The following is a 55,430-nucleotide window of genomic DNA, read 5'->3' as shown; positions in this document are numbered from 1 at the left end:
CTCTTTCTCATGGCTGACGGGCACCGTCCCGGGTTGCGGCCGGTGGTCCGTTCCGTGGTGCGGGTGGCCGGATTCCTGTGCCCGGCCGCCCCTTGGCTCCATGCCGGAATCGGCCACGAGATCGGCCAGGAGCCCGTCCCAGGCCTCCAGGAATTTGCCAAGCCCGTAGCGTTCCAAGGCGGCTTCACGTGCCATGAGGCCAACTGCGTGGGCCTCCTCCGGATCATCCAGGAGCCTGCGTGCGAAGGCGTAGAGCTCCTCCGGATTGTTGGAAACCATCCCGGCTCCCGGCGGTATGGCACGGGCGGCCTCCGTGGTGTCCAGGGCCAGGACGGGCATGCCCAGATGCATGGCTTCCAGCAAGGCAAGCCCCAAAGACGTCCAGCGGAGAGGATGCAGATAGACCCGGCAGCGTGCCAGTTCCTGGTGCATCCCGGCTGGCGGGACGTCCCCGGCAATCCTGAGCCGTTCTTCGCTGAGGCCATGGTTCTTCAGGTTCAAGGCCTGGGGCAGGGCCTCGGTTCCCATGCCGAAGACCCGCAACGGTCCAATGCCTGCAAACCCGGGAAGGAGGTCCGTCCCGGTCACCCGGCCCCTGCGGACGGGCTCGTTGACCACCACGCCCATTTCTTCACGTTCGCCGGTGTAGAGGTGGCCCGGGTCAGGGATGCCGTGCTCGATCACCACGGAAGGCGCAGATCCCGTGTCCCAGAACAACCGGTTGAAGTGGGTGACATGCACTACGGGAATGGAGTGCTGGTCGGCCATCGGATGCAGCGTAAAGGGAACATCGCCCTTGGGGGTGTTGTGTTCCAAATACACAGCCGGCAGGTCTGCGCCCGGTTTGCGCCCGAGGGTCCGCGCGACGGCGGCGATCTCCTCGGGCCGCTGCAGGACCACGGCGTCCACGCTGTCGGGGTCGATCGTTGCCAGGTCTATCTCCTTGGCGGCGGCCGGCCACTCACGGCCACCGCGCCCCAGGCCCCAAGGGCCGCCGTCGGGCTCAACCGGCAGAAGGTACTCGTGTCTGCCCCTGACAAATGCCTCCATCCATCCACCGTGGACATGCCACACCAGGATCCTCATGGTTTCCAGACCTTTCTTCGCGTGGCCAGTGACGACACTCCACCCAGGAGCCGCTCGACTGCTTCCAGCACTTGTTCGGGGGTTACGGAACTCAGGCAGGGGTGCCCTGGAACGGGGCAATGGCGTGCGCGCGTGTTCCGGCACGGTGCTTCCTGGTCGCCGAGCAGTTCCATCGGGACCCCGTACGGCGCCCACCTGATGGCCGGGACCACGGGAGCGAAGAGGCACACCACCGGAGTTCCCACCGCTGCAGCCAAGTGGGCGGGTCCGGTATTGCCGGTGACCACGACGGCGGCTCCCTCAAGGACCGCTGCAAGGGTGCGCAGGTTGGTCCTGCCACCCAGGTTCTGCGCCGAAGGCCCGGCCACGGTGGCCGTCAGCGACGTTTCGCCAGGTCCGCCCGTGACCACCACCCGGTGCCCATAGGCTTCCAGCAGTTCCACCGTGGCAGCGTGGTGCAGGGCCGGCCAGGCCCTCGCCGGGGCCGCGGCACCCGGGTGCACCACGATGTAAGGGCCTTCGTCGGCGAGTTGGTCCACCAGTTCGTCATCGTCAGGGGGCGGCTGGATGTGCAGTTTCCCGTCGTCGCCCTGCGGCAGCTCATAGCCGGCGGCACTGGCGATCCCGAGGGCCCGCACTACCTCCGGCTGGTCCTCGGGGAAGTCTTCTCCCGGCTTCAGCCGGACGTCCAGCAGCGAACCGGCGTAGTCGGTGGACGCGCCGGTGATCTTCCCTACTCCCGCCAGACGCAGCAGGAGCGCCAAGGGCAGGGGGGACTGGTGGAAGGACGTGAGGATCACGGCCTCCTCGATCCGTGAGCTGCGGACGAACTCAACCAGGCCTTGCGTCAGCTCTTCAGTGGCCGGCGGGGCGGGGTTCACGATCCACGGACACGGCCACGTGTGCACCTGGGTGACTCCGGGCAGCATCTCGGCCGCACCGGTTCCTTCAGGCCCGCACAGGAGGACAACCTCGTTGGGCGCGCTGCCATCCGGCCGCTTCCCGTTGGCTACCGCACGCACTGCCGGGCCGGAAAGGAGGACGTCGCCCATGCTGTCCAGCCGGGCCACCAGGACGCGGCTCATGCAGGCACATCCTCGACGGCGGCCCGTCCGGGTTCCGCGGCCAGCCCCGGTTCCGCGGCCAGCAGCGGCGGGGCTTCCTCCACCGGGGCCAGCAACAATTCGATGGCGTGCCACAGGTCCTGTGCCACCAGGGGCGCCGCATCGATCTCTTCTTCGCGGGTCACGTCCGTGGGGACCAGGACAGCACGTGCGCCGGCAGCGGTGGCGGCCTGCATGTCGGCACCGATGTCCCCAACATATGCGGCCTCCGAAGGCCGGATGCCCAAGGCGCGGCACGCACTGAGGATCATTCCCGGCGCCGGTTTGCGGCATCCACAGCCGTCCCCCGGTCCGTGCGGGCACACTTCCCATACATCGAATGGCCCCAACAGCTGGTCCACCCGCTGGTTTACGGCTTCTACCTGCCCGATCGTCAACAGGCCACGAGCGACGCCCGACTGGTTGCTCACTACCCCTGTCGCCAGGCCTGCCCTGCGGACTTTTTCCAAGGCCGGGCGGGCACTGTCCATGGGCCGCACCAGTTGCGGGTCGCCGTTGTATGGCACATCAACGACGAGCGTTCCATCGCGGTCAAACAGGACCGCTTTCAACGTTCCGGTTCCTCCCATACCCGCAACGTTCCCCAGTTCTCCAAGCGCTAAACAGCGGCGGGATGATAAGTTTCCTGCCGATAGACTCCTGGCGGGAGGACTCAGTGAACACCATCGAAAACAACAAACAGCCGGTACTGCTCGCCCTGCGCGCGCTGAAACTAGGGGACCTGCTGGTTGCGGTTCCGGCCCTGCGCGGACTTCGCAAGGCCTACCCGGACCACCGGATCCTGTACGCGGCACCGGCTTGGATCGCCGAAGCCCTGGAGTTGGTGGGTGGCATCGACCACCTGCCCACGCCGGGGCTGGACGACCCCTTGACCATGGCCCCGGGCACCGTTGACGTTGCGGTGAACCTGCATGGAAACGGCCCCGAAAGCCGCCGTCGGATTGACGAACTCCAGGCCCGGCGCGTGATCGCGCACCAGTCGCCGGCCTTGGACGGGCTGCCTGCACTGGAGGGGCCGGAGTGGGTTACGGGCCGTCACGAACGCGAGCGCTGGACCCGGCTCCTGGCCTGGCACGGTATCGACGCCGACCCGCTCGACTTCCGGCTCAACAAACCCGGCATCCCTTCACCCCGTCCGGGCGCGACCGTCATCCATGTGGGCGCCGCCTACGGAAGCAGGCTCTGGCCGATCGAGCGGTTCGCGGACGTGGCTGTGGAGCTTGCGGCCGCCGGACACAACGTGGTGCTCACAGGCGGGACATCGGAACGGGACCGCGCGGAAGCCACCGCCGCTCTGGCCAAGCTCAAGGGAGTAAACCTCGACGGCGGCGTGCTGGCCGGGCAGCAGGGGCTCGCCGCCTTTGCGGCCACCATCGCGGAGGCGCGGCTGGTGGTCTCAGCCGATACCGGAGCGGCGCACCTCGCGTCGGCCTACGGACGCCCGTCGGTCGTGCTGTTTGGGCCCGCTCCTGCCGAGGAATGGGGCCCGCCGCCCGGGCCGCACAAGGTGCTTACCGCCGTCGGGCTCCGACGCGGTGACGTTTTTGCTCCGGATCCTGACCCCGCGCTCCTTGCCGTGGGTGTCCGCGACGTACTGGAGGCCGTGGACTCGCTGGAGCCCTGAGCAGCCGCAGCGGCGCGGCCCTCCGGGTGCCCTTAGGGAGCCGTCCCTGTCTGGCTGTGTACTTCCTCGTCCAGGAGCTGGGTCTGGAGTGCCACCAGGATCTTGGACAGCTTGCGGGAAACCTGCATCTGCGACATCCCCAGGGCGTCGGCGATGGTGGACTGGGTTTCCTCGCGGTAGTACCGCCGGTAGAGCAAGTGACGGTCTTCGGCGCTGAGGCTGCGGATGGCGTTCCGCAACGCCAGCACATCCTCCAGCCGCTCGGTCGGGCAGCCCTGCGCTGACAGGGAGCCCTGAAGTCCGTCGCGTCCCTCGCCCGCGGGAGCGTCCAGCGAATCGGGGCGTTTGCTGGTACCTGCCATCAGGGCTTCGCGCACCTGGCATGGTTCCAGCTTCAGGTCCTCGGCCACTTCCTCGGGCGAGGGTGTCCGCCGCAGCGCCTGGGTCATTTCCTCGGTGCGGGCCAATACCTGCCGGCGCACGTCCTGGATGGGGCGGGGCGGACGGACCACCCAGCAGTGGTCGCGAAGGTACCTTTTGACCTCGCCGGCAATCGTCGGGGCGGCATAGGCGGGGAAGCTCACCCCTTTGGCTTCGTCGTAGCCGCGCGCCGCCTTGATGAGGCCCATGTACGCAACCTGCCGGACGTCGTCGAGGTCGTGGGTATGCGCGGAATAGCGCGCGGCGATGGACTTGGCCAGGTTCAGGTGGTCCAGGACGAGGCCGTCCTGGAAGCTCTGTCTAATGGTGCTTTCCGGGGCGTTGGCCCGGTTTGTGTACTGCAAGGGTCGGGCTTGTCGCATGTGGCTTCAATCCTTTGACCTGTTGGTAAGGGTGAGCCCACGGCAAGACTCCCTAAAAAGAGAAGCACACTTACTATTAGCTTTCAACGGGTGTACAGGACTAGTCTCGAAGAGTAGCCTCGTCCAGGGATCGGAGATCCAGATGGAAGACCCACAACTGACCCAAGAGTCCCCGCCGGTGGCCACGGACGTGCAGGACCTGCTCCTGGACAACCCCGAGGTCGGGGCGTTCCTCACCGAGCTTGCACGCCATTCGTCGGCAATGTTCAGCTCGCCTGCCGGTGAAGTTTTTTGCGGCCTGACCCTGCTGCGGCACCGCGAAGCCGCCACCGCCGCAAGCAGCGGTGAACGCGCGCTGCAACTCGACGAGCTTCAGTACCAGTTCGACGACGGTCCTTGCCTCACTGCCGCACGCGAAGGGACGCTGGTCCACATCACGGACCTGGAAAACGACGCCACCTGGCCCGAGTACAGCGAAGTAGCGATCCGGCAAGGGATACGTTCCGTCCTCGCCGTACCGTTTCCCTTGCCGGAAGACGGCGCCAAGGCAGGACTTAACCTCTACTCCGAACGACCGCACGCCTTCGACCAGACCGCCGTCCAACGTGCCACGGACTATGTCCAACAGGCATCCAAGGGACTCAGGCTGGCCATCATGATCGCCCAGCACAGCCAAACCGCCAGCAACCTGAAGGCGGCAATGGCGTCACGGACGGTCATTGACGTGGCCACCGGCATCATCATCGCGCAGAACCATTGCACCCAGGCAGAGGCCGTAGAGCTCATCAAGCGCGCCTCCAGCAACAGGAACATCAAGCTCCGCGAAGTCGCGCAGGCCATCGTCAACTCGGCCGGTGGCGGGCCCGTGGAAACGCACTTCAGCTAGGCACTACCAAGGCGAGGTACACACGCCATGCAAACGATTACCAAGGCCGTGGAACTCGAGGTTCCCGTTACGGTCGCCTATAACCAGTGGACCCAGTTCGAGACCTTTCCGCAGTTCATGACGGGGGGTCGACAGTGTCCGCCAAATCGATGACACTACCCTGCACTTCGCCACCAAGGTGGGCGGAGTGAAACGCGAATATGACGCCCGCATCACCCAGCAGGTACCTGACCAGGTGATCAGCTGGGAAAGCCTCGACGAGCCCCGCAATGCAGGGACCGTCCGATTCGATAATCTCGGCCCGGAACACTGCGGCGTCAGCGTCACCCTGGAATGGGAGCCCGAAGGATTCCTCGAGAAAGCCGGCGCCGCGCTTTCGGCGGATGAAATGCAGGTGGCCGCGGACCTGGAAAAGTTCAAGGACTTCATCGAGGACCGGGGCCGCGAAACCGGGGCGTGGCGCGGACGGGTGGGCTGACTTCCCCTACGCCTGCAGGGCACCGATGATGGCGCCCATGGCCGTGAAAGTAACCACGTTGTAGCTGCCGTTGATGGCGAACAGCACAGGACTGCGCCGTTCAAACAGGTAATTGACGCCAAGGGCAGCAGCCACCCAGCCGATACCTGCAGCGAGGCCCGCGAACGTTCCGAATGCTGCCCCTCCCCGGCCGATGAAGGCCGCCAGGAAAACGGCCATGACCACCGCCAGGATGAACGACCCCGCGAACACCCGCACCGTTCCGGACCTCAGCTGCTCGTCGGTGACACCGGCGGCCCTCTGCCAGGGCTTGGCGAAAAGCACGGAATACCACAGTCCGCCCACCACAAAGGTCGCCAATGCTGCCAGCACCACCGCCAGCCAGTTGATGTAGACGTCCACGCCTGCCCCTTTCACCTGCTGTCCTGTACTTGGGTGGACAGTACGGCGCACCGGCATGCTGCGTCTTGTAAAAAATCCCCATGCCCCGTTCAGACGGCCGGAACGCTCTCCATCGGTACGAACGTGGCGTATTCGGGACCATATCCCTGCACCACACGCAGGTACTCGGTGGGGGTGAAGCCGCTGAACCGCCGGAAGGTGCGAATCAGATGTGGGTGGTCATAGTAATCGGCCAACTGGAGGAGTTCACTGCCCGGTGCGGCGCCTTTGGGCAGGGCGGCAGCCTGGTTCACAAACCTGTAGAAACGGCAGACGTCGGAGTACGCCTTCGCGGTCACCCCACAGTCCCGCGCCATGATGCGTTCCAGCGTCGACCAGCTGATGCCCGCATCCCGGGCAAGCGCAGCAATCTCCATGTCACGCCCGGCCAGGGTTTCCGTGACCCGCACCGTCCTTGCATCGGCCCGGTACCCCCGCCTCAGCCTGCTCCGAAGGAAATCAGCGAGCGCTGAAAATGCCTGGTCCGGGGAGGCTTCCTCCAGCCGGGTTTGAAGCTGCGTGAACCCTGGAAAGAGGTCTTCCGCATCCACCACGCGGCCTTGGACCTCCGACGGCGGAAGCCCGGTAAAGGCAGGCAGGCCGAAAGGGGCCAGGCGTACGCCGACGTTGAACAACCGGTCCGGGTTCTCACTGATCAGGTAACTGCGCTGGAGCCCGGCATAGAATCCGGCTGCTACAGCCGTGGACGTGGCAGGTCCAGCGTCCACCGCAGGGGTAATCAGGCGGTACGGAGCGGACAAATTGAGGATCAGGTGCGCGGAAGGGCCCGGAAGGATCTTTTCGTACCGCGCCTGGGGCTGGGCCCGGATGAACCAAAAATGCGTGGCGAACGGCTGCAGATCCTCTGGTGCCGCGGCCTCCTGATACAGCACGGCGGACGTGAGTGGCTCTTACAGCAGGCCGCGCAGCACCAGGGCTGCGCCGTCGTCGAACACTGAGGCGGTGACTTCATCCGCCACGGCGAGCACTTCCTCCGGCGCCTGTCCCATGGCCACACCGCGGCCGGCCCACGTAAGCATCTCGATGTCATTGCGGCCGTCGCCGATCGCCACGGTGTTGTCCGGGTCCGTGCCCAACTGAAGGCGCAGGGCCTCCAGTGCGCTTGCCTTGGTGACCCCCTCCGCCGCGATGTCCAGCCAGGCCGTCCAGCCCACCGAATACGTGACACCGGACAGGCCGATGTGGTGGATGGCTGCGTTGAACTCCTCGGAGGTGTTCTCGCTGCTGAAAACCACCACGCGCACCGCAACGGAATCCAGCATGGTCTGGAAGTCCACGCCGATGGATTCAACGCCGAAGCTGGCGTCCTGGAAGCGTTCGGTGGACAGGAAGTTGCCCTCTTCATCTTCCAGCGCGTACTTGGCATTGGGCAGCCGTTCGCGGAGCGCCTTCAACGCAGGAGCGGGATCGAACGTGGCCTTGTGGATGATCTCGTAGCCGGTGTCCAACGCGGGGTCCAGGCGGAGCGTCACCCCGCCGTTGCAGCACACGGCGTACCCGCGGTCCAGGCCGATCTGTTCGATGATCGGGAGGGTCGCGTTGAGGGAACGTCCCGTGGCGATCATGACGTCGTGGCCACTGGCGACCACAGCCTGGGCAGCTTCCCGGACTGCCGGCGACATGTGGCCGTCGTGGTCCACCAGTGTGCCGTCAACGTCCAGGGCGATCATGAGCTTTTGGTTGGTATTTGGCTGGTCATCGATGCCAGCAACTGTATTCTCAGTCAAAATAGTCATGGTTCAAGTAGAGCAGACACCCCGGACACGGCACTAGGACCGGGACCACAGCAGCGGCTGAACGGTGGGTGAACACTCCCCCCAACTGACTGGCAGCAGTGGTTGTTCTGAGAGCTCAGAACAACCACTACTGCCAGCTACTTGGACAGGACGGGAAGGACTTCCAGACCGCCAAGGTACTTCTGCAGCGCCTTCGGTACGTTGACCGAGCCGTCCGGGTTCTGGTGGTGCTCCAGGAGGGCCACGATCCAGCGGGTGGTGGCAAGCGTGCCGTTCAGGGTGGCCACGGCGCGGGTTCCCTTGGCAACGCCTTCCTCGTTCACCACGCGTTCGCGGATGTTGAGGCGGCGGGCCTGGAACGTGGTGCAGTTGGACGTTGAGGTCAGCTCGCGGTACGCATTCTGCGTGGGAACCCAAGCTTCACAGTCGAACTTGCGGGCCGCGGACATGCCCAGGTCACCGGCCGCGGTGTCGATCACGCGGTACGGAAGCTCGCACTTGGCCAGCATTTCCTCTTCCCACGCCAGCAGGCGCTCGTGCTCGGCGGCGGCTTCCTCAACGGTGGTGTAGATGAACATCTCCACCTTGTTGAACTGGTGCACGCGGATGATGCCGCGGGTGTCCTTGCCGTGCGAACCGGCCTCGCGGCGGTAGCAGGAGCTCTGGCCGGCGTAGCGGATGGGGCCCGCAGAGAGGTCCAGGATCTCGTCCGCGTGGTAGCCGGCGAGGGCCACCTCCGAGGTTCCCACAAGGTAAAGGTCGTCTTCAGCAAGACGGTAGATCTCGGCGTCGTGCTTTACATCAAAGCCGGTGCCCTGCATGGTTTCCGGACGCACCAAAGTGGGCGTGATCATGGGGATGAAACCCGCCTCGATGGCCTGGTCCATGGCCATCTGCAGGAGCGCCATCTCCAAGCGCGCGCCAACCCCGCGCAGGAAGTAGAAGCGTGCACCGGAAACCTTGGCGCCGCGCTCCATGTCAATCGCGCCAATCAGTTCGCCGATCTCCAGGTGGTCCTTCGGCTCAAAGTCAGTAAATTCACGCGGCGAGCCCACGGTCTTAACCACCACGTAGTCGTCCTCGCCGCCCTCGGGCACGCCGTCCACCACCAGGTTGGGGATGATGCGGAGCAGTTCCTCCTGCTTGGCCTGCGCCGCGTCCGCCTCAGCCGAGGCAGCCTTCACCGAGTTGGCCAGTTCCTTGACCTCGGCCAGCAGGGCCTGCTTCTCCTCGCCCTTGGCCTGGGCAACCTTCTTGCCGAAGGCGTTCTGCTCCGCCCGCAGGGTCTCGTAGCGGATCAGGGCCGCACGGCGGTCGGAGTCAGCGGAGATGATCGCGTCCACAACGGACTCGTCGGCGCCACGGGCGCGCTGGCTGGCACGGAACTTGTCCGGGTTTTCGCTGAGGTCTTTTACGTCGATCACCACACAAGAGTATCGAATCGGACGTGCCCTCCCAGGACGATAGTGTTGGATCACCATGAGCGACTGGATCCTGTACGTGATTCTCGCTGGGGGCGTGGTCTTTGCCGTCTCCAGTTGGTGGGGTGTGCGCCGGTTGAGGGCCCGGCACATCAGGAGCGCGGTGCGGGAGGACACCCACAAACCGGATCCCGGCTACCAGAAGGTCGCCGTGATCCTCAATCCCATCAAGAACAACGCCGAAGAAGCCCGGCAAGGCATCATCGACGCCTGCGAGCTCGCCGGCTGGGACCCGCCCAGGTTCTTCGAAACCACGGTCGACGACCCCGGCTACGGTCAGTCACGGGAGGCCATGGAGTACGGGGCCGACGTCGTTCTTGCGTGCGGTGGCGACGGCACAGTACGCGTGGTGGCTGAGTCGCTGGCGAATACGGGGGTCGCGATGGGCCTGGTGCCGCTGGGCACCGGCAACCTGCTGGCCCGGAATGTCGAGCTGGACGTCAACGACGTCGCCGACTGTATCCAGATCGCGTTGTTCGGGCATCAACGGTACATCGACACCGCCACCATGGCCTTGGACAACAGCATCACGGGCGAATCCTCCGAGCACACCTTCCTGGTGATCGCCGGCATGGGCCTGGACGCGGAAGTCGTGGGCGACACCAAGGAAGACCTGAAGAAAACCGTGGGATGGCTCGCCTATACCGAGGCCGGCGTCCGCCACCTGCCGGGCCGCCGCAAGCGGGTGACCATCACCATGGACGACGAACCCGAACAGACCCGGAAGATCCGCAGCGTCCTGTTCGCCAACTGCGGCCTGATTCCGGGCGGCATCGACTTCATTCCGGAAGCGATGCTGGACGACGGCATGCTGGATATCGTGGTCATGAGTCCACGCAGCGCGTTGGGGTGGCTTGCCATGTACGCCAAGGTCCTGTTCAAGCACAATGTGAACCTGCCGGTCATGAACTTCTACCGTTCCGGGAAGGTCACCATCCGGAGCCAGGAACCCATGGCCACACAGCTCGACGGCGATCCCTCAGGTGAGGCGACCAAGGTCACCGTCCAGGTGCGGCCGGGTTCATTGCTGGTTCGCGTCCCCAAGGCTGAAACCGCCTAGACAGCGCCCTTGTCCGGCTGCGCTGCAGTCTCTTCGGCAGCTTCGGTTGCTGCTTTCGCCGCGGCGCGGGCCTCTGCCTGTTCGCGGATCATGGCTTGTTCTTCTTCAAAACGGAGCCGATCCGCGCGGTCGGCTTCGTCACCGTCCCAGTCGTCCTTGTTGTCACCGGAGGGCTTGGGATTCACAATCATGCCCTGGCCGTCTTGGTCATCGCGATGTGCTGTCATGACCGCTCCCTTCGTTTGGGCATTCATCCATCGTTTGTGGATCAAGCAAGCATACGCACACTTGGAGGCTCGCGAAAGGGGTTGAAGCGCCAAGGAAATACGGCAGATTCAGCCCTTGAGGATGGACTCCACCCAGGCATGCGCGGCAGCAAACGAGGCATCGGACGTGTGCGGCGCCACGACCGCCGCCTGCTGGTCAGCCCGCGCGTAGGAGCCCAGGAAACGCGTGCCCGGGCTGATTCTGTGGAGGCCTGCCAGCGCGTCCGCGACGCGGGAATCCGCGGCATGCCCGTCCGCGTCGATGCTGAAGAAGTAGTGCCCCAGGTACTGGCCGGTGGGGCGGGATTCGATCCGGCTCAGGTTGACTCCGCGGGAGGCGAACTGGTCCAGGATCTCCATGAGGGCACCCGGGTGGTCTTCGGGCAGGGGTACCACCACGGTGGTTTTGTCGGCACCGGTTCGCTCGGGCAACGTGCCGGGCTTGCTGACCAGGATGAACCGCGTGACCGCATCCGGGTTGTCGCCGATGTTTTCTGCCAGCACTCTCAGCCCGGGCTGCGATGCTGCCACCAGGGGGGCGCAGATCGCGGCGTCGTAAGGGGCTCCGTCCTCCAACAGGCCCATGGCTGCAGCCGCGGTCGAGGATCCGGGGACGTAGTCGGCTTGCGGAAGATGCCCGTCGACCCACAGGCGGCATTGCGCCCAGGCGTGGCCGTGCGTGGAGATCCGCTTGATGTGGGAAATTTCGACGCCGGGCCTCGCCACGAGGGCGAACGTGATGGGTACCAGCGCCTCCCGGATGATCCGGAGCTCCGGGCCTGAAGCAATGGCGTCCAGCGTTGCGGTGACACCGCCTTCGACGGAATTTTCGATGGGCACCATCGCCGCGTCGGCCTCGCCGGACCGCACCTTGTCCAGGGCGGTGTTCACGTTGGTGCAGGGCACGCGCGAAGCCTCGGCTGCTCCGGGCACCTGCATAAGGGCAGCCTCGGTGAACGTCCCTTCCGGGCCCAGGAATGTATAGGTATGGGGCAACGGCATGAATATTCCTTGCTGGTTATAAACGCCTAAAGGACGACCGGTTTGAGTCCGTTGTCCGAGACCATGGGACGCCCGGACTCGAGCCACATGTCCATGCCGCCGGCCACGTTGACGGCGGAGTATCCCTGTCCCACGAGCCACTGCACCACGCGGAAGGAGCGTCCCCCGGTGCGGCAGATGACGAACAGGTCGTCGTCCGGATCCAGTTCTTCCAAGCGCGCGGGAAGCTGGTCCATGGGAATGTGCACGGCGCCTTCGGCATGCCCGGCAACCCATTCGTAGTCTTCGCGCACGTCCAGGATGCTGGCGTTGTCCGGGATGTCTCCAACCGGCACTGTTTCGAAGTCGCTCATGGTGTCCTTCCTTCGATTTAAGTCACCATCAAGCCTAGTCCCCCGGACATGCGGCGGCAGCGTCGCTTGCGTGGCGCCGTCGTGGCACTAAGACTGGGACGCGTAGCTCTTCCCCAAACCGGCACTTGAGGAGTAGGACCATGGCGGCTGGACAGCCCACCATTCTGGCAACATCGGGCGGGTACAAGCAGGGAAACCGCACCAGGGTCGAGTTCAACCACCTCATGCATTACGCCGTGGAACTCTCCGGTGTGACAGGGCGGTCACCGCGGGTGACCCACTTGGGCACCGCGTCAGGGGATCAACGCTGGTGGGCCGCGGAAATGGACCAGGCCGCCCGGATTGCAGGCTTCGATTTCAGCCACCTGAACCTCTTCACCATGCCCAACGTGGAGGACCCCGAGGCCCACCTCATGGAGCAGGACGTGGTGTGGGTCAATGGCGGATCGGTGGTGAACCTTTTGGCGGTGTGGCGCGCCCACGGACTGGATGCGATCCTCAAGCGCGTCTGGGAAAGCGGGGTGGTGCTGGCCGGCGTCTCGGCGGGCTCCATCTGCTGGTTCCAGGGTGGGGTCACGGATTCGTTCGGTCCTGACCTCAAGCCCGTCACGAATGCGCTGGGCTTCCTGCCTTATGCCAACGGCGTCCACTACGACTCGGAACTCCGCCGCCGGCCCACCGTCCACAAACTGGTGGCCAACGGAACGCTGGGCGAGGCCCACTGCACCGACGACGGCGTGGGCTTGGTTTACCGGGGCACCGACCTGGCGGAGGTGGTGTCCGAGGCGAAGGGCAAGGCCGCGTACCGCGTCACGGCAGGAGCAGGCGAGAGCGTGGATGCAATCGCCGTGGAGGAACGGCTGGAGCCCCGCTTCCTTGGCTGATACGTCCGGAATCGCCGGGCTCAGCGCGGTTCGCCTCCGGGATGCCCTGGCCAAGGGCGAGCTGTCGGCGCGGGAGACCACTGAACACTTCCTGTCGGTAATTGAGCAGCGGAACAGGCACCTGGGTGCCTTCATCACGGTGACAGCGGAGCAGGCGCTGACGGACGCAACTGCAGCGGACCAACTCCACGCAGGCGGCGGACCACTCCCCCTGCTTCACGCCATGCCAGTGGCCTTCAAGGACCTTACGGACGTGGCGGGCGTGCCCACGACCCACGGCAGCGCCGCCCTGGAGCACAAGCCTGCGCCGGAAGATAGTGCCTTGGCCGCCACGTTGAAGGGGCAGGGCACCATCCCGCTGGGCAAGACCCAGGTGCCGGAGTTCGGGCTCACCGCGTACAGCGAAAACCGCATCGCACCGCCGTCGCGCAATCCGTATTCCCCGGGCCGAAGCTCCGGCGGCTCATCCGGCGGGAGTGCTGCCGCGGTGGCCGCGGGGATGGTCCCGTTCGCGCCGGGGACGGACGGCGGCGGCTCCATCCGCATCCCGGCCGGGGCCTGCGGACTGGTGGGGCTGAAGCCCGGTCGGGGCGTGGTCCCGTCCGGAGCCGGCGCGCGAGATGCTGCACGGCTGGTGGTCGCCGGACCGCTGGCAAAGACCGCAGCGGATGCCGCGCTGCTGATGGATGCGCTGGTCCCGCCGCAGGACAAGCCCGACGGCGGCTACCTCGCCAACGTCGGCCGCACGCCCTCGGGCCTGCGCGTGGGCGTGAGCCTGGACAGCCCGTGGGCAGGCGTGTATCCGTTCAGGATCGGGCAGGAAGCCCACGACGCCCTGGCCGTCGGCATCAAGCTTTTGGAAGGCGCCGGCCATAGTGTGTCCGAGGCGGAGATCCGCTATGACAACCGCTATCCCCAGGCGTTCACTGCGGCGTGGACTGCCGGCGTCGGGGGTGCCCGGATAGCACCCCAGCGGGAAGCGCTGCTGACCCCGCTCACCCGGACGTTCCGGCGTCGTGCACAACAGCGCAGTGCCGCCAAGGTCAGCGAGGCCCTGAAGTTCCTGCGGCAATTCGAGCATGACACCGTGGCGCAGTACGCCCGCTGGGACATGATCCTGATGCCGTCCCTGGCGCAGACGCCGCGGCCCATCGGCTGGTTCACCGGCGGCGGGCACAGCACGGAGCAGTGGCCGGGCGAGTGGGCCGGAGACGCGGATGAGGACTACAAGCGGCAGTGCGAGTACGCACCGTGGAGTTCCATGGTGAACGTGTGCGGACTGCCTGCCATCAGCATCCCGGTGCACACCACGGAGACCGGACTGCCCATGGGCATCCAGCTGATCGGGCGAACGGGATCTGAACTGCAGCTTCTCCAGGTCGCTGCCTCACTTGAAGCTCTCTGAAGTACGCGTCTAGCATATGGAAGCTGGTTGCCACGGGCATTCATCGATGTGACAATGCCCGCAGTCAGTGCCAGCATTGAGGAAATGAGCACACCTCAAACCACGGCTACGCCCGCCAAAACCCCGGGCGATACGTCATTCTTCGGCCACCCAAAGATGTTGGCCAGCCTCTTCTCCGTGGAAATGTGGGAGCGATTCTCCTTCTACGGCATGCAGGGAATCCTGCTGTACTACATGTACTTCACGGCCGACCAGGGCGGCCTTTCCATCGACAAAGGCCTCGCCGCAGGCCTGGTGGGCGCCTACGGTGGCGGTGTCTACCTGTCCACGATCCTTGGTGCCTGGCTTGCCGACCGGGTCTTCGGTTCCGAGAAGGTCCTCTTTGGCTCGGCCATCATGATCATGGCCGGCCACATCGCGCTGGCCCTCCTGCCCGGGATTCCCGGCCTGATCGCCGGCCTGGTGTTGGTGGGGATCGGCTCCGGCGGGCTTAAGGCGAACGCTACGGCACTGGTGGGAACCCTTTACGGGGAGAAGGACGAACGCCGGGACGCCGGGTTCTCCATCTTCTACATGGGCATCAACATCGGTGGCCTGATCGGCCCGCTGGTCACCGGCTGGCTGCAGGAAAGCCGCGGTTTCCACTGGGGCTTCGGAGCCGCAGCCGTGGGTATGGCGATCGGCCTGGCCATCTACGCATTCGGGCGCAAGAAGCTCCCGGAAGAAGCACACCGCGTCCCCAACCCGCTTCCGGCTGCAGAACGGACCAGGTACGGGCTGATTTTCCTGGGCATCCTCGCGGTGATCGGCGTGCTGCTCGGGACGGGCATCGTCAACGCGGACAACCTCGCCCGCAGCATGGCCTACGCCGCGATCGGCGCCTCGGTGATCTACCTTTTCCTGATCTTCCGGAGCCCGCTGGTCTCCTCCCTGGAACGCAAGCGCGTGGTCGCCTTCATTCCGCTGTACGTGGCTTCGGCCGCATTCTGGGCGCTGTTCCAGCAGCAGTTCACATTCATCGCCGTGTACTCGGAGGAGAAGCTGGACCGCAACCTCTTCGGCTGGGAGATGCCGGCTGCCTGGGTGCAGTCCATCAACCCGGTGTTCATCATCATCTTTGCCGGCGTCATGGCTGCGCTGTGGACCAAGCTGGGATCCCGGCAGCCCAGCTCGCCGTTCAAGTTCTCCATGGGCCTGTTCATCATGGGCCTGGCCTTCCTTGCCTTCATTCCGCTGGCCGGCGACGGCAAGACCCCGTTGTTGGCGCTGGTGGGCATCCTGTTGCTCTTCACCTTGGCGGAACTGTGTCTCTCCCCCATCGGCCTGTCCGTGAGCACCAAGCTTGCACCCAAGGCCTTCCATACGCAGATGGTGGCGTTGTTTTTCCTGTCGGTTTCGCTGGGCACCACCCTGGCGGGCATCCTCGCCGGACTCTACAACCCTGACGACGAGTTGCCGTACTTCCTGGGCATCGGTGGTGTGGCGGTCGTCCTGGCCATTGCCCTGGCCGTCGCGTCGCCCGCCATTAAGAAGCTGATGGCAGGCGTGCGGTAAGGCAGCCCCACGCCGGTCGGCCATCGAAATCCAAACAACTACGCTTCCCCTATACTCTTAGGCATGCCGCCCTGGCGGCGGCATGAACATTCCCCAGGGATCCGCAGGTGCACTTTTCTTGGCCCCCGCCGATCGATTGAGATTCCTGGCGCCACAGCCTTGCCCCCGGCTGTGATCGTCGACGAAACAGGACCCTTCCGGGTGCACTCGGAAGAGTCCTGTTAGACCGAGTGGATGTTTAACAGTTTGGGGGGCTTTGTGAATTTCGATGGGGACGTTTCCGACCGTCTTATCGGTGCTTGTCGTGATGCGGTGCGGGTGTTGTCGGAGCAACGCAGTAGCCGGGATACGGCCTCGAACGGTGCCCTCGGGGAGTTCCGGGGCGTGTTCGCCGACTGCTTCCGGGAGAACGTGGCCGCTGAACGGGCGGCCCGGTTGGAACTGATTCATATGCTGGAGGACGTTGCCCGTCAGGTTCAGGGAGCAAAGAGCGCTGCCGAGTCTGAGCAGCGTCGCCTTGATGAGGTGACTGCGTGGGCTCTAGCCTCCGGTTGGGCCGGCGCCGGCAGCGGCATTGCCGTTGACGTGGGGCTCCGCCCGTCCGTGGAGGAGACTGACCGTCCTGTGGTGAGCGTCGAAACTGCACGTCAGGGTTTGCGTGCCTGGGTGAGCGGAAGCACTGCCGGGGCGAGTTCAGCTGAGCCGGATGCCTTGGACTTCGCAGTATCCATCTTCAAAACCCAGGACGACACTGCCCGCTGTGCCGCCGACCAGGTCAGTGCGGCCGTGTGGGAGTTCGAGTTGGAGTGTTCCTGGGCGCACACGGACCTGAACGCTGTAGTCAGCGGGCTGCGGCGGTTCCTGGAAGACAATCGGCAGGACGCAGACCGGCTCTCCGCCATCGCTTCGACATTCCGGGCAGCGGGTGGGAGTGGGCACGTGGGGCAGCTGGCGGTCTCGAACGGAGCCCTTGTACTTGCCACGGTGCCGGCCTCGTTATCGGGTGCGGCGCTGCTGAACTACCTGTCCACGGGGACCCTACAAGTGCAGAAATGTATCTCATCAGAGAGGCTGAATCGGGTGTTATTCGTATCGCATCAGGATCTGCTTGTTTTGCATTACCCGAGGGAACTTACCCGGGAGGGGATTTCTAATCCTCATGGATAACGACAAGCCCTCCAGCAGTGACGGCAACGAGCACGCCCTCCAGGACATGCCTGGGATCGTGGCTCGTTGAGGGCTCGGAGCAGTGCATTGGCGTTGGTGCTGGTCGCTTCGACCGGCCTTGCAGGTTGCGCCGGGACACCCACAGCGAGTCCAACAGAGTCAAGTGTGCCCACTGCGGCCAAAACATTGGCGGAACCGGTGGAAGCCAAACTCACGTGGCAGGATGCCAAAGTTCAAGCCCAAGCAACGGAACTGGAGATCGCAGCACTGATCCCCAAAGACCTGGTTGTCTCGATCGATCAGAAGACGAAGGGCGTGCTGCTGTCCTGCAACAAGACCCAGCACAATTGGCATGGCTTCACGACCATCACGATTAGCGAGGGCACCCCTGCCGGGCCGATCGTGAAAAACATCGAGGCCCACTACCGTGCGAATGGACTCAAGGTGTCCATCGATAAGGATGTTGACGAGAAGTATCTTGTCCAAATCGATTCACCCCCGCCCGGTGAGAATTACCTGGTTGGTGAAGGCATCAAGGCCAATGAGATTTGGATTGATTCCGGTTCGCCATGTTTTACGTTGCCGGAAGGTGTGTACCCCGGAGGGAATTTCTAATCCTCATGAACACCCAAAACCCCTCCAGCACCGACGGCAACGAGCAAGCCCTCAGGACTTACCTGGATCTGAGGCGCGATAAGGGCGAAAGGGCCGGAATGGTTCGCCGCCAGGCACGACTGCGGCCGCGGCTCCGGTGAGGTTCCCACCTGAGGCCGCGGCCGCCGTCGTACGTTGTTGATCAGTAGTTGTAGCTGCTGGAGGCGCCGATCGCGGCGACCATGACGGCGATGAACACCACCGTGAGCGCCACGCCGATGTAACCCATCACCAAACCCGCGATCGCCATGCCCTTGCCAGCGGGTTCGCGCTTCAGGGCGAGGTGGCCGAGGATCACGGCGGCGATCTGCGGGAGGATGAAGAACCCGAAGCCCACGAAGATCGCAATACCGCAGCACATGCTGGCAATGCTCAGGCCCTTGGGTTGGTTGGGCATGGCATAGTAGGCGGGCTGGCCGTACGGGTTCGACTGGCCGTAGGGGCTTGACTGCCCGAAGGCCTGCTGCTGGTACGGGCTGGGCGGCTGGCCGTAGGGGTTCGGCTGGCTGGGCTGGCTGTAGTCGCCCGGCGTGTAGGAACTGGAAGCAGACGACGACGTCGACGGCGAATAGAAATCGTCCTGGCCCTGGGCGTTCTGGGTGTACGCGCCTTGGTCGTACGGCGGCAGTGGCTGGGTGGCTCCGGCGCCCTGGTCGGACTGCTGCGAAGAACCGTACGACGGCGGTGGCGGTACAGCGCCGCTCTGGCCGGGCGCACTGAATTCTGCCGGCGGGACGTATTGCGGCGGCTCGTAGCCCGCGGGCTTGTCCTCGTTGCCCTTGGATGGCTGGTCTGACATGAGATATCCCCCTGGAATCGGTCTTTGATTCCCACCCTACAACTGCGGGGTGCGCCGCATAAGACATGGCGCCTTGTGGTGTCCGCCTACCTTAAGGGCGGATGAACTTTGCACGGCCAGGAACCCGATTCGGGCCTGCGACGGGCGCCATTCAGCGTCACAGGTGTCTTATCCGGGTCATTTCCTGTCAGCGGGCGTGACGGTCTGGCATGCTGGACGACATGGCTAGCCGAGCGGGCACAGTTGCCCTTCCCCAGGACCTTGTTGACATCACAGCCCTGCTGGACGCGTATTTCGACGTAGCTCCGGACTTGGGTGATCCCGCACAGCGTGTGGCGTTTGGAACGTCCGGACACCGCGGATCGAGCTTGAAAGCGTCCTTCAACGAGGCGCACATTCTTGCCATCACCCAGGCGATCGTCGAATACCGCGGACGGCAGGGCATCACCGGGCCGTTGTTCATCGGTCGTGACACCCACGCCCTGAGCGAGCCGGCGCAGAACTCCGCCCTGGAGGTTCTGGCCGCCAACGGCGTCACCGTCCTGGTGGACGCCCGCCACGGCTACACCCCCACGCCCGCCCTGAGCCACGCAATCCTCAAGTACAACCGGGAAGCCGCACCGGGATCTCCCCAAGCCGACGGAATCGTGGTCACCCCCAGCCACAATCCGCCCGCGGACGGCGGCTTCAAGTACAACCCTCCGCACGGCGGCCCTGCCGACACCGATGCCACCGGGTGGATTGCCAACCGTGCCAACCAACTCCTTGAGAACGACCTCCGCGGCGTGAAGCGCATCCCGTTGAATGATGCCCTCAACGCAGACACCACCGGAAAGTTCGACTTCCTCAGCAGCTACGTCGATGACCTCCCCTCCGTCCTGGACCTCGACGCCATCCGCAACGCTGGTGTGCGGATCGGCGCCGATCCCATGGGCGGTGCCTCCGTGGACTATTGGGGCGAGATCGGCGAGCGCCACCAACTCAACCTCACCGTGGTGAATCCCACGGTGGACCCGCAGTGGGCGTTCATGACCCTCGACTGGGACGAGAAGATCCGCATGGACTGCTCCTCGCCGTCGGCCATGGCTTCCCTGATCCAGCGGATGTCCGTCGGGGCGGACGGCAGGGCTGCCTATGACGTCGCTACCGGAAACGACGCCGACGCTGACCGCCACGGCATCGTGACCCCCGATGGTGGGCTGATGAACCCCAACCATTACCTCGCCGTGGCCATCGACTACCTGTACCGCAACCGCAGCGGCTGGAACCCGGAGTCCGTGGTGGGCAAGACCCTGGTTTCCTCCTCGATCATCGACCGGGTTGCCGGTGGACTGGGCCGCAAGCTGGTTGAGGTTCCCGTGGGCTTCAAGTGGTTCGTTCCCGGCCTGCTGTCCGGCGAAGGTGCGTTCGGCGGCGAGGAATCGGCCGGTGCTTCCTTCAACAAGCGTGACGGCAGCGTGTGGACCACGGACAAGGATGGCATCCTGCTGGCCCTACTCGCCTCCGAGATCACGGCCGTCACAGGGTCTTCGCCCTCCCAGCTCTACAAGGGACTCACCGACCAGTTCGGCGCCCCCGTGTACGCCCGCATCGACGCCGCCGCCTCGCGTGAGCAGAAGGCAAAGCTGGGCAAGCTCTCCGCTTCCGACGTCACCGCCACCACCCTGGCCGGCGAGGAGATCACCGCCAAGCTCACCGAAGCTCCCGGCAACGGTGCGTCCATCGGCGGCCTGAAGGTGGTTACCGAGAACGCCTGGTTCGCTGCACGGCCTTCCGGCACCGAGGACGTCTACAAGATTTACGCCGAGTCCTTCAAGGGCGCCGACCACCTCAAGCAGGTCCAGGAAGAGGCCAAGGCCCTGGTGGACGGCGTCATCGCCTAGCCTCCGGGGTCATCTTCTCCGGGTCATCACCGTCCGTCGCGTCTGGCTCCACAGCTTAAGGATGCGGCGGATGGTGTGGTTTCCTTCGGGGGCCATGTCCACCAGCGCTATCTGGTCAAGCACGACGACGTCTCCGGACTTGGGGCGCTTGCCGTTGTGGTGCGAGATGTGCGGCCGATAACGGTCCAGGATGTATTTGGGAGTAGCGATGCGCCCTCCCACGCTGTCGACACCTTCCACGATCTCCTCGTGGAGCCCCTGCAGCAGTGGATTGTGCTCGATCAGGCTTACCGGGATCGACCCCATGTGCCCGAACCCAGCGTCCCCGCCTACCTGCAGCCGGGTTCCCAGCGCACCTTTGACGGGCGCTTCTGCCAGGTCCACGAGGACGTCGACGACGTCGGCACTTCCGTCAGTGCCGACGTCGAACCTTAATAGGGTGATGTGGAGCGGCCAGTCGCTGCGCGGAAAAACCAGCCCTTCTGTCACCGGCTCCGTAAACGCCACCCAGATGAGGTTCCGCATAGGGACAGTCTCCCACCGTCACCCAAAGGTGAGAGTGCGTTCCCCCAAAAGGGCGTTTCCCTAATAGAGGATCCAACGCTCTTGCACCTAAACCCCCAAAATCCCCAACGCTCTCTCACCTAAGCGCCCTTAAACACCAACGCTCTTGCACCTAAGCGCCCTTAAACACCAACGCTCTTGCACCTAAGGGCAAGAGCGTTGGCGGAAGCGTGGATCAAACGGTGCGGACAACGTCCTCGTAAGCGAACTTCGGCTTGGCTTCGCCCCAGGCGTCCGGGCCGGGCTGGCCGATGTTGACGATCAGGAAGCTCTTCTGGTCGCCGTTCGGGAAGAATTCAGCGTCGATGGCTGCGAAGTCGGCGCCGGTCATCGGGCCTGCAGCGAAACCGAGGGAGCGGACGGCAAGGATGAAGTAGCCGGCCTGCAGGTGGGCGTTGTTGTTGCCCGTGGCGGCGGTGAGTTCGGCGTTGTCGTCGTACATGGCCTTCGGGGCGCCGTAGGCCGGGAGGAACTTGTCCCACTGCTCGTGCCAGTCGGTGTCGTAGGACAGGATGGCCACCAGCGGAGCCGAGGCGGTCTTGGCCTGGTTGCCACGGGACAGGTGGTCGACCAGCTTGGCGCGGGCCTCGTCGGAGCGGACGTACGTCACGCGGAGGGGCTGCGAGTTGAAAGCAGTGGGGCCGAACTTGGTGAGCTCGTAGATCGCACGGGCCTGCTCGTCGGTGACCTCACCGGAGAAGCTGTTGGCGGTACGGGCTTCGGCAAAAATGGCGTCGACTGCTGCGGCGTCAATGACTGCTTCTTCATGGGCAATCGTCATGGATAAACCTTTCGCTGTGCCCTCGCCTCAGGGGAATGGCCGGGCTCTTTTGCTTTCCATGGTTGCAACTTCAACTTCGCCTGTCGTCTTCCCGTGACGGCGCGTGACGTTGGGCACACGGGACCTGTGGAGCTGGCGGTGTGAGGCCCGGCTTGCGTGTCAATCCAACGCGAGGCGCGTAGAGCAGGCCCCACAACGGCGGTAATGTTGCACCGAACCCCAACTTTTCTTCTGAGGAAGGCCCGCCATGAGCATGCTCGGCATCAAATGGAAGCTCCACGGCAACGGCAAGACCATCCGCCCCGGCCACGTGGTTGCCCCCGACGAGCGTCTCGCGTGGCCGCTCACCATCGGCGTGGGCATGCAGCACGTCGTGGCCATGTTCGGCGCCACCTTCCTCGTCCCGATCATCACGGGCATGCCCCCGGCCACCACGCTGTTCTTCTCCGGTATCGGCACGTTGCTGTTCCTGGTGATCACCAAGGGCCGCGTGCCCAGCTACCTCGGTTCGAGCTTCGCGTTCATCGCCCCGATCATGGCGTCCCAAGAGCAGTACGGCGTTGCCGGCGCCCTGGGCGGCGTGGTGCTTGCCGGCGTCGTACTGGCGCTCATTGGCGCGGTCGTGCAGAAGTTCGGCGCCGAATGGATCAACCGGCTCATGCCCCCGATCGTCACCGGCGCGATTGTCGCGCTGATCGGACTTAACCTCGCACCTGCGGCCAAGAATAATTTCGACGCCGCTCCCGTCACCGCACTCGTCACGCTGGTAACGATCATCCTGGTTTCCGTCTTGTTCCGCGGGATCCTGGGGCGCCTCAGCATCCTGGTGGGCGTAGTGGTGGGTTACCTCGTCGCCATGATGCGCGGCGAGGTCTCCTACGAAAAGATGGACGCCGCGGCCTGGGTTGGCCTGCCCACTTTCCAGACGCCCGAGTTCCACCTCGGCGTGGTAGGCCTGTTTGTTCCAGTGGTGCTGGTGCTCGTCGCTGAAAACGTGGGGCACGTGAAGTCGGTTGCCGCGATGACAGGCCAAAACCTCGACGGCGTCTCCGGCCGCGCGCTGATGGCCGACGGTGCCGCGACGGTACTTGCCGGATTCGGCGGCGGTTCCGGTACCACGACCTACGCGGAAAACATTGGCGTCATGGCCGCCACCAAGGTCTACTCGACGGCGGCGTACTGGGTGGCCGGCGTGTTCGCCATCCTGCTGAGCTTCTCGCCGAAATTCGGTGAACTGATTGCGACCGTCCCGGCCGGCGTCCTTGGCGGTGCCGCGACGATGCTTTACGGCATGATCGGCGTCCTCGGTGTAAAGATCTGGGTGCAGAACAAGGTCAACTTCTCCAACCCGATCAACCTGACCACGGCTGCGGTGGCTTTGATCATTGGCATCGCGGACTACACCTGGACCATCGGCGACCTGAAGTTCACAGGCATCGCCCTGGGTTCCGCCGCTGCATTGGTGATCTATCACGGCATGAAGGGCCTGGCCCGCTGGCGCGGGACCGTTGCTGAGCCCGAAACCGAGACGGCGGGACTGCCGCCTGCAGTGAAGTCCGCGATGAACGCCGCGGCGAAGCGGAGCGGGAAGAAGGGGAAGTAGGGGGCTCCCGGTCCCTACCCGGCCCACTGTGGAGCAACAAAGCTCCCGACCTCGGGCTCTAGACCTCGCGACCACTAGGGGCCCGCGACTGAGGACGGCCCCCTGCGCTAACAGCCGTGCATTCAACTCGACTACTTCCTGTAAGTGATGAGTTGCATGGAGTCCTGGCGCGCAGCTAAGCATGGCGATGTCGACTGCGGCCTCCTCATTCCTGGAATGGCACCGGTGTCGGGAGGGCCAGTGGACAATGCCTGTGTCTAACTGATTAGGTAGCCGCAATACTCGCAAAAGCAGTGTAATGTGATCCAAATCACTATTTCGGCTGATGCGCACGATTCCAGGGAATGAGCGCCCCGCCCGATACGTGAACATGGCATTCTTACTCCCGCCTACTTCCCGTAGTCGACTCTCACTTGAACGGATACCCGCGCGGTGATAGGCACTACATAACCGGAGCACCCAGCTCTGACTAGTGTATTGGGGAATACTTTGGTTCAGACCTTGTCAAAAAAGCTAACTTCGACCTCGGCAGCTATAGTCCTGACCAGCGCAATTGCCTTGTCGGCTGCCGGACAATCGGTGGCGGGAGTTGATGGCATGACAAATAATTGGTCCAACTGGTGGGCGGCGCATGCCGAAGTGAGCATCTATAATGGCAGCGCACGCCTTCAATCTGTTGCTCATCTGGGCAATTATTGGTATTACGGTGCACCCTCTTGGTCTTACTCGCGAGCGCATGTAGATGGGTACAGCTGGACCCACGAGGCGTATCAGATTCGCATCGCCTAGAACGCGAAGTCTGCGCGATAGAAATGAATAGGGTCAAATTACATGTCGTGACCGTGGCAGTAGCTTGCTCGGTCCTCTTGCTGCCAGCTTGCGCGGGCGAGCAAGAAGCCTCCGAGAAGCGGCACATAGCGAGCAACTTCAGTGAGCTCGTTGACAACGCCCTGAAAGATCCCACTCTTCAGGAGTTCGACAGGGACGTGTTGGAACGGGCTAAAGCCTCCGGCCGTATCAATCAGGCGGATTACGACGAAGCCTATGGGCGATTTGCGCAATGTATGGCGACTGCGGGAAAACCTGTCAAGCTAACGAAGTTGAGTAACGGTCTTTACCGCATTGATAACACGCCCCTTGCTGACGGTGAATCAGTTCAGACTGCCATGTCCGTCATGGTCAAGTGTCAAGAGGGGACAATAAATGAAATTGGTGAACTCTTTGGTATTCAGCAAGGAAATCCTGAACTTTTGGCTAATGCCGATGAAGTTGCATACAAGTGTCTCAACACAAAGGGACTGCTGGACACGGAATTCTCGCAGGAGGACTTTGTGAAGGCACTGAATGAGCCAAGGAACGAAGACACCAATTTGCAGGACCGTCTTCCATTCGACCCCTACACTGACGAAGCTCAGGCCTGCTTCGTAGGCGCAAATATAGTTATTGGGAAGGGGAACACGTAGGCGTGTCAAAGACACCCTGGTTTGTCGTACGTTGTAGTTGGCGTCTCAGGTGCAGCCATGGCCGTCGTATCCGTGCTTGGTACGGCGGCCTTGGCCCCTCCTAGCGCATTAAGTCCTGCTGATGACGTAACGTCCGCTTCTGTCGTCATGAGCGAATACCGGGATGAGCGGACCGTTGCCGCCGAACTCGATGCAGGACAGTCAGTTGAGGCCGTTCTGGGCATCGGTGGCACGGTCACATCATCAAACTGCTTGGCCGGTGGCGAAATTAGATCCGGCATAGTTGTTGCCTCGCTCAGTGGTCGTCCTGTGCTGGCTCTTCATTCTGCCGTGCCTTTTTACAGGGATATAGGTCCAGGGACAGCTGGGGCAGATGTCGACGCACTGCGAGTCGAGCTTAGACGACAGGGCTACGACGTTTCTGCTGCTGGTGCCTACGAAGCTAATCTGAGGGCCGCCGTCCTCAAGATTCAAACCGACCTCGCAATGGCGATCCGCGATGGCGTTCTTCACAAAGACGAGACCCTCTGGCTGCCTACTGAGAGTGTTCGGGTTAAGTCGTGCAATGCCTCGCTGGGGCATCAGTACCTCCCAGAATCCCCCTTCCTCACCGTTGGGGGTGCCGTGAACAGCCTTCGTCTTGTCTTTCCTTCGGGGCAACCACCGGCAGTCGGCGCCAGGATTGCCTCCTTCGGCAGCGTAACGGCCCCTGTCACAGAGGACGGGCTGGTTAAGGATCCTGCTCTTTTGGCTGAAGTTTCCCGTAGCCATGATTTCGCAGAGTCCCAAGCAAGCACCAGCCCTAAACCCCTCAGTATCAAGACGGCACTGAGTTCGCCCTTGAAGGTGGCCAAGCTCCCCGTTTCAGCGGTTTTCGGCGCTCAGAACGATAGGGCGTGCGTCAAGGCAACGGACGGGACAACACATCATATCGTCATCGTCGGTTCGAGCGCCGGCTCTGTGCTTGCCACATTTCAACAGGACGTACCGAGGGAGATCCTTCTGGGGTCGTCCATTGGAGGGCGCGAATGCAGCGAAACATCACCTTGAGCGCAGAACTTGACCTACCGCGGCTGACACTTCATGGCCTTGGGCACGGTTTCTCGCCAGATCGTTACCTCTTCCGCCATCTAGATGCGGACTTTAGGGCCAATTCTGTCACTGGGATCACTGGACCTTCCGGTTCCGGGAAATCGACACTGCTATCCATCATTGCCGGTTGGGAAAGTCCTAAAGAAGGATTCATAGAGCGGTCAGGAATCTCCGCTGTCCGTTGGGTGTTTCAAAACCCCATTGGAGTCCCGCAGCGAACAGCACTTGACCACGTGACCCTTCCCTACCTGGCCGTCGGCCTTTCACGGGTCCGCAGTGAGGAACTGGCGCTTCAGCGGCTGAAGGACTTCGGGCTGCAGGCCAGTGCGAACAAACGCGCTACACACCTATCCGGTGGAGAGGCGCAACGCCTAATGCTCGCACGAGCGGTCGCTGGGAATCCTGATCTAATTCTGGTCGATGAACCCACGGCACAACTCGACCGAGCAACAGCTGCAACCGTCAACTCAGTCCTCGGTGAACTCGCGCGAAGCGGGGCAGTTGTGATCGTTGCCAGCCACGACCAAGAAACTCTCAGGGCCTGTACAAATACTTTGGACCTTGCGGCCCCCGCTGCCCAGTCTGACAGTACATGATGCGGCGGAACGAAATTCTCCGCGAAGCTTGGCGCAACGTGCAAAGCGGTGCGGCTAAAGCCGGCTGGCTATCCCTGGCCCTCATTCTGGCGATTACGCTGTCATCCTGGGCCGAAGTATGGAGTGTCGCGGCACTAACTGATCGTGCGATGGACTATCACGATGCGGGAGCATCCGTACGCATATTGAAGACAGAGTCCAACGTGGACCCACAACGTTGCGACGCTCTCGCCCAAACCAATGGAATCCAATCTGCAGGGGCAATAACCCCTTCACCTGGAATCGTCATGGCCAGCATTCCCGGAGTTGTAACTCCTGCATTCGAAACGACGCCTGGATTCCCAACAGTGCTTGGTTTAGAGACCACTCTGGACCAAGGGGTACTGATTTCAAAACCGTTGGCTGAACGGTGGAAGATTCGTCCGGGAGATACTTTGGAAACGGACCAAGGCCCTATGCGTGTCGCGGCAGTGTTTCCCTTCACCGAAACCGATGGTAGAGACAGCCGCTTGGCTAACGCTGTGCTCATCCCTACATTGGAGCACCGTCGCTTCGAAGAATGCTGGGCCGACGTATGGCCCTCGACCGCAGCGTTCGATACACTCCTCCGGGCGTCCCAAAACCCCGGAGCGAATGACTCAGCGGCGACAGTGGTTACGCTGAACACTACCCTTGGATTGGTTTTTTCCGGAGCAGATGAGTACCAAAATCGCCTGTCGCGATTCGCACCGCTCTTCTCAGCCGTACTCGGCCTTGTCATTGGACTTGTGGGATGTACCCGCCGGCGGCTTGAATATGCCTTTTCCTTACACGCCGGAGTGGCCAGCTTCGATCTCACACTTATAGCGCTGACTGAATCAGCAGCCTGGGCAGGTGTCGGGGGCCTCTCTGCCGTGGCGGGCATCCTCCTGACTACACAAATAGTCGCTCCACTGATCGCCAATGCCCTATATGGTCAAGTTCTAACTATCGGAGCAGCCGGTATCCTCGGAGCGATTACGGGGAGCCTTCTTGTGTCTGCTTATAGCCGCGAGGCCCGCCTCTTCACGTACTTCAAGGAACGTAATTAGGCAACCTCCGGGACCTCCGCTTCCCACCGCAGCAGGTCCCCCGGCTGGCATTCGAGTACCTCGCACAGGGCTTCCAGGGTGGTGAACCGGACAGCTTTGGCACGGCCGTTCTTAAGGACCGCCAGATTGGCGGGCGTGATCCCCACGCGGTCGGCGAGCACTCCCACGGGCATCTTCCGCTTAGCGAGCATGACGTCAATATCCACGATGATCGGCATCAGATCACCTCGTCGAGCTCGGCCCGAAGCCCGGCCGCCTCGACATCCCGCGCCACGGCCTGGGCCAACAGCGTCCGGAGCACCAGCACAAGCAGCGCCACTCCCCCCGTCATCAGCGCCGCTCCGCAGATGAGCATCACGATCCCTGGCGCCACATCACCCGGCGCCAGCAACACGGCGATTGAGAAGACCAGCACAGCGGCAATGGCCACAGCCCAGAAGATGACGTCCACGAACCGGAAGGCGCCGTGGGAAAACACTGTTCCGCGGCGGACCATGGTCAACAACCGCCACACGCAGAACGCAACAACCTGGACACACGCAATCCCCAGAACGACGATCACCAGGAACGCGATCCGCAGTCCGTCCGGCGCGCCCGCATTCGAGAGGTCCGCGGAAATCAGCGGCACCATCCACACCTGCACAAACAGGGAACCAGCCAGCACCATCGCGATAACAAGCCTCAGCGCGAGAATCGCAAACCTACCCACGAGCACCACTCCTCCATCGAACAACAATTAGATCCTATCGTTAATCGATAGAAAGAGAAGCAATATGCAACAAAATATATAGTCAGCTTGCTTAGTAGTTTGATGATCAATAGGGTTGAACAGGTCAAGACAAACAACTCTCGCAGAAGCGGTTGCGCCAGAGCCGGGGCCACGAGCCCAGGGCATCAAGCCATAGCAGCGCCCACCGCATAAAGAGGAGGAACAATGTCAGAGCACAGCATTGCAGGCAAGAAGGTCGCCTTCCTGTTGACGGATGGCGTGGAGCAGGTGGAGCTCACCAGCCCATGGCAGGCCGTCAAGGATGCAGGAGGAGAGCCAACCCTCATCGCCCCCGAAAAGGGCAAGCTCCAAGGCTTCAACGGCGTGGAGAAGGGTGACACCTTCGACGTCGACCTGGCCGTGGCAGACGCCGACGCCTCGGACTTCGACGCCCTGGTTCTCCCCGGTGGCGTCGTCAACGCCGACCACCTCCGCGTCGACAAGGACGCCCGGAACTTCACGCGCTCGTTCTTCGAGCAACACAAGCCGGTAGCCTCGATCTGCCACGGACCGTGGATCCTGATCGAGGCAGGTGTCATCAAGGGCCGCAACGTCACGTCCTACCACACGCTCCAGACCGACCTCCGGAATGCCGGAGCCAATTGGAGCGACCAGGAAGTGGTGGTCGACCAGGGCCTGGTCACCAGCCGGAACCCGGACGACCTCCCGGCTTTCAACAGCAAGCTCGTTGAGGAAATCTCCGAGGGCCAGCACGCCGGCCAAACAGCGTAGCGCTTACCAGCGCGCGACCCACACACGGTGAGTGCCGCCGTCGTAAGTCCACAAGACGTACGACGGCGGCACTCGCCTCCCTCACGCACCGAACCACCCGCACCCACAGCAAAAGACAACACCAGCACCTCGTCGTAATGTTGCGCAGATCACATTCGATGCTTACGCTGGGGAGGCTGCAGCGTGGCAGCGCACCGATGAAAGGCAACAAATTGACCAGCGACAAGCTCTCCGTAGTGGTTCGCGTCGACGTTGACGGCGAACAGATCCAGATTGCAGCAACCGGTCGTGTCACAACCTCGAGCCTTCAGGGGCTCTACCCCGTAGTCCAGCGCACCAAAAGCCTCGGCAGCGGACTCGACGTGGAGATGGACCTTTCAGAGGCCACAGTGGACGCCGACGCCATGGACGAGCTGCAGATTTACTCGGAGCTTTACGAAGTGCCCGTCCGCCTTGCGGCTGAGGCCGCCAATGTCACTGCATTGCCGACGCGGGCAGCGCACCTGGCGACGGCAGCCGCCTAGGGTCTGGTCGGCTCCAGCACAGGCCCTGCGAGCAACCCGCCACGACCGGCTCGTTACGCGATACCGAGGAAGACCAGCAGCGCCTCCCGCCCTGAACCAGGACGGGAGGCGCTGTTCTGCTGCTAGTGGCTGCCGGTGATGTCCTGCCACGGGAGTTTGTGCGCATTACACAGGAGCTTCGGGGATTCGCCCATGGCAGCAAGTTCATCCTTGAACCCCTGCTTGACCGCCTGTCCATACGATTGCACGCGTCCACCCTCGGGGTACGCAGCGTCAGGATCGTCGTTCAGGCCTGAGTAGGAACAGATGGAGTTCGAGTTTTCCGGACCACGTTCCGACTGCCCGGCGGCGAAGGCCGGTGTGGCCGAGAACGCCGTCAACGCACCAACACAGAGTGCAGCGGAGAGAATTTTGATTCGCATTGCTTTACCTCGCTTCGTTAGACATGGCGCGCGCTCCCCAGCCGGCCCGACGCAGGTTGGACCAAGATAACGCAACTTGCGGCTGAATATAAGACCCCTCACCTAGCCTGCACTGCCGTCCAAAAATGCCGTCGACAGCAGCCCTCACAATCAGCAGACCTTGCCCCGAAATACTAAGCATGCTTATGGTAAGTGGACCGGCAGTCACCCAACGGAAGTACCCCAGGGGGCACCCATGACCATGACCCAAGTCGCCGACGGTGTGCATCGATTCTCGGATGCCTACGTCAACTTCTATTTGGTGGAAGGCCGCGAAGGACTGACCCTGGTGGACTCCGGCCTGCCGGCGATGTGGACTCCGCTGGAGCGCGCACTCCAAGGGGAGGGATTTGAACTCGGGGACATCAGGGCGCTCGTGCTGACCCACGCGCACTTCGACCATCTGGGCCTGGCCCACCGCCTCCACCAGGAACTGAGAATTCCTGTGTGGGTCCACAGGGAAGACTCGTACATCGCCAGGCATCCCTACCGGTACCGGCACGAAAGGTCCCGTCTCGTTTTCGCCCTGACCCACCCCAAGGGCCTTCCGGTGTTGACCAGCATGGCAAAAGCAGGTGCCTTCAAGGTCCAGGGCCTGGAGGACGTCAGGCATTTTCCCGGCACCGGCGCACTCCCGGTTCCGGGCAGCCCGGAGATCGTGTTCTCACCCGGGCATACCAGCGGCCACTGCGCCCTGTTCCTCCGCGAACGCGGCATCCTGTTCAGTGGGGACGCCCTGGTCACCCTGGATCCCTACACGCAGCGGAAAGGCCCGCGGATCGTGGCCGGGGCGGCCACAGCGGACAGCGTCTTGAACCTCGCCTCGCTGAAGCAGCTCGCCGCTACCAAGGCACAGCTTGTCCTGCCCGGACACGGCGAACCTTGGGAGGCCGGCATCGAATCCGCGGTTTCCATCGCCCGCGCAAACGGTCCGGCCTAGGCCCAGCAGGTGCTACTTCTTCCCCGCCTTCAGGTCCGACACGACCTTGGCGATCCGCCGGGCCCGCGTCTCCTCCGACTTGGCATCGCCAATCGGCTCGACATAGCGCCGCTGCGCGCTGTAGTTGAGGGTTGCATAGAACGCCTTCGCGTCCGGTTCGGCGTCGAGGGCTGCGGCAAGGTCGCCGGGAACCTCGACGACGCGTGGCCGGGTATCGACTTCGAGGTCAACTTCCAGTGTGTCCCCGGCAGAAACGCCGGTCAGCTCCCGGTTGGCCGCACTGACTCCCACCATGTACTTGCCGCCCATGACAGCGATACTGCTGCGATAACTCTTGCCGTTCATGGTCACCACCACCGGGGGCCGCTTGCCCGCACCCAGCCCTGTGACCACATCTTCGGGAACCTCAATACCGGCCTTGTTGCCCTCGCCCTGAATTGTCGTGGTGAATTTCATGAGCCAAGTATGCAGGGCGGACCGGCACCAGCGGCACCATGGACGCACCCGTGACGCAGGACTACGGTCAGTACAACGCCCACAACCCAAGGAGAAAGCCATGGACAACCAGGACATCCTCGAACGCATCCAGTCGCTTGTCGAAGAGGAGCACCGGCTCCGTGACGCCGACACCAGCACTGAGGCCGGCGACGACAACACGGCACGGCTCGCCCAACTGGAGGCCCAGCTGGACCAGTGCTGGGACCTGCTGCGCCAGCGCCGCGCCAAGAGGGACGCCGGCGCCAATCCCGACGAGGCCGAAGCCCGCCCCGTCAGCGAGGTGGAGGGCTACCGCCAGTAAAGGCTACGCCCCTTCAAGCACCTGGCTGGTGGCCCAGGCAACGTACTTTCCGGCGTTGGCCACGGCGTCGGCCACATCAGGGACGCCGTCCTTGCGCTGGGCAACGTCCAGCAACTGGGCTGCGGCCACGATGCCGTGCTTGGCCAAATCCTCCGGGGTGACCGTGATGCGGCCGGCGACAGCCACCACGGGGATGCCGTGAACGCTGGCGGCATCGGCGAGCGCGATGGGCGCCTTGCCGGTGAGCGACTGCTCATCCATGGAGCCCTCGCCCGTGATCACGAGATCGGCCTCACCCAGGTGCTTGGCCAGTCCGGTCAGCCCTGCCACCAAGGCAAAGCCGCCTTCCAGTGCCGAATCCGTGTAAGCAAGGAACGACGCCGGGAACCCGCCTGCCGCTCCGGCTCCCGGGACGTTGACGTCACGGCCCGTGGCTTCCCGAAGGAGCGAGGCCCAGTTGCGGAGACCGGCGTCGAGCTTCTCAACCGCGTCACCATCTGCCCCCTTCTGGGGACCGAAGACATGCGCCGCGCCTTCCGGCCCGTACAGCGGATTTTGGACATCGACGGCGATCCGGAACTTCACGCTGGACAGTCGCGGATCCAGCCCCGAGGCATCCACGGAAACGACGTCGGCCAGGGCACCTCCGCCGAGGGGAATCACATTCCCGGCAGCATCCAGGGGCCTGAGCCCCAGTGCACGCAAGGCACCGCTCCCGCCGTCGGTCATCGCCGAACCGCCCAGCCCGAGCACGATCTCGGTGGCGCCGGCGTCCAGAGCGGCGGCAATCAGCTGGCCGCAGCCGTAGCTGTGTGCCCGCAGGCTGTTCTCCGGCGTCGGCTCCATGAAGGCGAGGCCGGATGCCTGGGCTGTCTCAATGACGGCAGTTCCTCCACCAAACGCGTCCTTGCGGATGGCCCATGAGGCACCGACGGGCTTGACGATCGGACCCACAACGGCGTTGTTGTGTTCCTCGTAGCCCGCGGCGATTGCCGCATCGAGGGTTCCTTCGCCGCCGTCGGCGACGGGAAACTGGGTGGTTACGGCGTCCGGATAAACACGGAGGGCGCCCTCGGCCATGGCTGACGCGGCTTCGGCGGCGGTCAGTGATCCCTTGAACTTGTCAGGGGCAATGAGAATACGCATGGTCTACATCTTGCCAGCAATTCCTTGGAAAGCGTTTGCCGCCTGCGTAATGTCCGCGTTGTGGGATGTCGTGGGCGACCCGCCAGGGAGGTGCTCAGCCGTTCAAGACCCGTACCGGAGCACCGGACAACCAGGCCTTCACGTCCTCGAACGCTCCGCCATAGAACTGCCGGTAACTTTCGTGGGTTACATAGCCCACGTGCGGCGACAGCACGGTCCGTGGCGCGTGCACCAGGGCGTGACCGGCCGGGAGCGGCTCCTCATCGAAAACGTCCAGGGCCGCTCCGCGGATCCATCCCTCTTCCAACGCCCGGATCAACGCCGCCTCGTCCACCAAGGGGCCGCGCGCCGTGTTAACCAGCAAGCCCTCCGGCCCCAGCAGTTGCAGTTCCGCGGCACCAACGATCCCTTCCGTCCGCTCAGACAAGCGCAGATGCAGGGTGACAATGTCCGACTCCCTGAACAGCTCCTCCTTGCTGACCTTCCGGGCACCCGAAGCAGCAGCAGCTTGATCCGTCAGGTTCTGGCTCCACGCCAGGACGTCCATCCCGAAAGCCCTGGCGTACCCGGCAATACGCTTGCCGATCTTGCCGAGGCCCACCACCCCGAGCGTCTTGCCCGCCAGTTCAAATCCGACGCCGGTCTGCCACCCGCCTGCCCGCAGCGAGTTCTCTTCCACCGTCAGGTTCCTCGCGAACGCCAGCAGGAGCGCCCAGGTCAGCTCGGGGGCCGCAGCAGGGGAACCCGCAGTTCCGGCCACCACGATGCCGCGCTCGGTGGCGGCCGCAAGGTCAATCGAGGCGTTCGCCATTCCGGTGGTGACCAGGAGCTGCAGGTTGGGCAATGCTTCCAGGACGTGGCGGGGAAAGCGCGTACGTTCACGCATGGCGACGACGATATCGAACGGCTCCAGCGCTGCCACCGCCTGCTCTTCGGAGACAAAAGGCGCGCTGAAGACCGTGACCTTCACGCCGTCGTCGAGCAGTTCCTCCCACGGCGCGTAATCGCCGGAGACCTGCTGGTAATCATCAAGGATGGCCAAACGGTACTGGGTCATGGACGCTCTCCTCGCGGCGACGATTGGTACACACACCATCTCACGGCAGCAAACCCTCGCGTCATCAACGGAAAGATTCTAACGTTGTAAAGATGAACCAATCCCGTTCCGAAGGAGTTATCTTGACCGAGCCCAAGACGAACCAGTCCCTTCCCAAGCGCGAACATCCGCGGCCGCAACTTTTCCGGGAGAACTGGCTCAACCTCAACGGCACCTGGGGTTTTGAGATCGACGCCGGGGACTCCGGCTTGGAACGGGGACTCCGGACGCGTGGGCTCACAGGAGAAATCCTTGTTCCCTTCGCCCCCGAATCCGTGCTGTCAGGCGTGGAGCACGTCGACTTCATGGAAGCAGTCTGGTACCGGCGGACAGTCACTGTTCCCCAGGAGTGGTCGGGACTGAAACCACTCCTGCATTTCGGCGCGGTGGACCACGACGCCACAGTCTGGGTCAACGGTGTTGAGGTTGCCCGGCACCGCGGCGGCTTCACACCGTTCACCGCCGACCTCAGCGATGCCGTGGAACCCGGCGCCGAAGCCGTCATCGTGGTGCGTGCCCGCGACTCCCGGCACGAAATGCAGGCGCGCGGCAAGCAAGCCACCTGGTACAACAACACGCACTGCCAGTACACCCGCACCACAGGAATCTGGCAGACGGTCTGGCTCGAGGCAGTGCCGGAGGTCCACATCAAGCGACTTCGGATGACGCCCAACCTGGCAGATTCCAGCCTGACCATCGAGATTCCGCTGTCGCAGAACCGCGCTGGTTACACAGTGACCGCCACCCTCAGCAGCAACGGCACAGAGGTGGCAGTGGCCCAGGCGCGGGCAGACCTTGACCTTTCCCCTTCCCTGCGGCTCGGCATCCCTGAGGATTCCCTGCGTCCCTGGTCACCGGAGGATCCGTTCCTTTACGACCTCGAGGTCCGCATCAGCGACCCGGACGGCCGTGTGGTGGACCAGGTCAGCAGCTACGCCGCTGTCCGCTCCGTAGCCTTGGATGGCAAGGTGGTGCGCATAAATGGGAAGGCGGTCTTCCAGCGGCTGGTCCTGGACCAGGGGTACTGGCCGGAGTCGCTGATGACCTCCCCGGACGACGCCGCCCTGGTCAAGGACATCGAGTTGTCCATGCAGGCCGGCTTCAACGGTGCCCGGCTGCACCAGAAGGTCTTCGAAGAGCGCTTCCTCTACCACGCAGACCGGCTCGGCTACCTCGTGTGGGGTGAGTTCGGGGACTGGGGTGTTTCCGGCGGCGGCACTGTCGGCCACAACCAGAAGCCCACCGCCAGCTTCGTGGCGCAATGGCTGGAGGTCCTCCAGCGCGACTACAACCACCCCAGCATCATCGGCTGGTGCCCGCTCAACGAGACCCACCAGCACCTCCACGATCGGATCACCGTCCTGGACGATGTCACCCAGGCCATGTTCCTGGCCACCAAGCTCGCCGACCCCACGCGCCCCGTGATCGACTCCTCCGGCTACTCGCACAGGGTCCGGGAAACCGACATCTACGACTCCCACTCCTACGAGCAGGACCCGGTCAAGTTCAAGCTGCAGCAGGAAGGCCTCGCCGAAGGCAAACCCTTCCTCAACCGCGGACACGACGCCGTGGACTACTCCGTCCCCTACAACGGCCAGCCCTTCTTCGTCTCGGAGTTCGGCGGGATCTGGTGGAACGAGGCGGAGGCGAGGCAGGCCGCGGAAGCCGCGGGCACCGACGTCGAAAGCTCCTGGGGCTACGGCCAGCGGGTGGCCAGTGAGGAAGAGTTCTACGAACGGTTCGAAGGCCTCTGCGCGGTCCTGCTGGATAACCCGGACATGTTTGGCTACTGCTACACGCAGCTGACGGACGTCTTCCAGGAGAAGAACGGCATCTACAACTTCGACCGGACCTCCAAGCTGGACCTTGCCAGGATCAGGGCCATCCAGGAGCGCCAGGCTGCGATCGAACGCGGCTAAGCTGCCAGCCGCTTACGCGCAGATGCCCGACGGCGGTACGCGCCGCCGTCGGGCATTATGCCTTAGCGCACGCTAAGTTCCCGCAGGTACTTCCGGTCCTGTTGGCCAGCGCAGCAAGGCTGCCACGTTGACGCCATCAGGAAGCGCGCCTGAGGGAACCAGCTGAACCCGGGCATCGGTCAGCACGTCGGCGTTCTCGAGACCATCCACCGTGCCAGTGCTCGCGTCGACGTAGGCAACGCACCACGGTCCGGGCTCCCGATAGAGGCCGGAGTACTTGGATAAGTTGTCAGTCATCCAGCCCACCCCCGGCTTCGCCCTTGCCGGCTCCAGGGTTCAGCGCGTTCTGGACTTCCTGGGGGTCTGTCTCGTCCGGGAAGGGTTCGGTCTCACGGCCTTCCTCGACGTGGGCGGGCTTGGTTCCCCGCACGATTCCCTCCGCCTCATGCTTCATCTGGTCGTCCAGTTCCGAGCCGTGCTTGGTAGTTCCTCGTTCAGTCACGACGCTCCTCCTTTTCACTTCGATGTTCCTGATATCGATTCGCGATCAGCGATTGACGAGCTTGAAGAAGGTGCTGTCCTCGCCGCTCGCCTTCTTTGCCTGGTAGAGGAAGGCGAGTTTGCTCTCATCGAACTTCTCGAACCATTCGTCCCAGCTGATGTGCTCCAGGCTGTCTTCACCCGCACCGCCGGGGAAGTCGATGCGCAGGATGCCTGGATCATTTTTGTCGCCGGTTTTCTTGACGCTTGCCGGCTTGCCGTCGTTGCTTTCAACCCACTTGCGGATCTCGTCGTGGTCCGTGGTGGTGTGTGATTCCGAAGCCAAGGCGTGTTCCTTCCCTTCCCGATCGCCGGACACAGGTGCGGACACTGCTGCCGGCGAAGAATTATCCGGACACTTTCGACCCTAGCCCGGATCGGGTGGAAATAGAAAGGGTACTGACTATTTAAGCTCCGCCGAGTTGGCATTTAATGACAATGTTTGAGGCTGGGACTGTCATTAAATGCCCTCTCGCGGGGGATCAGACCCACTCGCCTCGACGAACCAGCACTTCCTTGAGCAGATCCAGCCGGTCCGAGACGATACCGTCCACGCCCAGGTCCAGAAGCCGTTCCATCTCTGCGGGCTCGTTGATGGTCCACACATGCACCTGGAGGCCCGCTTTGTGGGCGCGGCGGACAAACCCGGAGGTCACCACGGGGAACCTGCCGTAGCGGGCAGGCACTTGGAAAACGTCGACGCCGGCAAGCAGCTTCCGGGCCAGCGCTGCGGGAAGGACCGGGCCAAGGAAAACGAACACGGCGGTCAGCGTGCTTCCGGCGGACGTGGCAACGCGCCGGCACAGCCGCCGCAGCACAGCCCGGCGCCTGCGGTCCGAGAAGCTCGTGACCAGCACCCTGTCATGGATACCGTGCTTCCCGATGGCCTCGGCCACGGGCACCACCGAGTTCCAGTCCTTCACGTCCAGGTTCAAGCGCCCTTGCGGAACTGCAGCCACCAGCTCATCGAAGGTCGGCACGGGTTCCAGCCCCTTGATCCTGGCCTTGGCAACGTCCTCGGCCGTCAGCTCCGAGATCCGCCCGGCAGAATCGGTGACCCGGTCCAAGGATTCATCATGGAAAACGAGCAACACCCCATCAGCGGTGGTGTGGACGTCAGTTTCAAGGTGCACCGTCCCCAGCTCAACGGCAGCCCGAAACGCAGCCATCGAATTCTCCAGGCCATCCAGCGAGAACCCGCGGTGGGCGAAGGCCAGCGGGCCAACTGTGCCGTCTTTGCGGAGGAAGTATGGGAGCACCACACCGGTAGCGTATCGGAGCCGCACTCCCGGAGGGTCGCTCAGGAATCCTGCGGCACGATCGCCACGCCATCGCTGACGTGCACCAGCGTCCGGCCGCGACCGCCGTCGAGCTCCACCCAAACGGCAGTGGCGTCACCGGTGACGTCGTCCACAACACCATGCGCAGCGAAACCCGGCGTCAGCGCGACGCTGACCCGGTCCCCCCGCCGGAGGGATCGCCAATGGTGGTCCGGCCCGATGCGCCGCAGCGGCGCGTTGGTGAAGTCGTTGATCCGACGCTTTGCCATGGTTCCTCCTGCTGATCGAATGAGTCACAGAACACGATGCGAACGGGTCCGTGGCTGGAAGCCTACGTTTGCCAGTTGAACGCCGGTTGTATGGAAGCCGGGAGCCAGGTGACAGTTACGGGACTGGCAAACTAAGGGCATGACTGTGTTGATTGCCGGCTGCGGCGACCTTGGAACCGAAGCCGGCCTGCGTTTTGCGGCGGCCGGTCATGACGTGATCGGGCTGCGGCGCTCTCCTGGCAAGCTCCCTGCCGCCATCCTCGGGATTGCGGCGGACCTGTCGAAGGGGGCTCCGGAGCTGCCTGGCGACGTGGACACCGTGGTGGTCTCGCTTGCCGCGGATGCGTCGACGGAGGAGGCGTACCGCGCAGCGTACGTGGACGGCCTGCAGAACGTGCTGGACGCCGTGGCGCGGCAGGACAACGGACCCCGGCGGATTATTTTTGTCTCCTCCACCGCCGTGTATGCGGACGCGGGCGGTGCCGTGGTGGACGAATCAACGCCCACCGAGCCCACGCGGTTCAGCGGAAAGATCCTGCTCGAAGCGGAGGACCTGTTGTTCGCGCGGGCACGTGAGGCCGGCTTCACCGCGGTGGCTCTGCGGTTGGGCGGCATTTACGGCCCGGGGCGGACCAGGCTGATTGACCAGGTCCGTTCGGGCAAGGCCGTCATCCCCGACCAGCCCAAGCACACCAACCGCATCCATCGGGACGACGCAGCCGCCGCGATCGTCCATCTGGCCACCATGGCCCAGGACCCCGAACCCGTATATGTTGGCGTGGATGACGAATCGGCTGAGTTGGGCGATGTCCTGAGGTTCCTCGCCGGGGAGCTGCGGCTTCCGGAACCGCAGGTGGGGCGGACGTCCGACGGCGGTGCAGGCGACAAGCGCTGTTCCAACCGGCGGCTCCGGTCCACCGGCTTCACCTTCACCTACCCCAGCTACAAGGAGGGCTACCGGGCCATCCTGGCCGGGGAAGGCGCGCGGCACCCGTGATGGCGGGTCCGGGCTTGCGGACCTGGCTTAGACCTTCTGTTCCGTCAGCTTCGCTTCAAGGATCTGAGCCACGCCGTCGTCGTCGAAATGCGGCGCCTGCCGGCCCGCGGCAAGAATCGCCTCCGGGTGGCCGCTGGCCATCGCGTAGCCGTGGCCGGCCCAGCGCAGCATCTCAATGTCATTGGGCATGTCGCCGAAAGCCACCACGTCCGCGGCGCTGATGCCCAGCGATTCGGCGTAGGTGGCCAAGGTAACGGCTTTGTTGATCCCCGGCACGGACATCTCCAGCATGGCGGTCCGCGGCGCTGAGTGCGTGGTGGCCACCAAATGGGCCACGGCAGGTTGGACCTCAGCCAGGAACTCGTCCGGGGTGCCTTTTCGCGTGATGGCCAGGAACTTCACGACGGCGTCTTCCGCAGTCAGCGTCCGGTCCAGCGGTGCGGGGGTGAACTCTGCGAGGAGCTCGCTGGTTTCGTTTTCGATGAAGCCGGGCTCGAGGTGGAATCCGGTCAACGTTTCGGCCGCAAAGAGGGCGTCTGGACGGATCTTCTTGATGATGCGGCGCGCCTCGAACAGCGAGTCCAGGTCCAGCTCGGTAGACGACAGCGGCTTCTCCGTGGCCAGGTCCCACACCACGGCACCGTTTGAACAGATGACGATCCCGCTGTGGCCCAGCTGCTCCTGCAGCGGGTACAACCAGCGGGGCGGGCGGCCGGTGACGAACACAAGCTCCACTCCGGCGTCGCGGCAGTCCTGGAACGCCTTGATGGTCCTGGCGCTGATTTTTCCGTCATGGCCAAGGATGGTGCCGTCAATGTCACTTGCTACGAGCCGCATCATGTCAGTTTACGTGGGCGTTGGGCGGGCAAGGCCTCTGCAAGTGATAGCAGGTTCCGGGAAACACCACATAGTGTGGGTTCATGAGTGAGAAGACCAGGGAAGAGCACAGCACAAGGGGCGCATACGTAACCGGCGGCGAGTTCAACCGCGACACCAACTACATCGAAGACCGCATCACCCGCTCCGGACAGCCCGGACCGAACGGCGAACCGGGGTGGCCCGTGGAACCCGGGCGTTACAGGCTTATCGCCGCCCGGGCCTGCCCGTGGGCCAACCGCACCGTGATCGTCCGCAGGCTGTTGGGCCTTGAGGACGTCATCAGCCTCGGCCAGCCCGGACCCACCCACGACGCACGCTCCTGGACTTTCGACCTCGACCCGGACGGCAGGGATCCGGTCCTGGGCATCGAACGGTTGCAGGAAGCCTTCTTCAAGCGCTTCCCTGACTACCCGCGCGGCATCACGGTTCCGGCAATCGTGGATGTTCCCAGCGGGGCCGTGGTCACCAACAACTTCCCGCAGATCACGCTGGACTTCTCCACTGAGTGGACCGAATTCCACAGGCCCGGGGCGCCGGACCTGTATCCGGAACACCTGCGCCAGGAAATCGATGAGGTGAACAAGCGCGTCTTCACGGAGGTCAACAACGGGGTGTACCGCTGTGGTTTTGCCGGCTCCCAGGAGGCCTACGACGCCGCGTACCATCGGCTGTGGACCGCCATGGATTGGCTGGAAGAGCGCCTGTCCAACCAGCGCTACCTGGTGGGTGACACCATCACAGAGGCCGACGTGCGGCTCTTCACCACGCTTGCCCGCTTCGACGCGGTCTATCACGGGCATTTCAAGTGCAATCGCAACAAGCTTGCGGAGATGCCCGCCCTGTGGGCCTATGCCCGGGACTTGTTCCAGACCCCCGGTTTCGGCGACACGATCGACTTCGTGCAGATCAAGCAGCACTACTACATCGTGCATGAGGACATCAATCCCACCCGGATCGTCCCGGCCGGCCCGGACCTCTCAGGCTGGCTGACCCCGCACGGACGGGAATCCCTGGGCGGAAGGCCGTTCGGCGAGGGCACTCCGCCGGGTCCGGTGAAAGCAGGCGAGGAAGTCGCGGCCGGCCACGGAGCCGGGTAGCCCTCTAGGACGGACCGTGGTTAAGTTCCGCGCGGGTGGGCGGGTTTGCCCCGGCGCGGGACACGGTGACCGCTGCTGCCTTTGCGGCGTGTTCCATGATCGCGGCCAGGGTCTCGGCCGGCATGGCGCGCAGTTCGTCACGGTTTTGCGCGCCCACCAGGCCCCGGTCCACCAGGGCGGACAGTAGTCCTGCCATGAACGAATCCCCGGCACCCACGGTATCCACCACGTCCACCGACGGCGCAGGGACCTGCGTCTCCCCCGCCGCTGTGATGCCCCACGGCCCCCGTGCACCCCGCGTCACCACCACCAGCGCAGGGCCTTCCGTCCCGCCCAGCGACAGCCACCGCCGGGCCGACTCCAGGGGATCAACGTCCGGATACAGGAACGCCAGGTCCTCGTCCGAGGCCTTGACGATGTCCGCCAGCGCGACGAACCTTTCGGCCTGCGTCCGCGCATGGTCGCGGTCCGCGATGAGGCTGGGGCGGCAATTGGGATCGAAGCTGATGGTGCTGTTCGGATGGGCATGCTCGACGGCGGCAAGCACCGCTGCGGCGCCCGGCTCCAAGGCCGTGGCAACCGACCCTGTGTGCAGCAGGGTGCCTCCCTGCAGCATGAGGGGCAACCGTTGGCCCAGGTCAGGCAGCTCCCAGGTGAGGTCGAACGTGTAGGTGGCGGCGCCGTCGTCGTCAATCAACGCAGTGGCCACGCTGGTTGGCTTGCTGTCCGGCGGAAGCGGAACCATGACCGAGCTGGAACGCAGGTGCGCCGCCACTGAATCTCCGTAGGCGTCCTGTCCGTAGCGGCCGATGAACTGCACCGGGTGATCCAGCCGCGCCAAACCGACCGCAACGTTCAGCGGACTGCCGCCGACATGTGCCTCGATACCGCTGGGGCGTTGAACGACATCGACAAGGGCTTCACCAATCACAGTCAGCATGGGTCAACTCTGCCAGAGGCGTCCTGACTGGACCAGCGGTCAGGACAGCAACCGCTGCACCAGTTCCCGGCACTTCTTATAGGCCACGGCCTTGGGATCGATCAGGTCGAAGTGGTCACCGGGAACGCGAAGCAGCTGGGCAGCGCCGCCGGATGCGTTGCTCGCAGCGACATAGGCCTCTGACTGGCTGGCCGGAACGTCCTCGTCTTCGGTGGCGTGCACGGCGAAAACGGGAACTTCCAAGGGCAACGACGTCATGGGGTCGGCGTACTTGTGGCGCTTGGGATAGCGGCCTGAATCGCCGCCCATCAGGTTGCAGACCGCGCCGTTGCTGAGGTTGAGGCGCTCTGCCGCGGCGAGGTTCAGCAGCCCGGACTGGCTGACCACGCCGGTGAGCCGCACGGCCTTTTCTTCCGGTCCCCGCACCAGCTGCCTGTCGGCGTCGGGCGTTCCAAGGGACGAGAGGCGGTGCCGTCCGGCCGCCCACACGGCCAGGTGGCCGCCGGCGGAGTGGCCCAGGGCCACCACCTTGCCCAGCTGGAGGTCATGGTTGCCGGCGATCTCGGACAGATGGTCGATGCCGGCCAGGATGTCCTCGAAAGTATGGGGCCAGCCGCCGCCGTTTCCTGCCCTGCGGTATTCGAGGTTCCAGGCGGTGATGCCGTGCGCTGCGAGGTCCCGGGCAAGGGGCTCACCCAGCTCTGCGCCGTACTGCGAGCGCCAATAGCCGCCATGGATCACCACGGCCACGCCGCCTGCGATCGTCGACGGACCGCGATGGTTTCCGTTGCTTGGTTCAGGTATGAAGAGTTCGCCCCACTGACTGGGGTGTTCGCCGTAGCTGTACTTGTGCCGCAACATTGCGCCCTCCTTTGTACCGAGCCTATCGCGAGGATTCGGAACTTTGGGTAGATACACCCCGACGGCGGGTGGCCGGGCCCAGTGTCGGGGCTGCGCCGTAAGCTGGGGGCATGGCAAGCAATTGGGACAGGCTGGTGTATCGCAGGCTGCGACCTAGGGCTGCAGCCTAAATTGTCAGTGGACATGGCTAACGTTCCAAGCAACAGCGGGTCCACCTGGTACCCTGGATTGTTGGTTAGTTCTGGTGGAGGCCGAGATGATTCCAGTCGTTGACATATTTGCGGGCCCCGGCGGTCTCAATGAAGGTTTTTCTAGCGTTCGCGATCCCGAGACGAATGAGTACGTCTTCCAGACGGCTATCTCCATTGAAATGGAAGCCGCGGCTGTTAGGACGCTCACACTCCGCGCCGCCTATCGTCACCTGCTCAGGAGTCCTCATGGCCTCCCGAAGGCTTACACGGACTTCCTCAACCAGCGCATCTCCTTGGACGTCTTACTCCTTGATCCCCAAGTAGCGGAAGCGTACCAACGCGCTCAGCTCGAGGTTCAGCAATTCGAACTGTCGAAGGAGTCTCGCCCAGAGTCAGACAAGCTCATTTCCGCAGCACTCGGAGAGAATGTCGAGGACTGGGTGCTCATAGGTGGTCCGCCCTGCCAGGCATACTCGCTCGCTGGTCGCTCGCGTAGAACCAACGACGAGACCTTTCAGGACGACCATAAGCACTTCCTCTACCTTGAGTACTTGCACATAATTGAAAAGTTTCGGCCCAGTGTCTTCGTTATGGAAAACGTAAAGGGTCTTCTGTCCGCGGTTAATGGAGGCCGGCAGATGTTTGACCTAATACGTGAGGATCTAACAAACCCTGCACAGGGCTTGGAGTACGACCTGTTCTCCATGGTCGAGGACCGCAACGAAAAGGAACTGTCCCCAAGTAGCTTCATCATAAAAGCAGAAGACTACGGAGTACCTCAAAAACGGCACCGTGTCATCTTGGTTGGAATTCGCAAGGGTAGCGGCTACGCTGCACCGAAAATTCTGACGCCAGAAACCCCTGTCACTGTCAAGGATGCCATTGGCAACCTCCCCAAAGTTCGTTCGACTGTGTCTCGAACGGTCGATGCCCTGGGCTATAAGTGGACCGACATTCGTCGTTCGAGTGTCAGCTTGACAAGAGCGCTGGCACCCACATCAACGACACGTTTCGCCGACGGAGTACCCCTTGAACCATCGTCGACACGAGCACCTGAGAATCCAGGCGACGATATTCTGATCAAGGACTCCGCCAAGATCTTTCACGAATGGATCCAGCAAGATGCCGCATCATCAACTCTCCAGCATCATGCTCGTGGGCACATGGAAAAGGACCTGGAACGCTACTTTTTGCTTGCCAGTTTAGCGCCCTCCTTCGAGCGAAGCCCTAAGGTAAGAGACCTACCAAAGCAGTTTTGGCCACTGCACAAAAACGTCAATAGTAACTCCATGCCCTTCGAAGATCGATTCCGAGTCCAAGTGTGGGACAAGCCGTCAACCACAATCGTGTCGCACATCGCCAAGGACGGTCACTACTACATACACCCAGACCCTGAACAGATGCGGAGCTTCACGGTACGGGAGGCAGCACGCCTTCAAACATTCCCCGATAACTACTACTTCTGCGGGAACCGCACTCAGCAATTCACTCAAGTAGGGAATGCCGTGCCACCGCTACTGGCGTTTAAGATCGGTCAGTCAATCGCGGAACTCATGCGCGATGAGACTCGCTCTCCCACAACTGCAGCTAGTGACTCCTGATACAGCTCATCTACAAATTCCTCTATCTGACCTGCTGTCATTACGTACACTGACTGAACTGCCATCCTTCGTAGAAGCCGCTTATTGACGTCACGAAAGACTTCCATCCGAGGGATACTCTCATCTTCAGACACGTAGCGGAGATGCAGCTTTCCGATGGCCCTTGACAGCGGCGCGTAGCCTCCTATCCTAGGTCGTTCCAGAAGCTGCACAACTTCGTCTTCACCAAGCTCCGCGGCCACTTCCTCACCAAGTAGTTGTATTCGCCACCACAAGCGCCCGATCGCGGTTCTGGTTAGATCAAATAATCTGTCCACGGAGATGGTCCATTTCCCCGTGCTGACCTCAAATCTTCCGTACCTCCATAAGACTATGTCCGGCACAAGAATAGTATTGATGTAGTTCCACACATCATTGCTTGATGCATCTACCGGCATGATTGCCATCTGCTGATGAACGACTGGTCCTACCACCCGGTCAAATTCGGTGAGACGGCGACCACGAATAGATGATGGATAGCCAAATTCGGATGCTACATTCAAGATTTTGGTCCGGAGCGCAGAAAGATCATCGGGGGTTGCTCGACGACGAGCCAGCGGGTAATACTCGCCGCTGGCGCCATGAACATCAATCTCAGAAGCTATCGCATGAAGGGGCTGTCCTCTCAGAGATTCCCAGCGGAACGATGCATCTGCCATGGACATGCGAGGATAACAAAGCTGTGGACTCTCAGACATACCTACGCACCTCCAACCTTAGCTTGGAGTTGAGCCTCGACCCTCCCAGGATCATCGTTGTAGCGGCTCCGAACGTATTCCACCGTCTCGCCCAAGAGACGGACTACACCCGAGAGTGCATGCCCCAACGACGCGTCTGGGTAGCTTTGCGACAAAGTCAGCTCTTCATGACTCAGCGCCTCCCGAAGCAATTGCCGGGCAAAGTCAATCTTCAAGAACTTCAGCCACACCGAAGATTCGAGGGCATCCGGGTTGTCAAGCATTGACTGGACAGACGGATTTTCGATATTCATCCAAAGCCAGATAGCCGAGGTGGCTGATGCATGTAGGTCCTTGGTCATGAGCTTAAGCCACCATAATGACTCTTGACTATCCTGTAGATCGTAGTCCGAAAAACGAACTGGAAGCATGGGGAGTCGTGGCGCCGTTCCCTCCAAAATCACGCGTCGATCCGCTCTAAAGACCGTGTGCCCAAGCTTATAGGGAGAAATGGCACTGGTAGCAGAAGTCAGAGTTTCCGCGGAAGATATCTGAAATTCCAGACTCAAGGTTCCGGCCAACTGCTCGGAGGGAAAGGTGACGCTCAATTGCTGAGTTCCCGACCTAACTCTCTCCACTCGCGATGTATGCACGATGGGAGTTCCTGAGCATCGAGCAATCACCACGGCGCCCAAGGACGCGCTCTCCGGAAGCTGGAGGCGGGATAAAGCATCAGCAAGGTCTAGCTCGTACGAGCACATTACGTGTACGTCGTCGTAGTAGGTCCAGCCCTCGGCAATTTCCACTCCGGACTCCAAGATGCTGTCCCCTATGTAGATCGTCCATGACAGTCGCGGCGCCGCTTCCACAGGGAGGGTTAGGTGACCGTAGCTAACTGCTTGCATTCTGCACCTCATTCAACTGCGCGGAGGCTCGCATGGCCGTATCCAGTGGCTGGCGGAAGACAGCAACGAAGACCCTTTCAGTCGGCACTGCGATCCGCAACTTCGGGCGGGGGTCCAGACGGCCGTCCGCTTCCCAGCCGAGAAACGCAGGTGTCTCTGCACTGGCAGGGATAGCTCCTTCATTGGCCCCCGATTCAGTAATCACATGGGCTGAGACGTTGAGATCGACAAGCTCACCGTTGCGGCCACCGACCACGCCAAAGGAATAGCGGACAGCAATGCCATGATCGGTATACAACAGCCCTGGTTCGGCAACTTGCTTGACTCTGGCTTTCCGCTGCCTGCCGGTACCCGGTCGGCTTTCACGCTCGACCTGTTGTTCTGCGCCGTTACCCGTGAAGCCAGATAGCAGACTTCCTAACGATGCCGATACCCTCGAAGTACCTCTGGATGCCACTCCTCCGGATGCCTGTACACCTTCAACGGCCAGGGACTTGAAAGTATCCCGGATGCGCTCCAACGCTATTCGCACAGGGTTGGCCGAGTTCTTCGACACTGAAGCACGCTGGTAAACCCAGTCGTCGTGCGTGACCGGCTCAGACTTTGCGAAAGTCTGGTCCATGTCATGAGCGGCGATGAATACCCCGTAGGTGGGTATCCCTTTCGGCTGAGCTGCCACTGGCATGTACTTCACCACCATACGAGGTGCCCGAAGTAGGGCAACTGTATTTTCAAGCTCAGATGACGTCGATTCCGGCGAGCTGCTCACACGGTAAACCAACAAACCAAGGAACTTGTGCGGGCGCTTGCTCTCTATGCGGGTGAACGTCGTCTGCCAATCAGCAGCGTACTCAGGGTCCAGAATCCGCTTCCTACCCTCAATGTAAGCAGATGCGAACTCCTTGTAGTCCTGGGATAGAAGCGGGTTCGGGGCTGGAACTTCAACGCCATCCGCTGTGAAGGAGAACCGGATGTTCGACCCTTGGCCTGTGTCGACTGCGTGTGGCCACGCCCATTTCAATGCGGCAGCGGCCATGGCTTGAACTCTATCCAATCCAGCCTCATAGCCCTCGTTTTCCGGAGCGAGGATCATGATGCTGGTACCAGTGTTGTTCGCTTCAGGTATTGGCATGCCTAGCCGCGTGGCGAGCTCACGGGCTGCTTCACCGACCAAGGGGTCAACGATCGCGTCGTCGCCAAGTACACCCCACCAGTTCCTGCCGGTGTAGCGCAGGCCACCGTCATCATAGTCGCCATCACCACCTGAGACACCAATAATGCGCGGCTGGATCGCACCCTCATGGAACGTTTGCGAATATATGAGGCAAGTACCGACCTTACTGGCCTTGTACAGGACTCCCTTTCCGAGCCCGTAAGTACCCCCTTGAAGCCCCTTAGCGGTGGACCTGCCCAGATTTCGCACAAAGTCGACGAAATCACGGCGTTCGCCTGAACCTGCCAGGTGCCCCCGCACCGGCCCCCCCAAACCCTTGGTCCCTGAGTCTGAAATAACCATCACTCGCAGGCGTCGGTCAAAAACGTGACGCATGAGGTCAGTGCACTGACAGTGCGGCGGCAACTCGGCAAATATCTCTTTCGTCAGTACATCTGTCTGGGCGACGGTCATGTTGTACTCGTCGACAGCATACGAGATTGGGCCGTTTACGTCTCTCCTCGCATCCCAGCTGTTCTGCAGAGACTCTCGGAGCACCAGATCCCACAAATCCAGGGACGTGCGGCCGATCGCATTCTCTGCCGAACGAGCGTCCACCCCGCCGTCCGCTCCATATGGTTGACGGAACAGAGACAGCACTAGCGTCCTCCAACCGATTGGAAATGCAGCAGGGCCAAGTCAAGCGGAGTGCTTTGGAGCTGGCCCAGATCAACTGAGTAGCTAACGTTCGATAGCTGCTCCAACACCTCGGGAGGGTAGACCGTTTCTGCCGTGATTCTCGGAAAGGTTGAACCTACCCTATAGGCCTTGTCCATCATTGGAGAGAAACGTATAGACCGATAGATTTTTGAGTGAGCGTCGCTATATTTGGCGCCGTCCAACTTGGTAAGCAGGTCCAAGCGGTCAACACCGAGGGCCAGCAAGTCAGCAATCTTTTCAGGCACCGAGGTCCCCTCCGGGCTGGGTTCCATCTGGAAGGCATGGACATAGAGGTCAGCATTTTCAGGGGCCAAAAGCTGCTTGCTGCCATGGATGGTGACGACCATATTATTGTGGTTTGTAGTCGCCTTGACCTCGATCGAGCATTCAGACAATACGAAATCGTGGCGGTTCCCGTTCGGTCCCTGCCATGTAACCAGTGCCTTGGGTCCGTGGGAGGTGACTAATCTTTCGAGAATCGAGAGCTCCGCCAAGAGTCCCGCCAGCTGTGCAGACCCTAGGATGCCTGGCCTATCTGATTCAAACAGGCGTCTCCATCGATCCAAGATTGAGAGCGTCGCCCTCAGTGCCTGAGTCGGCTCAAGTTCAATCGCATCAAGGACCTCGTCAGACAACAACGCGAACTGGCTGTCCAGCTTGTCGTCAGTGCACTGCAAAATCAGAAATGGGCTTAGCTCGTTGTGAAACTCCAGCGACTTGAACTCAAGTGATAGCGCCTTGGAGTTCCAGTCCACAAACCCGACTTCAGAAGTGCTCAATGGGACAAGTATTGTCAGCCTGCCCATCGAGTCCACAGCGTGGAAGACAACTCCCTGGGAGCACTCTACACCCGAGTCCCGGACACGGAACTTACCCTTTGCAGAACGATCCCGCGCCAAGAACTGATAAACGGAAGAAGAGGTCTCTTTCATGCCTGAGTAACTTCCTCGACCTTGGCCTTGGCCTCATCCATCTTGTCAGCTTCGTCGAACTCTCGTTCGGCGTCTTCCAAGTAATCTGGATCAATCCGTGCGGAGACGTAGTTCACAGCTGATTGCGGATTCTGAGAGCGCGGGAACATGAGACTTATCGCGATCACATGGTCCGCCGCCCTCAGCGGGGTACGGCGACCGGTATTTGTCTGATCATCGGCGGGTGCTAGGTCGGGGTCCGAATGCTTAGCGATAGGATAGATGCACAAAAGGCCAGTTCGTTGAAGTCCCCTCATCTCTCGAACCTGTATGAGCTGGGCATCCGTTACGCGTTCCCCGGCGCCCAGACCCAAGGACTTCCGAATTGCTTCGATCTCTACGTCCAAGTCGGAGACCCTGTCTGATGTCGAAGCCACTGCCTTCAGATTCGCCGTTCCAGTACTGCCCGGGAGATACATCTTTTTACGGCGCAGCATCTTAGTTGTCGCTCCTATCCCGAGATCGAGTTTTTCATCCCTCCCACTACGAGGCTCCATAAGAACGATGTTCCATCTTTCCAGGGCCCCGCTTCGCCGTTCCCGTTCGACGTACTTCCGAACGGCCTTCTTATCAATCGAGCGAGCGTCTTCGTGAAGTTGGTAGTTGTCAAGGAACTGAAGTACGTGATCTGCAGACACACCCGTGAACCCACGATTACCGTTGCCGAGAGATTGAACTTCATGCTCGTCATCTAGTGCAGCCGAAACTAAAGCCCTAGTTGCGCTAATGTTCTTCCGCAGCCATTCCTCATCGTGTTCCTTGAACAAAATCGTCTGCACCCGGCTTCCCGAGTAACTTACCGAGGCACTAACTGCTTGACGCATCTTCGCCGCAGCTGTCACGGACATCTGTGGATGCGTGCGGATACGTACGGGCAGCTCCCGAGGGGTCTTTCCCTCCTTCTCATAGACGCTGATCTCTTCCCGTATCTCCGATTCCACCAAGGCCAGCATAAGGAACCAGCTTTGAAGTTCGGATGACATCCAGATGCGGATAAAGTCCTCGTACCCAACCCTGTAGCCAAACCACCGACCCATCTGAAGGAGAGTGTCGTAAGCCGAAGAGGCCCTCACGAAGTAGCTTGAAGTGAGCCCTTCCAAGGTCAGGCCTCGGGACAACGTATTCCCACCGACAACGATCACGGTCTGGGGCTTGTCCTTGGCGTAGTAAAGCCTGTCCTCAGAAAGGTAGTTGTCCACAACAATGGTCGTAGCCCGGGCAGTAGCGAGCAGCTCATCTTCTATATCGCTGTATAGGACAGGTTCGTGCCCGAACATGTCTGCGGGGACTACACCGGTTTCGGATTCCCAAAGCTCTCTGAACTCGCTGAAGGCTGAGGTCGGTTCGTTGACCATGGCGCTCCGAAGACCGTTCAAGCAGTCTTCGACAGCCTCTGCCGTGCGCATGTGCGCTGCGGCCAGCATAGACGTGTGGATCAGCATGGACGAGTGAGAAATTTTCCCACTGCGAATCCGCCGCGCTGCCGTTGCCAAGAGAAACCACATGATGGCCGTCCGCATGGATTTTGGTACCTCCGGGACCCAAACTTCGAGCGCATCCCGTCCCTTGGGGGGTCGAACAATGTCGACTTCAACCTCGGGGATCGTACGAACTACATCCAACCCGTCGTCGGGCTCCTGGCCATCTGCAGGGGGCTCTGGGCTACCGAAAATCCTCTCCGCACCAAAATAGTTTTCAGGCTTGGGGAGGTCGACTATGAAGTCCTTTGGGTACAGGTCCTTATCAAAGTTCGGATCAATGAGAAGGTTGGCAAAAGGGGTCGCCGTGTAGGCGATGTAGGCAGCCTTCGGATTGTCCAAGATCTCGCGGATCAACCGATTGATTGTCGACTGTCGCTTGGTCCCCACATCGATGGATGCTTGATCGGCCTCATCGTCGATTACCAGAATTGGGCAAGCAGCACGTGTTGTAGCCGAGGCGGTGCGGATCCAATCACGGAGACGCCGCAATCTGGCCGGATTCTTCTTAACCACCGCAATCGAGCGCATGCCTGCAGCTCCGAGCACTGCGTCCGAACCGGTAGTCTCGCAAAAGTCATGGACTGCTGTTGTTAGCGGATGCCACGTTGGACCACAAGGCTTCACCAAATAGTCGTCGATGCGCTCTTGCGTTTGAGTGCGCAAGTTTTCTGTGGTCCCGGTCAAGACAACGATCAGCCGATACCCCACATCGGCCGCCTTAGCGATCACCGACATGAAGTTCGTGGTCTTACCGCTTTGAACATACCCAAGGACCAACCCACGGGATTCGATGGGCGATTGGCCGGGGGGCTTACTCAGCGCTATGACTCTTGACGATGCTCGGTCGATGCCTTCGACTGCTGATTCCGGCAGCTCCCCGTCGAGGATGCTCCTTAGAGTCGGCCAGATCTTGTCCTCGTCGCGCGGTCCGGAGTACCAAAATCCCGTCCTTGCTTCCGCTTCGACAAGCGCTCCAGGGTCCGATATCTCGGCTATCAGCCCTTTCCTCTTTTCATAGAGCGAGCGACCTTGAAACACTAGTTCTTCCGGTGCGTAGCTTAGCGCGTTCTGCGCACCCTCCAAGGTGAACCCACCAGCCACCAAGCCGGCAATTGTGTCCGCCATCTTCGCGACTTCCGTATCGGAGAAGCCGTTGTCCGCCATTAGTGCCCCCATTTTTCACGCCAGTTATGGCCAATCTAAATAAACACCTATTTCAGATGCTAGCTTCATCCCACGACAATTCTTGTCCTTCATGCTTTCCGTGACCTCGGAGGCGTGTCTGATTGGGTAGATACACCCCCCGGCGGTTGGCCGGGCCCAGTGTCGGGGCTGCGCCGTAAGCTGGGGGCATGGCAAGCAATTGGGACAGGCTGGACCCTGAACAGCGGGAGGCCGTACAGGCAAACGTGGAGCTTTACGAGCGCGTGCGCCCCTCGTTGAAGCGGATTACACGCGATGTCCTGCTGACCCTTCGCGGCATCCTGAAGGAAGCCGAGGTCACGCCGTTGTTCGTCACGGGGCGGACCAAAACGGTGGAATCGTTCCGCGAGAAGATCTCCCGGACGGATGACCCGCTGGAGCCCGGGGGCCCGCGGGTCCTGAAGTTCCCGGACCCGTTCCGGACCCTGAACGACATGGTGGGCATCCGTGTCATCACCAAGTTGCCGGCGGACAATGCGGCAGTAGCCAACATCATCAAGCGCCAGCGGCACCTCTTTGATTGCCGCGGGGACCGTGAGAAGGACATTGGCTCCATTGAATCCGGGACGTACGGATACTCGAGCCGGCACCTGATCCTGCGGACCCTCCAGAACGAGACCGTCAAGGAGTACCAGCAGGTCTTCAACCCGGACCTTCCGGCCAACGGCAGCTACTTTTTCGAATGCCAGATCCGTACGGTCTTCGCCCACGCCTGGAGCGAGATCGAGCACGATATCCGTTTCAAGGCTGACGATCCCCGCGCGTGGACTCCACAGTTCGACAGGCAGTTCACGGCCACGGCGGCCATGCTTGAAACGGTGGAGAGTGCCTTCGCCGATCTTCACGAGCGGTATGAGGAAGTCCGCGGGTTCTGGGACCTGGAGGGCGAGGGCGCTTCGCCCCTGACCCCCAACCGTGTGCGCGACGTCTGGCGTACCCTCCTGCCCCACGTTGACCGTAAAGTGGATGACGACTGGGGATGGGCGGCCGAACTCCTGGCAGCCCACGGACTGACCAAGACCGTGGAACTTGCCGGACTGCTCAGCGCCAACCGGATCACCGAGGTCCGCAAGGCACTGGACCACCGCTACTCCCCCGGCCCGGACCGCCTCCTGGACGACCTCCTGCTGTGGCAGTACGGAACCGAACACATCGATCTCACCGCTGAGGGGCCCGACGTCGTTCCGCACCCGCGGCGCGACAGTCTCCTGCGGCGCCTGAAGCAGATTGAGCGTTACCGCCAGACTGCACTTTAAGGACCCATGACCCCCGAGCAACTCATGTCACTGCGGGCGACCTTCCGCTCGCCCCGCCGCCTTCTGACGGAATCCCTCGCAGGACTCGTGGTGGCTCTGGCGCTCATCCCCGAGGCCATCGCGTTCTCGGTGATCGCCGGAGTGGATCCGCGGATCGGGTTGTTCGCTTCCTTCACCATGGGAGTGGTCACGGCCCTGGTGGGTGGGCGTCCCGCCATGATTTCCGCGGCCACAGGTGCCGTGGCCCTGGTGATCGCACCGGTCATGAAAGAGCACGGCCTCGACTACCTGATCGCCACCATCATCCTCGCCGGCGTTTTCCAGATCATTCTCGCGGTCCTCGGGGTCACCAGGCTCATGAGGTTCATTCCCCGTTCGGTCATGATCGGATTCGTCAATGCGCTGGCCATCCTGGTGTTCATGTCCCAGATGCCGGAGCTCTTCAACGTGCCCTGGATGGTCTATCCCCTCGTTGCCGTGGGCTTGGCCATGGTGTTCCTCCTGCCGCGCTTGACCAAGGCCGTTCCGGCTCCGTTGGTGGCAATTGTGCTCATCACGCTGGTGACGGCGCTGGGCGGCATTGATGTTCCCACCGTGAGCGACAAGGGCGAGCTGCCGGACAGCCTGCCCGGGTTCTTCCTGCCCAACGTGCCGCTGAACCTGGAGACGTTCCGGATCATCGCACCCTTCGCCTTGTCCATGGCCCTCGTGGGGCTGTTGGAGTCCCTCATGACTGCCAAGCTGGTGGATGACATCACGGACACGCGTTCCAACAAGACGCGGGTGTCTTGGGGCCAAGGCGCGGCCAACATAGTCACCGGCTTCCTGGGCGGTCTCGGTGGCTGCGCCGTGATCGGCCAGACCATGATCAACGTCAAAGGATCCGGCGCGCGAACCCGCCTCTCCACGTTCCTGGCGGGTGTCTTCCTGCTGATCCTCGTGGTGGCCCTCGGCGACATCGTGGGCATGATTCCCATGGCAGCCCTGGTGGCCGTGATGATCTTCGTTTCGCTCATCACCTTCGACTGGCACTCCATCCGCCCCTCCACGCTTCGGCGATTGCCAAAGTCCGAGACCGCCGTCATGCTCCTGACTGTTGCCGCCGTGGTGGCGACGCACAACCTGGCGGTGGGTGTCGGCGTCGGGGTTTTGGCCGCAATGGTGCTGTTCGCCCGCCGGGTAGCCCACTTCGCCACCGTGGAGCGCACTGAACTGAAGCTCAATGGGGAGACGGTAGCTACCTACGTTGTGGATGGAGAGCTTTTCTTCGCCTCCTCCAACGACCTTTACACCCAGTTCGATTACGCAAAGGATTCCTCGGAAGGAATAGATCGTGTGGTGATCGACCTCCATGCCTCGCATCTGTGGGACGCGTCAACTATCGCCGTCTTGGACTCCGTGACGGAGAAGTACCGGAACCACGGGCGAGAGGTGGAGCTCATCGGGCTGAACGAGGCGAGCATCAGGATGCGCGAGCGCCTGGCCGGCAAACTCAACCCCTGACCCAAACCCCAACCCACCCAACCCAACCCCACCCAACCCCCACCCAAACCAACCCCCACCCAACTAGGTCGCATTTGTGCGCGTTTTGAGCGTTCTAAACGCGCACAAATGCGACCCAGCGTGTGAGTGCCTTCGGCGCGCCGTGATCCGGGAAAGTATGCGGTTGGCTCGCCTGGGCTCTGGTGGGCTCTGCCCATACGGGTTGATCATGGGATTGTTCGTCTCGGTGAACGCCGGCCCAACTTGGTGCCTTGAGTCCGTGACCCAGCGTGGCGTGGAGGGCTTCCACGGGAACCGTGGATTGTTGCTTTCAAGCACGGGTACTAGATTCCTGAATATTCTCCCTGTCCTCCCCGAGACGACGCCGGTAACTGGATGTATTGAAGGGAAGCTGGAATGGACATTGTTCATGAACGGGCCGCGGGAATGGATATTTCCAAACGCGACGCGAAGGTCTGCGTGCGGGTCCCCGGAGAACGGGCAGGGACCTACACCTCAAAGGTCACAACCTGGGGCGCGACCACGCAAGCGATCCTGGAACTTCGGGAGTTCCTCGAACGCGAACACGTCACTGTTGTGGTGATGGAAGCGACCAGCGATTACTG

At 62.3% G+C, this 55,430-nt stretch carries 58 protein-coding genes and 1 pseudogene (1 of these 59 running past the window's edge); 26 read left to right on the top strand and 33 right to left on the bottom strand.

The annotated features are described in order from the left end of the window. The 3 genes in view from ACSVIE_RS16995 to ACSVIE_RS16985 are tightly spaced (each overlapping or abutting the next) and all read right to left on the bottom strand, a layout consistent with a single transcriptional unit that may run on beyond the window. Positions 1-1,086, bottom strand: the 5' portion of a protein-coding gene (locus tag ACSVIE_RS16995) for a glycosyltransferase (RefSeq protein WP_442424613.1). Its footprint begins 15 nt before the window's first position; only the first 1,086 of its 1,101 coding nucleotides appear in the window; its start codon is at positions 1,084-1,086; the stop codon falls past the left edge of the window. Beyond that, a complete protein-coding gene (locus ACSVIE_RS16990; protein WP_442424612.1) occupies positions 1,083-2,171 on the bottom strand; it encodes a glycosyltransferase family 9 protein in 1,089 nt (362 codons plus the stop codon). The genes ACSVIE_RS16995 and ACSVIE_RS16990 overlap by 4 nt, the downstream gene beginning before the upstream one ends. Further along, positions 2,168-2,779, bottom strand: coding sequence for a D-glycero-alpha-D-manno-heptose-1,7-bisphosphate 7-phosphatase (locus ACSVIE_RS16985; RefSeq protein WP_442424611.1), 612 nt, complete (start codon positions 2,777-2,779; stop codon positions 2,168-2,170). Before ACSVIE_RS16985 ends, ACSVIE_RS16990 begins: the two co-directional genes overlap by 4 nt. Before the next feature lie 86 nt (positions 2,780-2,865). On the opposite strand from ACSVIE_RS16985, the gene ACSVIE_RS16980 reads away from it, so the two are divergent. Further along, positions 2,866-3,834 carry a glycosyltransferase family 9 protein gene (locus ACSVIE_RS16980; RefSeq protein ID WP_442424610.1) on the top strand — a complete coding sequence of 323 codons (969 nt, stop codon included), beginning with the start codon at positions 2,866-2,868 and terminating at the stop codon, positions 3,832-3,834. A gap of 32 nt (positions 3,835-3,866) precedes the next feature. On the opposite strand, the gene ACSVIE_RS16975 is transcribed toward ACSVIE_RS16980, so the two are convergent. Next, positions 3,867-4,637 carry a sigma-70 family RNA polymerase sigma factor gene (locus tag ACSVIE_RS16975; protein ID WP_442424609.1) on the bottom strand — a complete coding sequence of 257 codons (771 nt, stop codon included), beginning with the start codon at positions 4,635-4,637 and terminating at the stop codon, positions 3,867-3,869. Positions 4,638-4,779: 142 nt separating this feature from the next. On the opposite strand from ACSVIE_RS16975, the gene ACSVIE_RS16970 reads away from it, so the two are divergent. Next, positions 4,780-5,523, top strand: a complete 744-nt coding sequence (locus tag ACSVIE_RS16970) for an ANTAR domain-containing protein (protein ID WP_426005136.1) — start codon at positions 4,780-4,782, stop codon at positions 5,521-5,523. Positions 5,524-5,701: 178 nt separating this feature from the next. Beyond that, positions 5,702-6,001: an SRPBCC family protein gene (locus ACSVIE_RS16965; protein WP_442424608.1), complete on the top strand. Its 300-nt coding sequence runs from the start codon at positions 5,702-5,704 to the stop codon at positions 5,999-6,001. Positions 6,002-6,007: 6 nt separating this feature from the next. Here the strand turns inward: ACSVIE_RS16965 and ACSVIE_RS16960 are convergent, their stop codons facing one another. From ACSVIE_RS16960 to serS, 4 genes are all read right to left on the bottom strand, one after another. Then, positions 6,008-6,403, bottom strand: a complete 396-nt coding sequence (locus ACSVIE_RS16960) for a DUF1761 domain-containing protein (protein WP_426005133.1) — start codon at positions 6,401-6,403, stop codon at positions 6,008-6,010. 89 nt (positions 6,404-6,492) lie between these two features. Then, a complete protein-coding gene (locus tag ACSVIE_RS16955; protein ID WP_442424607.1) occupies positions 6,493-7,335 on the bottom strand; it encodes a DUF6597 domain-containing transcriptional factor in 843 nt (280 codons plus the stop codon). A gap of 18 nt (positions 7,336-7,353) precedes the next feature. Then, positions 7,354-8,199: an HAD family hydrolase gene (locus tag ACSVIE_RS16950; RefSeq protein WP_426005130.1), complete on the bottom strand. Its 846-nt coding sequence runs from the start codon at positions 8,197-8,199 to the stop codon at positions 7,354-7,356. 137 nt (positions 8,200-8,336) lie between these two features. Then, complete coding sequence (gene serS / locus ACSVIE_RS16945; protein ID WP_426005129.1) at positions 8,337-9,623, bottom strand: serine--tRNA ligase; 1,287 nt, start codon at positions 9,621-9,623, stop codon at positions 8,337-8,339. Positions 9,624-9,678: 55 nt separating this feature from the next. Between serS and ACSVIE_RS16940 the strand changes: the two genes are divergently transcribed. Further along, complete coding sequence (locus ACSVIE_RS16940) at positions 9,679-10,740, top strand: diacylglycerol kinase family protein (RefSeq protein WP_426005127.1); 1,062 nt, start codon at positions 9,679-9,681, stop codon at positions 10,738-10,740. On the opposite strand, the gene ACSVIE_RS16935 is transcribed toward ACSVIE_RS16940, so the two are convergent. The 3 genes from ACSVIE_RS16935 to ACSVIE_RS16925 all read right to left on the bottom strand — a co-directional run bounded on the left by ACSVIE_RS16935 (position 10,737) and on the right by ACSVIE_RS16925 (position 12,361). Beyond that, complete coding sequence (locus tag ACSVIE_RS16935) at positions 10,737-10,967, bottom strand: hypothetical protein (RefSeq protein WP_426005125.1); 231 nt, start codon at positions 10,965-10,967, stop codon at positions 10,737-10,739. The two genes, ACSVIE_RS16940 and ACSVIE_RS16935, sit on opposite strands and share 4 nt — an antisense overlap. Before the next feature lie 108 nt (positions 10,968-11,075). Beyond that, positions 11,076-12,008 (bottom strand): prephenate dehydratase, encoded by a 933-nt coding sequence (gene pheA / locus ACSVIE_RS16930; protein ID WP_442424606.1) that lies wholly within the window; start codon positions 12,006-12,008, stop codon positions 11,076-11,078. 26 nt (positions 12,009-12,034) lie between these two features. After that, entirely contained in the window at positions 12,035-12,361 is a 327-nt protein-coding gene (locus ACSVIE_RS16925) for a rhodanese-like domain-containing protein (RefSeq protein ID WP_426005123.1), read from the bottom strand. A gap of 140 nt (positions 12,362-12,501) precedes the next feature. Here ACSVIE_RS16925 and ACSVIE_RS16920 point away from each other — a divergent pair, with 140 nt between their 5' ends. The 5 genes from ACSVIE_RS16920 to ACSVIE_RS16900 all read left to right on the top strand — a co-directional run bounded on the left by ACSVIE_RS16920 (position 12,502) and on the right by ACSVIE_RS16900 (position 17,986). Then, on the top strand, positions 12,502-13,245 hold the full coding sequence (locus tag ACSVIE_RS16920) for a Type 1 glutamine amidotransferase-like domain-containing protein (RefSeq protein ID WP_442424605.1): 744 nt from the start codon (positions 12,502-12,504) through the stop codon (positions 13,243-13,245). Then, a complete protein-coding gene (locus ACSVIE_RS16915; RefSeq protein WP_442424604.1) occupies positions 13,238-14,650 on the top strand; it encodes an amidase in 1,413 nt (470 codons plus the stop codon). The genes ACSVIE_RS16920 and ACSVIE_RS16915 overlap by 8 nt, the downstream gene beginning before the upstream one ends. Before the next feature lie 54 nt (positions 14,651-14,704). Next, positions 14,705-16,204 carry a peptide MFS transporter gene (locus ACSVIE_RS16910; protein WP_442424603.1) on the top strand — a complete coding sequence of 500 codons (1,500 nt, stop codon included), beginning with the start codon at positions 14,705-14,707 and terminating at the stop codon, positions 16,202-16,204. A 258-nt stretch (positions 16,205-16,462) separates the two neighbouring features. Continuing rightward, the gene (locus ACSVIE_RS16905; RefSeq protein WP_442424602.1) at positions 16,463-17,371 is read left to right on the top strand and encodes a hypothetical protein; all 909 of its coding nucleotides are present in this window, start codon (positions 16,463-16,465) and stop codon (positions 17,369-17,371) included. A gap of 165 nt (positions 17,372-17,536) precedes the next feature. After that, complete coding sequence (locus tag ACSVIE_RS16900) at positions 17,537-17,986, top strand: hypothetical protein (RefSeq protein ID WP_442424601.1); 450 nt, start codon at positions 17,537-17,539, stop codon at positions 17,984-17,986. Between the two features lie 181 nt (positions 17,987-18,167). Here the strand turns inward: ACSVIE_RS16900 and ACSVIE_RS16895 are convergent, their stop codons facing one another. Next, positions 18,168-18,824 (bottom strand): DUF4190 domain-containing protein, encoded by a 657-nt coding sequence (locus ACSVIE_RS16895; RefSeq protein WP_426005116.1) that lies wholly within the window; start codon positions 18,822-18,824, stop codon positions 18,168-18,170. A gap of 221 nt (positions 18,825-19,045) precedes the next feature. Here ACSVIE_RS16895 and pgm point away from each other — a divergent pair, with 221 nt between their 5' ends. Next, positions 19,046-20,707, top strand: a complete 1,662-nt coding sequence (gene pgm / locus ACSVIE_RS16890; protein WP_426005114.1) for a phosphoglucomutase (alpha-D-glucose-1,6-bisphosphate-dependent) — start codon at positions 19,046-19,048, stop codon at positions 20,705-20,707. Positions 20,708-20,716: 9 nt separating this feature from the next. Here the strand turns inward: pgm and ACSVIE_RS16885 are convergent, their stop codons facing one another. After that, positions 20,717-21,232, bottom strand: a complete 516-nt coding sequence (locus ACSVIE_RS16885) for a 2'-5' RNA ligase family protein (RefSeq protein ID WP_442424600.1) — start codon at positions 21,230-21,232, stop codon at positions 20,717-20,719. Positions 21,233-21,446: 214 nt separating this feature from the next. Further along, positions 21,447-22,052 carry a malonic semialdehyde reductase gene (locus tag ACSVIE_RS16880; protein WP_426005110.1) on the bottom strand — a complete coding sequence of 202 codons (606 nt, stop codon included), beginning with the start codon at positions 22,050-22,052 and terminating at the stop codon, positions 21,447-21,449. Positions 22,053-22,299: 247 nt separating this feature from the next. Here ACSVIE_RS16880 and ACSVIE_RS16875 point away from each other — a divergent pair, with 247 nt between their 5' ends. The 5 genes from ACSVIE_RS16875 to ACSVIE_RS16855 all read left to right on the top strand — a co-directional run bounded on the left by ACSVIE_RS16875 (position 22,300) and on the right by ACSVIE_RS16855 (position 27,876). Continuing rightward, a complete protein-coding gene (locus ACSVIE_RS16875) occupies positions 22,300-23,655 on the top strand; it encodes a uracil-xanthine permease family protein (RefSeq protein ID WP_442424599.1) in 1,356 nt (451 codons plus the stop codon). A gap of 836 nt (positions 23,656-24,491) precedes the next feature. Next, a complete protein-coding gene (locus ACSVIE_RS16870) occupies positions 24,492-25,118 on the top strand; it encodes a hypothetical protein (RefSeq protein WP_442424598.1) in 627 nt (208 codons plus the stop codon). Positions 25,119-25,265: 147 nt separating this feature from the next. After that, positions 25,266-26,168: a hypothetical protein gene (locus ACSVIE_RS16865; protein WP_442424597.1), complete on the top strand. Its 903-nt coding sequence runs from the start codon at positions 25,266-25,268 to the stop codon at positions 26,166-26,168. Next, positions 26,147-26,806: an ATP-binding cassette domain-containing protein gene (locus tag ACSVIE_RS16860; protein WP_442424596.1), complete on the top strand. Its 660-nt coding sequence runs from the start codon at positions 26,147-26,149 to the stop codon at positions 26,804-26,806. The genes ACSVIE_RS16865 and ACSVIE_RS16860 overlap by 22 nt, the downstream gene beginning before the upstream one ends. Then, the gene (locus ACSVIE_RS16855; RefSeq protein WP_442424595.1) at positions 26,803-27,876 is read left to right on the top strand and encodes a hypothetical protein; all 1,074 of its coding nucleotides are present in this window, start codon (positions 26,803-26,805) and stop codon (positions 27,874-27,876) included. Before ACSVIE_RS16860 ends, ACSVIE_RS16855 begins: the two co-directional genes overlap by 4 nt. On the opposite strand, the gene ACSVIE_RS16850 is transcribed toward ACSVIE_RS16855, so the two are convergent. Together ACSVIE_RS16850 and ACSVIE_RS16845 are read right to left on the bottom strand one after the other, a co-directional pair. Next, positions 27,873-28,094: a helix-turn-helix domain-containing protein gene (locus ACSVIE_RS16850; protein ID WP_442424594.1), complete on the bottom strand. Its 222-nt coding sequence runs from the start codon at positions 28,092-28,094 to the stop codon at positions 27,873-27,875. The genes ACSVIE_RS16855 and ACSVIE_RS16850 overlap by 4 nt on opposite strands. Beyond that, complete coding sequence (locus ACSVIE_RS16845) at positions 28,094-28,585, bottom strand: DUF2975 domain-containing protein (RefSeq protein WP_442424593.1); 492 nt, start codon at positions 28,583-28,585, stop codon at positions 28,094-28,096. The genes ACSVIE_RS16850 and ACSVIE_RS16845 overlap by 1 nt, the downstream gene beginning before the upstream one ends. A gap of 225 nt (positions 28,586-28,810) precedes the next feature. Between ACSVIE_RS16845 and ACSVIE_RS16840 the strand changes: the two genes are divergently transcribed. Together ACSVIE_RS16840 and ACSVIE_RS16835 are read left to right on the top strand one after the other, a co-directional pair. Next, complete coding sequence (locus tag ACSVIE_RS16840; RefSeq protein ID WP_442424592.1) at positions 28,811-29,377, top strand: type 1 glutamine amidotransferase domain-containing protein; 567 nt, start codon at positions 28,811-28,813, stop codon at positions 29,375-29,377. A 212-nt stretch (positions 29,378-29,589) separates the two neighbouring features. After that, complete coding sequence (locus tag ACSVIE_RS16835; protein WP_442424591.1) at positions 29,590-29,901, top strand: hypothetical protein; 312 nt, start codon at positions 29,590-29,592, stop codon at positions 29,899-29,901. 122 nt (positions 29,902-30,023) lie between these two features. Here ACSVIE_RS16835 and ACSVIE_RS16830 read toward each other — a convergent pair whose 3' ends face one another. Then, entirely contained in the window at positions 30,024-30,323 is a 300-nt protein-coding gene (locus ACSVIE_RS16830) for a hypothetical protein (protein ID WP_426005103.1), read from the bottom strand. A 235-nt stretch (positions 30,324-30,558) separates the two neighbouring features. Here ACSVIE_RS16830 and ACSVIE_RS16825 point away from each other — a divergent pair, with 235 nt between their 5' ends. Beyond that, complete coding sequence (locus ACSVIE_RS16825) at positions 30,559-31,302, top strand: MBL fold metallo-hydrolase (protein ID WP_426005102.1); 744 nt, start codon at positions 30,559-30,561, stop codon at positions 31,300-31,302. A 12-nt stretch (positions 31,303-31,314) separates the two neighbouring features. On the opposite strand, the gene ACSVIE_RS16820 is transcribed toward ACSVIE_RS16825, so the two are convergent. Further along, positions 31,315-31,758: a YdeI/OmpD-associated family protein gene (locus ACSVIE_RS16820; protein ID WP_426005100.1), complete on the bottom strand. Its 444-nt coding sequence runs from the start codon at positions 31,756-31,758 to the stop codon at positions 31,315-31,317. Positions 31,759-31,858: 100 nt separating this feature from the next. Here ACSVIE_RS16820 and ACSVIE_RS16815 point away from each other — a divergent pair, with 100 nt between their 5' ends. After that, positions 31,859-32,101: a DUF2630 family protein gene (locus ACSVIE_RS16815; RefSeq protein WP_426005099.1), complete on the top strand. Its 243-nt coding sequence runs from the start codon at positions 31,859-31,861 to the stop codon at positions 32,099-32,101. 3 nt (positions 32,102-32,104) lie between these two features. Here the strand turns inward: ACSVIE_RS16815 and ACSVIE_RS16810 are convergent, their stop codons facing one another. Both ACSVIE_RS16810 and ACSVIE_RS16805 read right to left on the bottom strand, forming a co-directional pair. Beyond that, entirely contained in the window at positions 32,105-33,247 is a 1,143-nt protein-coding gene (locus tag ACSVIE_RS16810; protein WP_442424590.1) for a glycerate kinase, read from the bottom strand. A 94-nt stretch (positions 33,248-33,341) separates the two neighbouring features. After that, the gene (locus ACSVIE_RS16805) at positions 33,342-34,304 is read right to left on the bottom strand and encodes a D-2-hydroxyacid dehydrogenase family protein (RefSeq protein WP_442424589.1); all 963 of its coding nucleotides are present in this window, start codon (positions 34,302-34,304) and stop codon (positions 33,342-33,344) included. Positions 34,305-34,426: 122 nt separating this feature from the next. On the opposite strand from ACSVIE_RS16805, the gene ACSVIE_RS16800 reads away from it, so the two are divergent. Continuing rightward, positions 34,427-36,262: a glycoside hydrolase family 2 protein gene (locus ACSVIE_RS16800; RefSeq protein ID WP_442424588.1), complete on the top strand. Its 1,836-nt coding sequence runs from the start codon at positions 34,427-34,429 to the stop codon at positions 36,260-36,262. A gap of 72 nt (positions 36,263-36,334) precedes the next feature. On the opposite strand, the gene ACSVIE_RS16795 is transcribed toward ACSVIE_RS16800, so the two are convergent. The 5 genes from ACSVIE_RS16795 to ACSVIE_RS16775 form a co-directional block, all read right to left on the bottom strand. Further along, the gene (locus ACSVIE_RS16795) at positions 36,335-36,559 is read right to left on the bottom strand and encodes a hypothetical protein (protein ID WP_426005095.1); all 225 of its coding nucleotides are present in this window, start codon (positions 36,557-36,559) and stop codon (positions 36,335-36,337) included. Next, positions 36,552-36,764, bottom strand: coding sequence for a hypothetical protein (locus ACSVIE_RS16790; protein ID WP_442424587.1), 213 nt, complete (start codon positions 36,762-36,764; stop codon positions 36,552-36,554). Before ACSVIE_RS16790 ends, ACSVIE_RS16795 begins: the two co-directional genes overlap by 8 nt. Positions 36,765-36,809: 45 nt before the next feature. After that, entirely contained in the window at positions 36,810-37,088 is a 279-nt protein-coding gene (locus tag ACSVIE_RS16785; protein ID WP_426005092.1) for a hypothetical protein, read from the bottom strand. 196 nt (positions 37,089-37,284) lie between these two features. Continuing rightward, complete coding sequence (locus ACSVIE_RS16780) at positions 37,285-38,088, bottom strand: glycerophosphodiester phosphodiesterase family protein (protein WP_442424586.1); 804 nt, start codon at positions 38,086-38,088, stop codon at positions 37,285-37,287. Positions 38,089-38,102: 14 nt separating this feature from the next. Next, complete coding sequence (locus ACSVIE_RS16775) at positions 38,103-38,351, bottom strand: hypothetical protein (protein WP_442424585.1); 249 nt, start codon at positions 38,349-38,351, stop codon at positions 38,103-38,105. A 139-nt stretch (positions 38,352-38,490) separates the two neighbouring features. Between ACSVIE_RS16775 and ACSVIE_RS16770 the strand changes: the two genes are divergently transcribed. Beyond that, the gene (locus tag ACSVIE_RS16770; RefSeq protein WP_442424584.1) at positions 38,491-39,348 is read left to right on the top strand and encodes an SDR family oxidoreductase; all 858 of its coding nucleotides are present in this window, start codon (positions 38,491-38,493) and stop codon (positions 39,346-39,348) included. Between the two features lie 27 nt (positions 39,349-39,375). Here ACSVIE_RS16770 and ACSVIE_RS16765 read toward each other — a convergent pair whose 3' ends face one another. Further along, positions 39,376-40,185 carry an HAD family hydrolase gene (locus ACSVIE_RS16765; RefSeq protein ID WP_426007635.1) on the bottom strand — a complete coding sequence of 270 codons (810 nt, stop codon included), beginning with the start codon at positions 40,183-40,185 and terminating at the stop codon, positions 39,376-39,378. A gap of 83 nt (positions 40,186-40,268) precedes the next feature. Here ACSVIE_RS16765 and ACSVIE_RS16760 point away from each other — a divergent pair, with 83 nt between their 5' ends. Continuing rightward, positions 40,269-41,324: a glutathione S-transferase family protein gene (locus ACSVIE_RS16760; protein ID WP_426005088.1), complete on the top strand. Its 1,056-nt coding sequence runs from the start codon at positions 40,269-40,271 to the stop codon at positions 41,322-41,324. A 4-nt stretch (positions 41,325-41,328) separates the two neighbouring features. Here the strand turns inward: ACSVIE_RS16760 and ACSVIE_RS16755 are convergent, their stop codons facing one another. Together ACSVIE_RS16755 and ACSVIE_RS16750 are read right to left on the bottom strand one after the other, a co-directional pair. Further along, entirely contained in the window at positions 41,329-42,264 is a 936-nt protein-coding gene (locus ACSVIE_RS16755) for a carbohydrate kinase family protein (protein WP_442424583.1), read from the bottom strand. 39 nt (positions 42,265-42,303) lie between these two features. Then, complete coding sequence (locus ACSVIE_RS16750; protein ID WP_442424582.1) at positions 42,304-43,125, bottom strand: alpha/beta hydrolase; 822 nt, start codon at positions 43,123-43,125, stop codon at positions 42,304-42,306. A gap of 244 nt (positions 43,126-43,369) precedes the next feature. Between ACSVIE_RS16750 and ACSVIE_RS16745 the strand changes: the two genes are divergently transcribed. Beyond that, positions 43,370-44,917 (top strand): DNA cytosine methyltransferase, encoded by a 1,548-nt coding sequence (locus tag ACSVIE_RS16745; protein WP_442424581.1) that lies wholly within the window; start codon positions 43,370-43,372, stop codon positions 44,915-44,917. Here ACSVIE_RS16745 and ACSVIE_RS16740 read toward each other — a convergent pair. The 5 genes from ACSVIE_RS16740 to ACSVIE_RS16720 all read right to left on the bottom strand — a co-directional run bounded on the left by ACSVIE_RS16740 (position 44,851) and on the right by ACSVIE_RS16720 (position 52,027). Then, entirely contained in the window at positions 44,851-45,621 is a 771-nt protein-coding gene (locus tag ACSVIE_RS16740) for a DUF6339 family protein (RefSeq protein WP_442424580.1), read from the bottom strand. The genes ACSVIE_RS16745 and ACSVIE_RS16740 overlap by 67 nt on opposite strands. A gap of 35 nt (positions 45,622-45,656) precedes the next feature. Beyond that, positions 45,657-46,439 carry a hypothetical protein gene (locus ACSVIE_RS16735; RefSeq protein WP_442424579.1) on the bottom strand — a complete coding sequence of 261 codons (783 nt, stop codon included), beginning with the start codon at positions 46,437-46,439 and terminating at the stop codon, positions 45,657-45,659. A gap of 85 nt (positions 46,440-46,524) precedes the next feature. Then, the gene (locus ACSVIE_RS16730; protein ID WP_442424578.1) at positions 46,525-48,309 is read right to left on the bottom strand and encodes a hypothetical protein; all 1,785 of its coding nucleotides are present in this window, start codon (positions 48,307-48,309) and stop codon (positions 46,525-46,527) included. Positions 48,310-48,350: 41 nt separating this feature from the next. Then, positions 48,351-49,343, bottom strand: a complete 993-nt coding sequence (locus tag ACSVIE_RS16725) for a PD-(D/E)XK motif protein (RefSeq protein WP_442424577.1) — start codon at positions 49,341-49,343, stop codon at positions 48,351-48,353. After that, entirely contained in the window at positions 49,340-52,027 is a 2,688-nt protein-coding gene (locus ACSVIE_RS16720; RefSeq protein WP_442424576.1) for a Z1 domain-containing protein, read from the bottom strand. The genes ACSVIE_RS16725 and ACSVIE_RS16720 overlap by 4 nt, the downstream gene beginning before the upstream one ends. Positions 52,028-52,215: 188 nt before the next feature. On the opposite strand from ACSVIE_RS16720, the gene ACSVIE_RS16715 reads away from it, so the two are divergent. From ACSVIE_RS16715 to ACSVIE_RS16705, 3 genes and pseudogenes are all read left to right on the top strand, one after another. Continuing rightward, positions 52,216-53,322 (top strand): GTP pyrophosphokinase, encoded by a 1,107-nt coding sequence (locus tag ACSVIE_RS16715; protein WP_442424575.1) that lies wholly within the window; start codon positions 52,216-52,218, stop codon positions 53,320-53,322. Between the two features lie 6 nt (positions 53,323-53,328). Further along, the gene (locus tag ACSVIE_RS16710; RefSeq protein ID WP_442424574.1) at positions 53,329-54,825 is read left to right on the top strand and encodes a SulP family inorganic anion transporter; all 1,497 of its coding nucleotides are present in this window, start codon (positions 53,329-53,331) and stop codon (positions 54,823-54,825) included. 396 nt (positions 54,826-55,221) lie between these two features. Next, positions 55,222-55,430: pseudogene (locus ACSVIE_RS16705) on the top strand (IS110 family transposase); the annotation flags it as partial.

Origin of the sequence: Paenarthrobacter sp. NCHU4564 (assembly GCF_052156435.1) — a bacterium.
Classification (GTDB): Bacteria; Actinomycetota; Actinomycetes; order Actinomycetales; family Micrococcaceae; genus Arthrobacter.
Note: the sequence above shows the minus strand (reverse complement) of the source record. Positions and strands in the feature narration are given on the sequence as shown.

Excerpts from the sequence above, each read along its gene's own strand:
- ACSVIE_RS16925 (WP_426005123.1), bottom strand. The coding sequence starts at position 12,361 with ATGAGCGACTTCGAAACAGTGCCGGTTGGAGACATCCCGGACAACGCC.
- ACSVIE_RS16770 (WP_442424584.1), top strand. The coding sequence starts at position 38,491 with ATGACTGTGTTGATTGCCGGCTGCGGCGACCTTGGAACCGAAGCCGGC.
- ACSVIE_RS16815 (WP_426005099.1), top strand. The coding sequence starts at position 31,859 with ATGGACAACCAGGACATCCTCGAACGCATCCAGTCGCTTGTCGAAGAG.
- ACSVIE_RS16760 (WP_426005088.1), top strand. The coding sequence starts at position 40,269 with ATGAGTGAGAAGACCAGGGAAGAGCACAGCACAAGGGGCGCATACGTA.
- ACSVIE_RS16765 (WP_426007635.1), bottom strand. The coding sequence starts at position 40,185 with ATGCGGCTCGTAGCAAGTGACATTGACGGCACCATCCTTGGCCATGAC.
- ACSVIE_RS16970 (WP_426005136.1), top strand. The coding sequence starts at position 4,780 with ATGGAAGACCCACAACTGACCCAAGAGTCCCCGCCGGTGGCCACGGAC.
- ACSVIE_RS16825 (WP_426005102.1), top strand. The coding sequence starts at position 30,559 with ATGACCATGACCCAAGTCGCCGACGGTGTGCATCGATTCTCGGATGCC.
- ACSVIE_RS16990 (WP_442424612.1), bottom strand. The coding sequence starts at position 2,171 with ATGAGCCGCGTCCTGGTGGCCCGGCTGGACAGCATGGGCGACGTCCTC.
- ACSVIE_RS16875 (WP_442424599.1), top strand. The coding sequence starts at position 22,300 with ATGAGCATGCTCGGCATCAAATGGAAGCTCCACGGCAACGGCAAGACC.
- ACSVIE_RS16740 (WP_442424580.1), bottom strand. The coding sequence starts at position 45,621 with ATGTCCATGGCAGATGCATCGTTCCGCTGGGAATCTCTGAGAGGACAG.
- ACSVIE_RS16910 (WP_442424603.1), top strand. The coding sequence starts at position 14,705 with ATGCCCGCAGTCAGTGCCAGCATTGAGGAAATGAGCACACCTCAAACC.
- ACSVIE_RS16850 (WP_442424594.1), bottom strand. The coding sequence starts at position 28,094 with ATGCCGATCATCGTGGATATTGACGTCATGCTCGCTAAGCGGAAGATG.
- ACSVIE_RS16755 (WP_442424583.1), bottom strand. The coding sequence starts at position 42,264 with ATGCTGACTGTGATTGGTGAAGCCCTTGTCGATGTCGTTCAACGCCCC.
- ACSVIE_RS16840 (WP_442424592.1), top strand. The coding sequence starts at position 28,811 with ATGTCAGAGCACAGCATTGCAGGCAAGAAGGTCGCCTTCCTGTTGACG.
- pheA (WP_442424606.1), bottom strand. The coding sequence starts at position 12,008 with ATGCCGTTGCCCCATACCTATACATTCCTGGGCCCGGAAGGGACGTTC.
- ACSVIE_RS16865 (WP_442424597.1), top strand. The coding sequence starts at position 25,266 with ATGAGCGAATACCGGGATGAGCGGACCGTTGCCGCCGAACTCGATGCA.
- pgm (WP_426005114.1), top strand. The coding sequence starts at position 19,046 with ATGGCTAGCCGAGCGGGCACAGTTGCCCTTCCCCAGGACCTTGTTGAC.
- ACSVIE_RS16885 (WP_442424600.1), bottom strand. The coding sequence starts at position 21,232 with ATGCGGAACCTCATCTGGGTGGCGTTTACGGAGCCGGTGACAGAAGGG.
- ACSVIE_RS16985 (WP_442424611.1), bottom strand. The coding sequence starts at position 2,779 with ATGGGAGGAACCGGAACGTTGAAAGCGGTCCTGTTTGACCGCGATGGA.
- ACSVIE_RS16860 (WP_442424596.1), top strand. The coding sequence starts at position 26,147 with ATGCAGCGAAACATCACCTTGAGCGCAGAACTTGACCTACCGCGGCTG.
- ACSVIE_RS16715 (WP_442424575.1), top strand. The coding sequence starts at position 52,216 with ATGGCAAGCAATTGGGACAGGCTGGACCCTGAACAGCGGGAGGCCGTA.
- ACSVIE_RS16895 (WP_426005116.1), bottom strand. The coding sequence starts at position 18,824 with ATGTCAGACCAGCCATCCAAGGGCAACGAGGACAAGCCCGCGGGCTAC.
- ACSVIE_RS16810 (WP_442424590.1), bottom strand. The coding sequence starts at position 33,247 with ATGCGTATTCTCATTGCCCCTGACAAGTTCAAGGGATCACTGACCGCC.
- ACSVIE_RS16720 (WP_442424576.1), bottom strand. The coding sequence starts at position 52,027 with ATGGCGGACAACGGCTTCTCCGATACGGAAGTCGCGAAGATGGCGGAC.
- ACSVIE_RS16820 (WP_426005100.1), bottom strand. The coding sequence starts at position 31,758 with ATGAAATTCACCACGACAATTCAGGGCGAGGGCAACAAGGCCGGTATT.
- ACSVIE_RS16855 (WP_442424595.1), top strand. The coding sequence starts at position 26,803 with ATGATGCGGCGGAACGAAATTCTCCGCGAAGCTTGGCGCAACGTGCAA.
- ACSVIE_RS16805 (WP_442424589.1), bottom strand. The coding sequence starts at position 34,304 with ATGACCCAGTACCGTTTGGCCATCCTTGATGATTACCAGCAGGTCTCC.
- ACSVIE_RS16940 (WP_426005127.1), top strand. The coding sequence starts at position 9,679 with ATGAGCGACTGGATCCTGTACGTGATTCTCGCTGGGGGCGTGGTCTTT.
- ACSVIE_RS16750 (WP_442424582.1), bottom strand. The coding sequence starts at position 43,125 with ATGTTGCGGCACAAGTACAGCTACGGCGAACACCCCAGTCAGTGGGGC.
- ACSVIE_RS16775 (WP_442424585.1), bottom strand. The coding sequence starts at position 38,351 with ATGGCAAAGCGTCGGATCAACGACTTCACCAACGCGCCGCTGCGGCGC.
- ACSVIE_RS16710 (WP_442424574.1), top strand. The coding sequence starts at position 53,329 with ATGACCCCCGAGCAACTCATGTCACTGCGGGCGACCTTCCGCTCGCCC.
- ACSVIE_RS16975 (WP_442424609.1), bottom strand. The coding sequence starts at position 4,637 with ATGCGACAAGCCCGACCCTTGCAGTACACAAACCGGGCCAACGCCCCG.
- ACSVIE_RS16795 (WP_426005095.1), bottom strand. The coding sequence starts at position 36,559 with ATGACTGACAACTTATCCAAGTACTCCGGCCTCTATCGGGAGCCCGGA.
- ACSVIE_RS16920 (WP_442424605.1), top strand. The coding sequence starts at position 12,502 with ATGGCGGCTGGACAGCCCACCATTCTGGCAACATCGGGCGGGTACAAG.
- ACSVIE_RS16935 (WP_426005125.1), bottom strand. The coding sequence starts at position 10,967 with ATGACAGCACATCGCGATGACCAAGACGGCCAGGGCATGATTGTGAAT.
- ACSVIE_RS16830 (WP_426005103.1), bottom strand. The coding sequence starts at position 30,323 with ATGCGAATCAAAATTCTCTCCGCTGCACTCTGTGTTGGTGCGTTGACG.
- ACSVIE_RS16950 (WP_426005130.1), bottom strand. The coding sequence starts at position 8,199 with ATGACTATTTTGACTGAGAATACAGTTGCTGGCATCGATGACCAGCCA.
- ACSVIE_RS16880 (WP_426005110.1), bottom strand. The coding sequence starts at position 22,052 with ATGACGATTGCCCATGAAGAAGCAGTCATTGACGCCGCAGCAGTCGAC.
- ACSVIE_RS16725 (WP_442424577.1), bottom strand. The coding sequence starts at position 49,343 with ATGAAAGAGACCTCTTCTTCCGTTTATCAGTTCTTGGCGCGGGATCGT.